General features: G+C 64.1%; 58 protein-coding genes, 1 tRNA gene and 1 pseudogene (2 of these 60 running past the window's edge). 30 read left to right on the plus strand and 30 right to left on the minus strand.

All coding sequences use genetic code 11. The features are described 5' to 3' along the window. Positions 1–307 carry the 3' end of a thermosome subunit alpha gene (gene thsA, locus EGH24_RS05170; protein ID WP_142979096.1) on the plus strand. The gene continues 1,256 nt to the left of window position 1, outside the view, so only the last 307 of its 1,563 coding nucleotides appear in the window; its start codon lies beyond the left edge, outside the window; the stop codon is at positions 305–307. Positions 308–361: 54 nt separating this feature from the next. On the opposite strand, the gene EGH24_RS05175 is transcribed toward thsA, so the two are convergent. Further along, positions 362–1,225: a CheF family chemotaxis protein gene (locus EGH24_RS05175; protein WP_142979097.1), complete on the minus strand. Its 864-nt coding sequence runs from the start codon at positions 1,223–1,225 to the stop codon at positions 362–364. 286 nt (positions 1,226–1,511) lie between these two features. Here EGH24_RS05175 and EGH24_RS05180 point away from each other — a divergent pair, with 286 nt between their 5' ends. Together EGH24_RS05180 and EGH24_RS05185 are read left to right on the plus strand one after the other, a co-directional pair. Then, complete coding sequence (locus EGH24_RS05180; protein WP_142979098.1) at positions 1,512–3,002, plus strand: ATPase domain-containing protein; 1,491 nt, start codon at positions 1,512–1,514, stop codon at positions 3,000–3,002. A gap of 18 nt (positions 3,003–3,020) precedes the next feature. Then, positions 3,021–5,249 carry a PAS domain-containing protein gene (locus EGH24_RS05185; RefSeq protein WP_142979099.1) on the plus strand — a complete coding sequence of 743 codons (2,229 nt, stop codon included), beginning with the start codon at positions 3,021–3,023 and terminating at the stop codon, positions 5,247–5,249. 5 nt (positions 5,250–5,254) lie between these two features. Here the strand turns inward: EGH24_RS05185 and EGH24_RS05190 are convergent, their stop codons facing one another. Beyond that, positions 5,255–6,037 carry an SAM hydrolase/SAM-dependent halogenase family protein gene (locus EGH24_RS05190; RefSeq protein WP_142979100.1) on the minus strand — a complete coding sequence of 261 codons (783 nt, stop codon included), beginning with the start codon at positions 6,035–6,037 and terminating at the stop codon, positions 5,255–5,257. Between the two features lie 14 nt (positions 6,038–6,051). Then, positions 6,052–6,609, minus strand: coding sequence for a nicotinamide-nucleotide adenylyltransferase (locus EGH24_RS05195; RefSeq protein ID WP_142979101.1), 558 nt, complete (start codon positions 6,607–6,609; stop codon positions 6,052–6,054). A 167-nt stretch (positions 6,610–6,776) separates the two neighbouring features. On the opposite strand from EGH24_RS05195, the gene lonB reads away from it, so the two are divergent. Together lonB and EGH24_RS05205 are read left to right on the plus strand one after the other, a co-directional pair. Beyond that, entirely contained in the window at positions 6,777–9,056 is a 2,280-nt protein-coding gene (lonB, locus tag EGH24_RS05200; protein ID WP_142979102.1) for an ATP-dependent protease LonB, read from the plus strand. 42 nt (positions 9,057–9,098) lie between these two features. Beyond that, the gene (locus EGH24_RS05205; RefSeq protein WP_142979103.1) at positions 9,099–9,440 is read left to right on the plus strand and encodes a hypothetical protein; all 342 of its coding nucleotides are present in this window, start codon (positions 9,099–9,101) and stop codon (positions 9,438–9,440) included. Positions 9,441–9,443: 3 nt separating this feature from the next. Here the strand turns inward: EGH24_RS05205 and EGH24_RS05210 are convergent, their stop codons facing one another. Beyond that, positions 9,444–9,893: an MGMT family protein gene (locus EGH24_RS05210; protein WP_142979104.1), complete on the minus strand. Its 450-nt coding sequence runs from the start codon at positions 9,891–9,893 to the stop codon at positions 9,444–9,446. Between the two features lie 86 nt (positions 9,894–9,979). Between EGH24_RS05210 and trpC the strand changes: the two genes are divergently transcribed. The 5 genes from trpC to EGH24_RS05235 all read left to right on the plus strand — a co-directional run bounded on the left by trpC (position 9,980) and on the right by EGH24_RS05235 (position 14,814). After that, positions 9,980–10,741 (plus strand): indole-3-glycerol phosphate synthase, encoded by a 762-nt coding sequence (trpC, locus tag EGH24_RS05215; protein WP_142979105.1) that lies wholly within the window; start codon positions 9,980–9,982, stop codon positions 10,739–10,741. A gap of 72 nt (positions 10,742–10,813) precedes the next feature. Beyond that, on the plus strand, positions 10,814–12,091 hold the full coding sequence (gene trpB, locus EGH24_RS05220) for a tryptophan synthase subunit beta (protein WP_142979106.1): 1,278 nt from the start codon (positions 10,814–10,816) through the stop codon (positions 12,089–12,091). After that, a complete protein-coding gene (gene trpA / locus EGH24_RS05225) occupies positions 12,092–12,979 on the plus strand; it encodes a tryptophan synthase subunit alpha (RefSeq protein WP_142979107.1) in 888 nt (295 codons plus the stop codon). It abuts the gene before it with no gap. Between the two features lie 54 nt (positions 12,980–13,033). After that, positions 13,034–13,828 carry a 2-amino-3,7-dideoxy-D-threo-hept-6-ulosonate synthase gene (locus EGH24_RS05230; protein WP_142979108.1) on the plus strand — a complete coding sequence of 265 codons (795 nt, stop codon included), beginning with the start codon at positions 13,034–13,036 and terminating at the stop codon, positions 13,826–13,828. A gap of 167 nt (positions 13,829–13,995) precedes the next feature. Beyond that, positions 13,996–14,814, plus strand: coding sequence for a DUF7504 family protein (locus EGH24_RS05235; protein ID WP_142979109.1), 819 nt, complete (start codon positions 13,996–13,998; stop codon positions 14,812–14,814). 29 nt (positions 14,815–14,843) lie between these two features. Here EGH24_RS05235 and EGH24_RS05240 read toward each other — a convergent pair whose 3' ends face one another. The 3 genes from EGH24_RS05240 to EGH24_RS05250 form a co-directional block, all read right to left on the minus strand. Next, entirely contained in the window at positions 14,844–16,250 is a 1,407-nt protein-coding gene (locus EGH24_RS05240; protein WP_142979110.1) for a HEAT repeat domain-containing protein, read from the minus strand. Positions 16,251–16,363: 113 nt separating this feature from the next. Further along, positions 16,364–17,545 (minus strand): methylmalonyl Co-A mutase-associated GTPase MeaB, encoded by a 1,182-nt coding sequence (gene meaB / locus EGH24_RS05245; protein WP_142979111.1) that lies wholly within the window; start codon positions 17,543–17,545, stop codon positions 16,364–16,366. Between the two features lie 2 nt (positions 17,546–17,547). After that, a complete protein-coding gene (locus EGH24_RS05250) occupies positions 17,548–17,964 on the minus strand; it encodes a cobalamin B12-binding domain-containing protein (protein ID WP_142979112.1) in 417 nt (138 codons plus the stop codon). A 129-nt stretch (positions 17,965–18,093) separates the two neighbouring features. Here EGH24_RS05250 and EGH24_RS05255 point away from each other — a divergent pair, with 129 nt between their 5' ends. Continuing rightward, positions 18,094–18,324: a hypothetical protein gene (locus EGH24_RS05255; protein ID WP_142979113.1), complete on the plus strand. Its 231-nt coding sequence runs from the start codon at positions 18,094–18,096 to the stop codon at positions 18,322–18,324. A gap of 38 nt (positions 18,325–18,362) precedes the next feature. Here the strand turns inward: EGH24_RS05255 and EGH24_RS05260 are convergent, their stop codons facing one another. Continuing rightward, complete coding sequence (locus tag EGH24_RS05260) at positions 18,363–20,186, minus strand: S9 family peptidase (RefSeq protein WP_142979114.1); 1,824 nt, start codon at positions 20,184–20,186, stop codon at positions 18,363–18,365. 95 nt (positions 20,187–20,281) lie between these two features. Between EGH24_RS05260 and EGH24_RS05265 the strand changes: the two genes are divergently transcribed. Continuing rightward, on the plus strand, positions 20,282–21,355 hold the full coding sequence (locus EGH24_RS05265; protein WP_142979115.1) for a glycosyltransferase family 4 protein: 1,074 nt from the start codon (positions 20,282–20,284) through the stop codon (positions 21,353–21,355). Positions 21,356–21,357: 2 nt separating this feature from the next. Here the strand turns inward: EGH24_RS05265 and EGH24_RS05270 are convergent, their stop codons facing one another. Further along, positions 21,358–22,002 carry a halocyanin domain-containing protein gene (locus EGH24_RS05270; RefSeq protein WP_142979116.1) on the minus strand — a complete coding sequence of 215 codons (645 nt, stop codon included), beginning with the start codon at positions 22,000–22,002 and terminating at the stop codon, positions 21,358–21,360. Positions 22,003–22,146: 144 nt separating this feature from the next. Here EGH24_RS05270 and EGH24_RS05275 point away from each other — a divergent pair, with 144 nt between their 5' ends. Next, positions 22,147–22,404 carry an MTH865 family protein gene (locus EGH24_RS05275; protein WP_142979117.1) on the plus strand — a complete coding sequence of 86 codons (258 nt, stop codon included), beginning with the start codon at positions 22,147–22,149 and terminating at the stop codon, positions 22,402–22,404. 40 nt (positions 22,405–22,444) lie between these two features. After that, positions 22,445–23,050 carry a J domain-containing protein gene (locus tag EGH24_RS05280; RefSeq protein WP_246057896.1) on the plus strand — a complete coding sequence of 202 codons (606 nt, stop codon included), beginning with the start codon at positions 22,445–22,447 and terminating at the stop codon, positions 23,048–23,050. A 27-nt stretch (positions 23,051–23,077) separates the two neighbouring features. Here EGH24_RS05280 and EGH24_RS05285 read toward each other — a convergent pair whose 3' ends face one another. Beyond that, complete coding sequence (locus tag EGH24_RS05285; RefSeq protein ID WP_142979118.1) at positions 23,078–23,857, minus strand: DUF7839 domain-containing protein; 780 nt, start codon at positions 23,855–23,857, stop codon at positions 23,078–23,080. 82 nt (positions 23,858–23,939) lie between these two features. On the opposite strand from EGH24_RS05285, the gene EGH24_RS05290 reads away from it, so the two are divergent. Then, positions 23,940–24,653, plus strand: a complete 714-nt coding sequence (locus tag EGH24_RS05290; RefSeq protein ID WP_142979119.1) for a metallophosphoesterase — start codon at positions 23,940–23,942, stop codon at positions 24,651–24,653. 39 nt (positions 24,654–24,692) lie between these two features. Here the strand turns inward: EGH24_RS05290 and EGH24_RS05295 are convergent, their stop codons facing one another. After that, positions 24,693–25,964: an NAD(P)/FAD-dependent oxidoreductase gene (locus EGH24_RS05295; RefSeq protein ID WP_142979120.1), complete on the minus strand. Its 1,272-nt coding sequence runs from the start codon at positions 25,962–25,964 to the stop codon at positions 24,693–24,695. 39 nt (positions 25,965–26,003) lie between these two features. Then, positions 26,004–26,993 carry an alpha/beta fold hydrolase gene (locus EGH24_RS05300; protein WP_142979121.1) on the minus strand — a complete coding sequence of 330 codons (990 nt, stop codon included), beginning with the start codon at positions 26,991–26,993 and terminating at the stop codon, positions 26,004–26,006. A gap of 147 nt (positions 26,994–27,140) precedes the next feature. Here EGH24_RS05300 and EGH24_RS05305 point away from each other — a divergent pair, with 147 nt between their 5' ends. After that, positions 27,141–28,367 (plus strand): threonine synthase, encoded by a 1,227-nt coding sequence (locus EGH24_RS05305; RefSeq protein ID WP_142979122.1) that lies wholly within the window; start codon positions 27,141–27,143, stop codon positions 28,365–28,367. A gap of 30 nt (positions 28,368–28,397) precedes the next feature. On the opposite strand, the gene EGH24_RS05310 is transcribed toward EGH24_RS05305, so the two are convergent. Then, complete coding sequence (locus EGH24_RS05310; protein WP_142979123.1) at positions 28,398–29,051, minus strand: CRISPR-associated protein Cas4; 654 nt, start codon at positions 29,049–29,051, stop codon at positions 28,398–28,400. 58 nt (positions 29,052–29,109) lie between these two features. Then, a complete protein-coding gene (locus EGH24_RS05315; protein WP_142979124.1) occupies positions 29,110–29,709 on the minus strand; it encodes a conditioned medium-induced protein 4 in 600 nt (199 codons plus the stop codon). Between the two features lie 148 nt (positions 29,710–29,857). On the opposite strand from EGH24_RS05315, the gene EGH24_RS05320 reads away from it, so the two are divergent. Genes EGH24_RS05320 through EGH24_RS05330 form a run of 3 tightly spaced genes read left to right on the plus strand, consistent with a single transcriptional unit; the run spans position 29,858 to position 31,867 of the window. Further along, positions 29,858–30,445, plus strand: coding sequence for a biotin transporter BioY (locus EGH24_RS05320; RefSeq protein WP_142979125.1), 588 nt, complete (start codon positions 29,858–29,860; stop codon positions 30,443–30,445). Next, a complete protein-coding gene (locus EGH24_RS05325) occupies positions 30,442–31,143 on the plus strand; it encodes an energy-coupling factor ABC transporter ATP-binding protein (RefSeq protein ID WP_142979126.1) in 702 nt (233 codons plus the stop codon). Before EGH24_RS05320 ends, EGH24_RS05325 begins: the two co-directional genes overlap by 4 nt. 4 nt (positions 31,144–31,147) lie before the next feature. Next, a complete protein-coding gene (locus EGH24_RS05330; protein ID WP_142979127.1) occupies positions 31,148–31,867 on the plus strand; it encodes an energy-coupling factor transporter transmembrane component T family protein in 720 nt (239 codons plus the stop codon). Positions 31,868–31,895: 28 nt separating this feature from the next. On the opposite strand, the gene EGH24_RS05335 is transcribed toward EGH24_RS05330, so the two are convergent. The 3 genes from EGH24_RS05335 to EGH24_RS05345 form a co-directional block, all read right to left on the minus strand. Continuing rightward, entirely contained in the window at positions 31,896–32,216 is a 321-nt protein-coding gene (locus EGH24_RS05335) for a 4Fe-4S dicluster domain-containing protein (RefSeq protein ID WP_142979128.1), read from the minus strand. A gap of 37 nt (positions 32,217–32,253) precedes the next feature. Continuing rightward, positions 32,254–32,991: a type 1 glutamine amidotransferase gene (locus EGH24_RS05340; protein WP_142979129.1), complete on the minus strand. Its 738-nt coding sequence runs from the start codon at positions 32,989–32,991 to the stop codon at positions 32,254–32,256. 101 nt (positions 32,992–33,092) lie between these two features. Next, positions 33,093–33,872 (minus strand): alpha/beta fold hydrolase, encoded by a 780-nt coding sequence (locus tag EGH24_RS05345; RefSeq protein ID WP_142979130.1) that lies wholly within the window; start codon positions 33,870–33,872, stop codon positions 33,093–33,095. Positions 33,873–33,998: 126 nt separating this feature from the next. Between EGH24_RS05345 and fer the strand changes: the two genes are divergently transcribed. Continuing rightward, positions 33,999–34,664 carry a ferredoxin Fer gene (gene fer, locus EGH24_RS05350; RefSeq protein ID WP_142979131.1) on the plus strand — a complete coding sequence of 222 codons (666 nt, stop codon included), beginning with the start codon at positions 33,999–34,001 and terminating at the stop codon, positions 34,662–34,664. 7 nt (positions 34,665–34,671) lie between these two features. On the opposite strand, the gene EGH24_RS05355 is transcribed toward fer, so the two are convergent. Both EGH24_RS05355 and alaS read right to left on the minus strand, forming a co-directional pair. Continuing rightward, on the minus strand, positions 34,672–34,908 hold the full coding sequence (locus EGH24_RS05355) for a hypothetical protein (RefSeq protein ID WP_142979132.1): 237 nt from the start codon (positions 34,906–34,908) through the stop codon (positions 34,672–34,674). A gap of 9 nt (positions 34,909–34,917) precedes the next feature. Continuing rightward, positions 34,918–37,686 (minus strand): annotated as a pseudogene (alaS, locus tag EGH24_RS05360) (alanine--tRNA ligase). Between the two features lie 137 nt (positions 37,687–37,823). On the opposite strand from alaS, the gene EGH24_RS05365 reads away from it, so the two are divergent. Next, a complete protein-coding gene (locus EGH24_RS05365) occupies positions 37,824–38,915 on the plus strand; it encodes an aminopeptidase (RefSeq protein ID WP_142979133.1) in 1,092 nt (363 codons plus the stop codon). A 28-nt stretch (positions 38,916–38,943) separates the two neighbouring features. Here EGH24_RS05365 and EGH24_RS05370 read toward each other — a convergent pair whose 3' ends face one another. Further along, on the minus strand, positions 38,944–40,212 hold the full coding sequence (locus EGH24_RS05370) for a DUF7094 domain-containing protein (protein WP_142979134.1): 1,269 nt from the start codon (positions 40,210–40,212) through the stop codon (positions 38,944–38,946). 129 nt (positions 40,213–40,341) lie between these two features. Here EGH24_RS05370 and EGH24_RS05375 point away from each other — a divergent pair, with 129 nt between their 5' ends. The 4 genes from EGH24_RS05375 to EGH24_RS05390 all read left to right on the plus strand — a co-directional run bounded on the left by EGH24_RS05375 (position 40,342) and on the right by EGH24_RS05390 (position 44,634). Next, the gene (locus EGH24_RS05375) at positions 40,342–41,529 is read left to right on the plus strand and encodes a helix-turn-helix transcriptional regulator (RefSeq protein ID WP_142979135.1); all 1,188 of its coding nucleotides are present in this window, start codon (positions 40,342–40,344) and stop codon (positions 41,527–41,529) included. Positions 41,530–41,586: 57 nt separating this feature from the next. Beyond that, positions 41,587–42,429 (plus strand): polyprenyl synthetase family protein, encoded by an 843-nt coding sequence (locus tag EGH24_RS05380; RefSeq protein ID WP_142979136.1) that lies wholly within the window; start codon positions 41,587–41,589, stop codon positions 42,427–42,429. A gap of 57 nt (positions 42,430–42,486) precedes the next feature. Then, positions 42,487–43,833: a HEAT repeat domain-containing protein gene (locus EGH24_RS05385; protein WP_142979137.1), complete on the plus strand. Its 1,347-nt coding sequence runs from the start codon at positions 42,487–42,489 to the stop codon at positions 43,831–43,833. A gap of 108 nt (positions 43,834–43,941) precedes the next feature. After that, positions 43,942–44,634 (plus strand): type 1 glutamine amidotransferase domain-containing protein, encoded by a 693-nt coding sequence (locus EGH24_RS05390; RefSeq protein ID WP_142979138.1) that lies wholly within the window; start codon positions 43,942–43,944, stop codon positions 44,632–44,634. 31 nt (positions 44,635–44,665) lie between these two features. On the opposite strand, the gene EGH24_RS05395 is transcribed toward EGH24_RS05390, so the two are convergent. The 6 genes from EGH24_RS05395 to EGH24_RS05420 form a co-directional block, all read right to left on the minus strand. Further along, positions 44,666–44,962 carry a transcriptional regulator gene (locus tag EGH24_RS05395; protein ID WP_142979139.1) on the minus strand — a complete coding sequence of 99 codons (297 nt, stop codon included), beginning with the start codon at positions 44,960–44,962 and terminating at the stop codon, positions 44,666–44,668. A gap of 60 nt (positions 44,963–45,022) precedes the next feature. Next, complete coding sequence (locus EGH24_RS05400) at positions 45,023–45,286, minus strand: type II toxin-antitoxin system RelE family toxin (RefSeq protein ID WP_142979140.1); 264 nt, start codon at positions 45,284–45,286, stop codon at positions 45,023–45,025. Then, the gene (locus EGH24_RS05405) at positions 45,279–45,554 is read right to left on the minus strand and encodes a ribbon-helix-helix domain-containing protein (RefSeq protein WP_142979141.1); all 276 of its coding nucleotides are present in this window, start codon (positions 45,552–45,554) and stop codon (positions 45,279–45,281) included. The genes EGH24_RS05400 and EGH24_RS05405 overlap by 8 nt, the downstream gene beginning before the upstream one ends. Positions 45,555–45,617: 63 nt before the next feature. Continuing rightward, the gene (locus tag EGH24_RS05410; RefSeq protein WP_142979142.1) at positions 45,618–46,331 is read right to left on the minus strand and encodes a diphthine--ammonia ligase; all 714 of its coding nucleotides are present in this window, start codon (positions 46,329–46,331) and stop codon (positions 45,618–45,620) included. 42 nt (positions 46,332–46,373) lie between these two features. Further along, the gene (locus EGH24_RS05415) at positions 46,374–47,813 is read right to left on the minus strand and encodes an aldehyde dehydrogenase family protein (protein ID WP_142979143.1); all 1,440 of its coding nucleotides are present in this window, start codon (positions 47,811–47,813) and stop codon (positions 46,374–46,376) included. Between the two features lie 143 nt (positions 47,814–47,956). Then, complete coding sequence (locus EGH24_RS05420) at positions 47,957–48,931, minus strand: phosphoadenosine phosphosulfate reductase family protein (RefSeq protein WP_142979144.1); 975 nt, start codon at positions 48,929–48,931, stop codon at positions 47,957–47,959. Between the two features lie 205 nt (positions 48,932–49,136). Here EGH24_RS05420 and EGH24_RS05425 point away from each other — a divergent pair, with 205 nt between their 5' ends. After that, positions 49,137–49,697, plus strand: a complete 561-nt coding sequence (locus EGH24_RS05425; RefSeq protein ID WP_142979145.1) for a hypothetical protein — start codon at positions 49,137–49,139, stop codon at positions 49,695–49,697. A 48-nt stretch (positions 49,698–49,745) separates the two neighbouring features. On the opposite strand, the gene EGH24_RS05430 is transcribed toward EGH24_RS05425, so the two are convergent. From EGH24_RS05430 to EGH24_RS05440, 3 genes are all read right to left on the minus strand, one after another. Continuing rightward, entirely contained in the window at positions 49,746–50,627 is an 882-nt protein-coding gene (locus tag EGH24_RS05430; protein WP_246057898.1) for a DUF4382 domain-containing protein, read from the minus strand. A 38-nt stretch (positions 50,628–50,665) separates the two neighbouring features. Next, entirely contained in the window at positions 50,666–50,962 is a 297-nt protein-coding gene (locus tag EGH24_RS05435) for a hypothetical protein (protein ID WP_142979146.1), read from the minus strand. 219 nt (positions 50,963–51,181) lie between these two features. Then, a complete protein-coding gene (locus EGH24_RS05440) occupies positions 51,182–51,793 on the minus strand; it encodes a DUF309 domain-containing protein (protein WP_142979147.1) in 612 nt (203 codons plus the stop codon). 87 nt (positions 51,794–51,880) lie between these two features. On the opposite strand from EGH24_RS05440, the gene EGH24_RS05445 reads away from it, so the two are divergent. Beyond that, positions 51,881–52,435: a response regulator gene (locus EGH24_RS05445; protein WP_142979148.1), complete on the plus strand. Its 555-nt coding sequence runs from the start codon at positions 51,881–51,883 to the stop codon at positions 52,433–52,435. Between the two features lie 225 nt (positions 52,436–52,660). On the opposite strand, the gene EGH24_RS05450 is transcribed toward EGH24_RS05445, so the two are convergent. After that, positions 52,661–52,733: transfer RNA gene (locus EGH24_RS05450), tRNA-Arg, on the minus strand. 213 nt (positions 52,734–52,946) lie between these two features. Between EGH24_RS05450 and EGH24_RS05455 the strand changes: the two genes are divergently transcribed. The 3 genes from EGH24_RS05455 to EGH24_RS05465 form a co-directional block, all read left to right on the plus strand. Then, entirely contained in the window at positions 52,947–54,503 is a 1,557-nt protein-coding gene (locus EGH24_RS05455; protein ID WP_142979149.1) for a single-stranded DNA binding protein, read from the plus strand. A 76-nt stretch (positions 54,504–54,579) separates the two neighbouring features. Then, on the plus strand, positions 54,580–55,011 hold the full coding sequence (locus EGH24_RS05460; protein ID WP_142979150.1) for a histone: 432 nt from the start codon (positions 54,580–54,582) through the stop codon (positions 55,009–55,011). Further along, positions 55,011–55,421 carry the 5' portion of a histone deacetylase family protein gene (locus EGH24_RS05465; RefSeq protein WP_142979151.1) on the plus strand. Its footprint extends 597 nt past the window's final position, so 411 of the gene's 1,008 nt are visible here — the first part of the coding sequence; it begins with the start codon at positions 55,011–55,013; the stop codon falls past the right edge of the window. The genes EGH24_RS05460 and EGH24_RS05465 overlap by 1 nt, the downstream gene beginning before the upstream one ends.

Below are 55,421 nucleotides of genomic sequence, written 5' to 3' on the forward strand. Positions count from 1 at the left end.
CGCNGCCGGNNTCGANGGCCGNAANCAGCTCGCTATCGAGGCCTTCGCTACCGCAGTCGACGCCCTGCCACGGACGCTGGCTGAAAACACGGGTAAGGACCCGATCGACGCACTCGTTGACCTCCGCGCCCGCCACGACGCGCAGGGCCGCGCCGGTCTCGTGACGACCGAGCGATCCGGCACCGTCGGCGACCCTGTCGAAGAGGGCATCCTCGATCCCGCAGCGGTCAAACGTGAGGCCGTTGATTCAGCGACCGAGGCCGCGACGATGATCCTCCGCATCGACGACGTGATCAGCTCCGAATAGACTTCCCACTCGTATCGCGTCGTTGAGCACCGTTTTGCTGCCGTTTTTCGAACGCTACTGATCGCCCATCGCCTCGCTGGCGATGTTGCGACCGCGGGCGTTGAGCGTGACCTCTCGGCGTTCCCGCACCTTGTCGACGATATCGAGTTCGATGAGTTTCTCGAAGGTCTCCTCGACGTCGTCGACGTCTTGGCCGATGAACTCGGGAATGCTGAACGGCGAGATCCCCGAGTGAAGTGCCATGAGGACTTCTTTTTCGGAGGGCTCGAGATCGACGTTGGTCTCGCTTTCGCGTTCGCCCTGTTGGAGGAAGGCGTAGGCGAAAATCGAGACCTGTCGCGGCCCCATGAGATGCGTTTCGAGGCTGGTCGAATCCACGGCGTGGGAGACCTCGATGATCGGTCGTTTCTGTCCGTCGACGGTCCGTTTCTCTTTGTTGAGCCCGCTGATCTCGCTGAGCTCCATCTCGACGAGCGAGCCGTTTTTCAGGGAGGCCAACAGCGATTCGGATTCGACTGCGAGCCGGGCCTTTTGCCACTCGGTGTCTTGGATCACGCCGCCCTCAACCGCGGGGTGTTTGGCTTTGATGACTGCTTCATCGAGCACGGCCTTGTAGAAGGCGAGTTTGAACTCCTCGTGGTTGTTCGCGGAGACGACGAGGACGTCCTCGCCGAGCCGGAGGCTCAGGTAGTTCGACAGCGCGGCGATGGACTGGGTGGAATCCTCACGCCCGGATAGTCCAGTTATGTCCGAGAGTTTGATCGTCCGCTTGCCGTCGCCGCCGACGAGGATGAGCCGCTTGTTCGATAACAGCAGTCGCCCCTCGGACCACGAGATGTCGTTGAGCTTGCGGCCGTTTTTGACCGCCATCGTGAATCGCCCTTTCGTATCGGCGATCTGGTATTCTTCCTCGCCCATGGTGGGTGCCTATCTGCGTTGGTGCGTTGCCCGGCCAGTACGGCTGAGTATACAACCGGGTGCGTCTTATCGGTGTCGCCATCCCACTGCACGGAGACGAGTTGGGTATCTGTCATCGCCGCTGGTATGGACCCGTTTCGGCGTGGGTAACGGTTGTCGCTGCACCGGGCTTTATGTACAGGGGCGAGCCAATATATTGGCAGACACACCCACAGTGTACGGCGGTCGAGAGCGGACTGGGGACCCCTTCCTCGGCACTGTGGGCGACACGCGGGCAGCGAGTACAATGTCAGACGATACACCACATTCCGACGCGACGCGGATCGAAACGATCAGCTCCGGTATCGCCGAACTCGACGAACTGCTCAAGGGTGGCTACGTTCGTGGTCGGACGTATCTCGTCCAAGGCGTCTCGGGGACGGGCAAATCCCTCCTCGGCCAACACTTCCTGCAGGACGGCCTCGAAAACGGGGAGACGGTCGTCTACATTCACGGCGAGGAGTCGCGGGGCGACATCCTCACCAACGCGGGCCAACTATCGGTTGACATCGCCGATGCCGAATTCCTCGATATCGGTCCCGGCACCGACTTCTTCGCCGAGGACATCTCCTACGATCTCGTCGAGACGACTGAGGTCGAATCCGAGCGCTTCACCAAGGACATCAAGGAGATCATCGAGTCGGTCAATCCCGAGCGGGTGTTGATCGATCCGATCACGCAACTCCAGTACGTCGAACGCGACGAGTACCAGTATCGCAAACGGCTCCAGTCGCTGATCCGGTTCCTTCGGGATCGACAGGTGACGACCGTCACAACCAGAACGCTCTCTCAAGGTGCGTCGACGGAGTTCACGTTCGACGACTTCGAATCGCTCAGCGACGGGGTCATCAAGCTCTATCTCGACGACAGCGAACGCCGGATCGCCGTCCCGAAACACCGGGGGCTCGGGCAGATAGATGGGACACATGGGCTGGAGATCCGCGACGATGGGATCGAGATCTACCCGCAGGTCGTGCCGAAACACACCAACCGCACGTTCGATCCCTCGTTGTTGTCGACCGGCGATGACGCCTTCGACGCGCTGTTGGGCGGCGGGATCGAACGGAGCGCGGTTTCGTTCATCAGCGGCCCGACCGGGATCGGAAAATCAACCATCGGCGCGGAGATCCTCACCGGCATCGCCGCTGGGGGTGGGAGCGTCCTCGCGTACCTTTTCGAGGAATCGATTGAGCAGTTCACGTATCGGTGTGAAAACCTCGGCCTGCCGATCACCGAACTCCGCGAGTCGGGGGCACTCCAGCTCACCGAAGTCGAACCGCTGGTACAGTCAGCCGAAGAGTTCGGCCAACACGTGGTCACTGAAGCCGAGAAACACCAACCCGATGTCGTGTTGATCGACGGGCTGGCTGGCTACAAGATCTCGCTGCAGGGCGAGGAACAGCGACTCGTTCGCCGGCTCCACGGGCTGACGCGCGTGTTGAAGAACCGCGGCGTCGCCATCGTGCTCACTGACGAGGCCGATCAGTTGACCGGCGTCCCGACAGCGACGAGTACGAACACCAGTTACATCGCCGATACCATCGTCTACCTGACCTACGTCGAACTCGACGCCGAGTTGAACCGGGCGATCGGCGTCCTGAAAAAGCGACTCGGCGGTTTCGACAACCGGTTCCACCGGTTTACGATCGAGGACGGCGAGGGGTTACGGATCGCGGGCACCTTCGACGGCGTCCACGGCATCATGCGCGGGACACCGGTACAGGGGGAGCACCAGTAACCACGCTTCTCCGGGCTCATGAGTGCCACGCAACCGACCGACGGCGATCGGACGCTGCAACTCATCGTCGCCAGCGACGGTGATCGGGAAGCCCTTCAGACAATACTCAGTGAGCAATACGAGGTTGTTATCGACGACGACCTCCAGCCGGCGGACTGCTATCTCATTGGCGACAACCGCCTCCCGGAATACGAGGACGATCTCCGCGAACTGAAAACCGAGACGTATCCGACCTTTCAACCGGTCCTATTGCTCCAACGCGCTGATAACAACGGCCGAGCGTTCCTACCTACGGAGCCGGGGTCGGAGCCGCCGCTGGTCGATGAAGTCGTCACCGCCCCGATCGACCGGGCGACGCTATACCGCCGCCTCCAGAACCTCTTGATCCGACGCGAACAGTCCGAAGAACTCGCCGCGCGATACGAGAATATCCAACGACAGTTCGAACGGCTCTTCGAGGCGACCAACGACGCGATCCTTGTCATCGATCCCGACTCCGGCACGATCGAGGAGTGTAATCCTGCCGCCGCGGAGTTGACCGGGCGGTCGCGGTCCGCGCTGGTCGGGATCGCCCCGGATGAAATACTCGCTGGAGAGGGAACCCGCAGCCTCGCGGAGTTCGTCGCCTCCGTCGTCGCCAACGGCCAGGGCTGGACCGACGAGTTCACCTGTCAGGCGGACGCGGACGATCAGCGACAGGTCGAGATTTCGGCGGCGACGTTCGAGGCCGAAGCCGGGCCCTCAGTGCTGTTTTCCATCCGCGATGTGACCGAACGGAAAGCCTACGAGCGAGAACTGGAGCTCAAAACAGAGGCGATCGACGGCGCGCCAACCGGGATCACGATCAGCGACCCGAATCAGGAGGACAATCCGCTGGTTTACACCAACGACGGCTTCACGGCGATCACCGGCTACGACGAGTCGACGATTATCGGGCAAAACTGTCGCTTCCTGCAGGGACCGAAAACCCGCGAGGAGCCGGTGGCGGAGATGCGGGAGGCGATCGCTAACGAGGAACAAGTCACCGTCGAACTCAAGAACTACCGCCAGGACGGCTCCGAGTTCTGGAACCGCGTCACCATCGCTCCCGTGTGGAACGACGACGGCGAGCTGCAGAACTTCATTGGGTTTCAGGAGGACGTCACGGATCGAAAGGAGCGGGAACGCGATCTCCAACTGTTTCGGAAAGCCGTCGAGAACTCCGGCAACTCCGTCATCATCACCGACCGGAACGGCAACGTCGAGTATGTCAATGCCGCATTCGAGGCACAGACCGGCTACACACGCGAGGAAATCCTCGACAACAACCCGAATCTCCTCAGCTCGGGCAAACAGTCGGACGCGTTCTACGACGACCTCTGGGAGACGATCCTCGCCGGCGAGACGTGGGAGGCCGAACTCGTCAATCAGCGGAAATCCGGCGGGCTCTACCGGGTCGAACAGGAGATCTCGCCGATCACGAACAGCGTCGGCGAGATCACACATTTCGTCGCCATCGAACGTGATGTGACCAACCGCCGTCTCCGCGAGCAACAGCTCGATGTCCTCAATCGTATCCTTCGGCACAACCTCCGCAACGGGATGAACGTCATCGAGGGCAACGTCTCGCTGCTCGAAGAGAGGGTCGATGACGAGGCAGCCGACCAGTTCTTCGATGCGATCAACACCCGGATCAATGACCTCGACCGGTTGAGTGCGCGCGCCGCGACCGTGCGGTCGCTGTTCGCCAACACGGACAGCGAGGAAGTCGTCAGCGACATCCCGCTGCTGTTCACCGGCCTCGAAGAGAAGTTCGCGTCCCGGTATCCGTCGGCGTCGCTGACAACTGAGTCGGCGTCACTGGCGGTTAAGGCCGACAACCGGCTTGAGCTGGGGCTATTGGAACTCATCGATAATTTCATTCAACACAACGATCAGCCGACGCCGACGGTGACGGTTACCGCGACACCACACACCGAAATGGGTGCCGCCGAGTGGGTCGAGATCGTCGTCACCGACAACGGGCCCGGGATTCCGATGTACGAATGGCAGGCGATTCAGGCCGGCGAGGAGACGCCGCTGGAACACGGCACCGGGCTGGGCCTGTGGCTCGTCCACTGGACGGTCTCGCTGCTCGGCGGCGAGGTCCGAATCGAGGAAGACGACACCGGCACGAAGGCCGTGTTGACGCTGCCGCGGGCCGACGGAAACGGCAAGTCCACTGACAACGCGGCAGATACGGAGCCGTCGGCTGACTCACCTGACTGAGTGTGCTACTCCGCGGGCACGACCGTCACCGTGTCGCCGGCGACGAGTCCGAAGGCGTCATCGCCGCGGCCCTGATTCACGTCGCACTCGACGTAGCCGTGGCTTCCGACAGTCAGTAATCGCTCGCCCGGTTCGACCGCCGCGAACGTTTCGACGACCGGCGCGGGCACGTCGTTGACGGCGACCCGCTCGCTGTCCGCGAGCCACTCGCCGGGAACGTTCGTGATCGCATTGCCGAAGTCGTCGACGACGAGGACTTCGCCGTGGATCGCGCCGTCATCGCGTGTCGGCGTCGGGAACTCCAGATCGACGCAGTCCGACAGATCAAGCGACGCGAGCATCTCGACGGCCTCGATCCGGTCGACGCCCGCGTCGTGGATCTCAGCGGCTGCGGGCGCGAACACGTCCCGGCCGTGGAACGTCGTCGATGCGGGGTCGTCGACGACGATTTCGTAGGCCGACACCATTGGCTCGTCGGCCGGCAGCGACTCGCGAAGCCGTCGGACGACTGGACGGAGCAGGCCGTTATCGGGGCCGACGAGCGCGTGGTCGCCGACTCGGATCGCCAACGCCGCCCGGTCGGTGCCGACGCCGGGATCGACGACCGCGAGGTGGACGGCCGGCGGAAAATAGGGAACCGTCTCACGCAGCCAGAATGCGGCCGCTCTGGGGTCCTGTCGCGGGAGGTCGTGGGCGATGTCGACGAGCTGGGCGTCGGTTCGGGAGAGAATCACGCCCTTCATTGCCGCCGGGTAGGGCGTGCCGAAATCGGAGGTGAGCGTGAGCATCGGTTTGCGTCGCCTTAGGCGGTGTCGCTGGCGTCGGTCTCGTCGCTGGCGTCGTCGATGCCCTCTGCACCGTCGCTGTCGCTGACCTGCTGGATGCGTTCGACGCCGTTGCACTCCTCGATGACGGTGGCGGCCGGCTCGGGGACCAGCGATCGCCACTCCTCGCCGTCGATCATCCGCTGGCGGAGTTCCGACCCCTCCAGCACNTCNCGNNGGAACATCGGCGACTGNCGCACCTCGACGCCGGCCTCCNNGAACAGCNGGANGACGAGCGGGTTGTTCGAGNANGCCACGTCGAANNNNGGNGACATNNNCTGGACGTGGCTNACCCACACCGNGTTNCGNTNGAGGTCTTCGATGGGGACGACGTAGGTCGGCAGGTCGAACTCGGCGACGGATTTGGTGACCATCATCACGCGTTCGCCGGCCGTGAAGGGGTTTCGCTCCGTGTGGGAGTCGCCGGCCGACCCGATGCCCAACACGAGTTCGTCGACCTGTTCGGCGATCTCTTCGACCATGTGGTGGTGGCCGTCGTGATAGGGCTGGAACCGGCCGATGTAGAACCCCCGCATATCTCTTCCTACCACGGCGTCATTTATAAACACGGCGAGTTTTCACTACGATCACAAAGTGTCGATAGAAGCGTTCTCTATGGTGTTTTTCGGATTGTGGTATTGTTCGACAGGGGGAGAAAGTATATCAGTCGCCATAGCCTTGTTTTACTCAGCAAACCCGTTCTATGAGCAACCACACGGACACTGACGACGGCCCCCCAGACGACGGGGAGGATGAGACGGCGTCGGACGCCGGGCACCCGGGTGGCGAACCGGCTGTGACCGACACCGAGGCATCCCGAGAGGGGACCGACGAAACGCCCGACAATGACCCGACTGGCGAGACGACAGACGACGAGCCAGCGGCCCCAGACGACGCGACTAACGGCGAGGACGAGGAGCCGTTCCAACGCGAGTCGCCGGGCGTCGCCGACGAAGAGGCCTTCGAGCGCGTCGACACGCCGGGCGACCGCACCCGCGGCAACCAACCCGCCGAAACGGGCGACGAGGAAGTCACGATCGACGAACTCGGTAGCGACGTTGATGTCGACGCCCCGATCGCCGACGACCCGGATGAGGACGATCCACTCGGCGGGCTGTTGATCGACAGCACCGAGGACNTNNNGNTNCCCGACCGNCTCGTCGATCAGGTCATCGGNCAGGANNACGCCCGCGACNTNATCNTNAAGGCNGCNAAACAGCGNCGNCACGTNATGATGATCGGCTCNCCGGGGACNGGGAANTCGATGCTNGCGAAGGCGATGANNNAACTNCTCCCNNNNGAGGAGCTNCANGACATCCTCGTCTACCACAACCCCGACGACGGCAACGAGCCGAAGATCCGGACGGTGCCCGCGGGGAAAGGCGAGCAGATCGTCGACGCCCACAAGGAGGAAGCGCGCAAGCGGAACCAGATGCGCTCTTTCCTNATGTGGATCATCATCGCNGTNGTGTTNGGCTACNCGCTNNTCATCGCNGGNCAGNTNCTNCTNGGNATNCTCGCCGCNGGGGTCATCTACCTCGCCTTCCGCTACTCCTCGCGGGGCAGCGACGCGATGATCCCGAACCTGCTGGTGAACAACGCCGACCAGCAGACCGCGCCGTTCGAGGACGCGACCGGCGCCCACGCCGGCGCACTGCTCGGCGACGTGCGCCACGACCCGTTCCAGTCCGGTGGGATGGAGACGCCGAGCCACGACCGCGTCGAGGCCGGGGGCATCCACAAGGCGAACAAGGGCGTGCTGTTCGTCGACGAGATCAACACNCTNGACATCCGNTCCCAGCAGNANCTGATGACGGCGATCCAGGAGGGCGAGTTCTCGATTACGGGCCAGAGCGAACGCTCCTCAGGGGCGATGGTCCANACNGAGCCNGTNCCNNNNGACTTCNTNATGNTNGCNGCNGGNAACCTCGACGCGATGGAGAACATGCACCCNGCGCTGCGCTCGCGNATCAAGGGNTACGGCTACGAGGTNTACATGGANGACACCATCGAGGANACCCNNGAAATGCGCCGGAAATACGTGCGCTTCGTCGCTCAGGAGGTCGCCAACGACGGCCGGCTGCCCGAGTTCGACGCCGACGCCATCGAGGAGGTCATCCTCGAAGCCCGTCGTCGCGCCGGCCGCAAGGGCCAGCTCACGCTGCTGTTCCGCGATCTCGGTGGACTCGTCCGTGTCGCCGGCGACATCGCCCGCGGCGAGGACGCCGAGTACACGACCCGCGAGCACGTCCTCAAAGCCAAGGAGCGATCCCGCTCGATCGAGCAACAGCTCGCCGACGAGTTCATCGAGAAACGGAAGGACTACGAACTGCAGGTCTCGGAGGGCTACCAAGTCGGCCGCGTCAACGGCCTCGCCGTGATGGGCGAAGACTCCGGCATCATGCTGCCCGTGATGGCCGAAATCACACCCACACAAGGCGGCGGCCAAGTGATCGCCACCGGCCAACTCAAGGAGATGGCCGAAGAGTCCGTCCAAAACGTCTCGGCCATTATAAAGAAATTCTCCGATCAGGACCTCGCCGAGAAGGACGTCCACATCCAGTTCGTCCAAGCCGGTCAGGAGGGCGTCGACGGCGACTCGGCGTCGATCACGGTTGCGACGGCCGTCATCTCCGCACTCGAAGACGTCGGCGTCAGCCAGAACCTGGCGATGACCGGCTCGCTGTCNGTCCGCGGCGACGTGCTCCCGGTCGGNGGNGTNACCCACAAGATCGANGCNGCCGCNAAGNCNGGCNNCNANNNGGTNATCATCCCGAAGGCNAACGAGCAGGACGTNATGATCGAAGACGAGTACCGCGAGATGATCGAGATCATCCCGGTCAGCCACATCAGCGAAGTCCTCGATATCGCCCTCGAAGGCGAAGCCGACAAGGACTCGCTGGTCTCCCGACTCAAGAGCATCACCGGCTCGGCACTGCAGGACGGCAGCGTCGCGGGGCCGTCGAACCCGAGCCCGCAGTAACGCCGCCGGGAGTTTCAAGAGGCTGTTTTTCCTCGTTCGGGTATGGACGATGAGTCGCTGGTTGCCGTCGATAGCGACGATCTGCCGTTGCTGGCGGCGACCGCCGCGATTGCGATCGGGAGCCTCGCCGTGATTCTCTTCGACGCCGAGGGGAACCTTCTCGTCATTCCGCTGTTGGTCGGCGGTACCCTCGCCTTCGTCTGGCTGGCACTCAAACGGATCACGAGACTTGACCCGCAGGTAACGATCTCGTCGGCAGCAATGATCCTCGGCAGCATCCTCGTTGCCTTCGATATCGGCGTCTTCTTCGATTTCGACGGCCCGCTGGGTGCGGCCCTGTTCCTGTTCGGCGCGATCGGCCTCCGTCGGTATCTCGACGAGTAGCGGCTACTCCTCAAGTCGGCGGAGCGCGGCGGCAACGTCGGGCGGTGTCGCGCCCTGTGCGTCGTGGACGCGGTGATCTGGAATCACCAGCGGGATCGGGTTCGCCCGCAGTGCGTCTCGAACGGTGGCGTTGTCCTCCTCGCTGTCTTCATCCATGCCCGCGAGTCGCGCCAGCCGCGAGACGCTGACCGTGTTACCCGCGGAGACGTTCTGGAGGGCGTCGAGGACCTGTCGCTGGTCAGTCGGGACGGTCAACGCGATCTCGACATCCGTGAGAGCGAGCCGGTCGCCGTTGAGGTAGTCGGTGATCAGTCCGAAGACCTCGTGGTCGGTTTCGGCGTCCGCTGGGACTTCATCGGGGAACGATACGTCGATCACTTGGCCGCTGGCGACACCGAGTTGGATGACGGTATCGAGTTCGTCGAACCGCTGTGCGTAGATCCCGGGTGTCATTACCCGACACAAACGGCCGACGCCCCTCAACGGTTCCGCCTCACGACGCAAGCCTTATGTACAGATACGTACATCGATGTACATAGATGAACGAATCAACAGGGGAGGTGGCCCCCGAAGTGCAGTCGATCCTCGAGACGGCGGCCGACCGCCCGGGCGGCGACGAGCGCGTGTCGGTCACACCGCGGTCGTTGTCGGCGGCGTTCGCGGCGGCCGAGCGTGACGGCCGTGTCCCGGTGATCGCGGAGGTCAAACCGACGAGTCCGACGACCGACGGCGAGACCGACGCTGATCCCGTCGCGTTGGCGAAATCGATGATCGACGGCGGCGCGGCCGCGCTGTCGGTCCTCACGGAGCCGGAGCATTTCGGCGGCTCGATCGAGAACCTCCAGCGCGTCCGCGAGGCGGTCGATGTGCCGGTCCTGCGGAAGGATTTCGTGCTGCGGGAGGCTCAACTCGACACCGTCGAAAGCGACGTCATCCTGCTAATCGCGCGGTTCCTCGGCGACGACCTCGAACCGATGTTGGAAGCCGCCCGCGACCGCGGCTTTCAGGTCCTCGTCGAGGTACACACCAAGCCGGAACTCGATGCTGCGATCGACGCGGGAGCCGACATCATCGGGATCAACAACCGTGATCTCGCTAAGCTGGCGGTCGATCTTGCGACCGTCGAGCGGCTGGCTCCCAACGTACCTGATGACGTGACGCTGATCGCCGAGAGCGGTGTTTCGACCGTTGACGACGTGCGTCGGATGCGTGAGGCCGGCGCGAACGGCCTCCTGATCGGCAGTGCGATCATGGACGGCGATCCACAGACAAACACCCAGCGGCTCACCGGAGCGGAGTAATCGAATGCGAGACAGCACACTGACGCAGCGAAGCGAGGGTTACATGACCATGCTACACGATAGGAGGATACAATGAGTACAGAGCACGCGACGGACGACGAACCGACGACCGAAGCGGCCGACGGCAAGTTCGGCGACTACGGCGGNCANTACGTNCCNGAGGCGNTGATGCCGGCGATNNAGGANCTGANNGACGCCTACGAGCGGTACGTGCTCCGCAACGAGGACGGCTTCATGGACGAGTTCCGCGAGCGCATCCGCGACTTCGGCGGCCGGCCGACGCCGCTNCAGCGNGCNGACNNNCTCTCCGANCGCTACGNCNNCGANGTNTANNTNAAACGCGAGGANCTGCTNCACGGCGGNGCNCACAAGCTGAANAACGCNCTNGGNCAGGTNCTNCTNGCNAANTACATGGGGAAAGAACGCATCATCGCGGAGACCGGCGCCGGCCAGCACGGCACCGCGACCGCGATGGCCGCCGCGCATCTCGANATGCCCTGNNNGATCTACATGGGNNNNCGCGANATCAACCGCCAGCGNCCCAACGTCTTCCGGATGAAGCTCAATGGCTCGGACGTGAAGCCGGTGACCGCGGGCCGCGGCACGCTGAAAGAAGCTATCTCGGAGACGATGCGGGACTGGGCCGCCAGCGTCGAGACGACCCACTACGTTATCGGCAGCGTCGTCGGCCCCCACCCGTTCCCAGTGATGGTCCGGGACTTCCAAGCCGTGATTTCCGAGGAAGCCCGCGAGCAAACCATCGAAAAGACCGGCGACCTCCCNGANNCNGTNNTCGCCTGCGCCGGCGGCGGCTCGAACACGATGGGCATCTTCGCCGACTTCGTCGACGACGAGGGCGTCGACCTCATCGCCGTNGAGGCNGGCGGNTCNNNNCTCGNNGTCGANGAGGAANNGGGNGTCGCNCCNAACTCCGCGTCGCTGTCGACNGGNNNCGAGGGCGTNCTCCACGGCGCNCGCACGAAACTCCTGCAGGACAGCTTCGGCCAGATCATGGAATCACACTCAATCTCGTCTGGCCTCGATTACGCCGGCGTCGGCCCCGAACTCGCCTACCTCGTCGATGAGGACCGCGTCACGCCGGTCGCGGTCGACGACGACGCAGCTCTCGAAGGCTTCCACCGCCTCTCGCAGACCGAGGGCATCATTCCAGCCCTCGAAACGGCGCACGCCTTCGGCTACCTCGAAGAGAATCACGATGATCTCTCGGGGACCGTTGTCGTCAACGTCTCCGGGCGCGGCGACAAGGACCTCCAGTCGGCCATCGAGGAGACCGACGCCCGCGACGTGCCGAACGCGCCGGATATGTCGATGTTCTCGGGGGGAATCTGAATGGCCGACGGTAGCCAATCCGCGACCCGCCGAAGCGACGGCGCGGCGGCTAACAGCGAGATCGCCGCTGCCTTCGACGACGGGCCAGCGTTCATCCCGTATCTCGCTGTCGGCGATCCGAGCTACGAAGCCTCGAAGGCGTACGTCGAAGCGCTTGCCCGCGGCGGCGCGGACATCATCGAACTCGGCCTGCCGTTTTCCGAGCCGATTGCCGAGGGACCGACGATCCAGGGTGCGATCGTCCGCGCGCTGGAAGGCGGGATGACGCCCGAGTTGTTCTTCGAGTTCGTCGAGGACCTCGCGGTCGACGTGCCGCTGGTCTGTATGACCTACTACAATCTCATCTATCAGTACAGCCCACCAGATAGCAACGAACGAGGCCCCGAGCAGTTCGTCGCTCGCGCGGCCGACGCCGGCATCTCGGGGCTCGTCGTCCCCGACCTCCCGGCCGAGGAAGCCGACCCACTGCGAGCGGCCTGCGACGAGTACGGCCTTGATCTTGTTTTCATCGTCGCGCCGACGACCGAGGGCGAGCGGCTGCAGTCGATGATGCAGCGCGTCTCGGGGTACGTCTACGTGCAAGCCCGACTCGGAACGACCGGCGCGAAAAGCGACGTGTCGGATCAGACCGACCGTAGCCTCCAGCGACTCTCGGAGTGGGACGTGCCGAAAGCTGTCGGCTTCGGCATTTCGTCGGGCGAGCAGGCCGAACGCATCGTCGCCAGCGGCGCGGACGGGATCATCGTCGGCAGCGCGCTGGTAGATATCGTCGCCGACGGCGTCGACAACGAGTGGTCGACCGAGGAAACCGCGGCGAAACTGGAGACGAAAGCCCGCGAGTTGGCCGAGGGTGCGGCCCGCGGCCGGTCGGCCAACGGCCGCGAGTAGGCTCGGAGTCGCAAGCTACATACCCTCCTACTGACAGAGGTTCACACAACAGCTATGTCCGCAGGAATCAACGCGCGTCTCGACCGCATCTCTACAGGAGGCCGGTACCTGATCGTGCCGATGGATCACGGGATCACGATGGGTGCGGTCTCCGGACTCAAGGACCTGGAGGCGACCGTCGACGGCGTCACCCGCGGCGGTGCCGACGCGGTGCTCACCCAGAAGGGCGTCGCCGACCGTGTCCACGGTAACACCAACGGCAGCGGCTACATCGTCCANNTCAACGNCTCGACGACGATCGGCCCNGACGANAACGACAAGCGNNTNANCNGCACCGTCGAGGANGCGNTCCGCGCNGGTGCCGACGCTGTCTCCTTCCATATCAACGTCGGCTCGAACTACGAACCCGAGCAGATCGAAGATCTCGCGGAGTTGACCGGCGAAGCCGAACGCTTCGGCATCCCGGTGTTGGCGATGGCTTACGCCCGCGGCCCCGGCATACAGGGTGACGAACCCGAAGCCCTCGGCCACGCCGTCCGCCTCGCCGAGGAGCTCGGAGCCGACATCGTCAAAACCGGCTACAGCGGCGACGCCGACAGCTTCCAACACGTCTGTGAATCGACCAGCCTGCCGATCGTCATCGCCGGCGGCTCGAAAGGGACCGACGCCGAAACCGTCGAGATGGTTCGCGGCGCGATGGACGCCGGCGCGGCCGGCGTCTCGATGGGTCGATCGATCTTCCAACACGAGGACCCCGAAGCGATCACCCGTGCCGTCGCGGCGGTCGTCCACGACGACCACGACGCCGAGGACGCCCTCAGTGCGGCTGGGCTGACACTCGAAGCCTGACGAAGCCTGCCGACCGTTGCAGTCTCGCAGCTGTCGTATCAACCCGTTCCCGTCGGCTTCTTCCGCCGCGACATGTACACTGGTTATCGTTAATTACTCCCGAAAAGACGCTATTTTAAGCTGATGGTGAATTTTAAGTATTCTACGGTACTTCTTAGCACGTACTGATGGTTTACCGATGGCGTGCGAGGGACACTGACTTCACCGTCTGGTCGGCCAGCCGATCGGAGACGGTCGAGAAGGTGAAATCTCACGTCGCCAAACGCCATCGAAACAACGTCGCCGAAGACGGGGTGCGGCTCAAGTGGTCCTGCCCGTACTGTGATACGGCCAGCCAGAGCCACGACAAATCCAGCGGCGTCGAGGATTTCAAAAGCCACCTGTTCACCCACAAGAAACCGTTGTTGGAGTCCGGCGTCCACGTCGCTGACGACATCAACGGTACCGGTGCGGTCGCCGTCATGGCCAAAGTCGAGAGCAAAGGCGCGGACAACGCTCGCGTCCACTTCCTCGCGCCGGGCGATATCGTCGTCATCGTCACGACCAACCCGGCCGACCGGATTCGACTCCTCCAGGAGAACCTCAACGAGTGGCCCGACTGGACCGTCATTCTGACGACGAAATCCGACCCGCTCAAAGGCCTCAGCGGACTGGAGCTGATGGATGTACCCGTCGAGATCGTCCAACTCGACAAACAGATGGGCCTCGGCAACCTCACCGAGACTATCTCGCGGGTGATTCAGGAACAGGAGCACAAAGGCGGGAAGATCACCTTCGAATTCGACGTGCTAACGGAGTTGATCACGAAAGGCAAACTCCAGCGCATTTTCAAATTCCTCCACCTGCTCAACGGCCGGCTGGAGACGGCGAACGTGCTGTCGCACTACTTTGTCGACCGCGAACGCATGACGTCCAGCATGAACGTCCTCGATCCGGTCTTCGACATGCGGATCAAGGCCACCGGCAAGCTGTTCCTCAAAGAGTAGCGACGCCGACTTCGGCTTCGAACTCGCTTTTAGTCGTGGAACCGATCTCCGTAGCCGATTCCACTGCCGATTTCGTCGTCGCTCTCGTCTTCGGCATCGGTCTCGGTTTCGGATTCTTCTTCGGCATCTGTCTCCATTGCCGGCTCCAATTCTTCGTCTGTCGGTTCTCCTTCGGATTCTGTCTCCTCATCTGATTCGGCTTTTTGTCTGGTGTAATCCTCCGGCTCGGCGACGAAGATGTACTCGACAGTGCGTTTCAGGATCACGTCGGCCTCGCTGTCGGCGATTTGGGATTTGACGAACTCCGCTCGCGTCCGTGCTGGCGACTCCTCCGGTTGGTCGTCGAGATAGGCTTCGATCTGGTCTTCGATATCGCGGTCGCCGAGCAGCGCGAGGCTGGAGCCGGCGATCAGTGCTGTCGCAGTATCATCGTCCGACAGCGCGTCCAACAGGGCGTCGACGACCGAGTCGCGGCTGTCACCGATGCGACCGAGGAGCCATGCGGTGTTGCGCCGGATTGTCGTCCGGTGGCTCTCGGTGAACACCGAAACGAATTCGGGGATGATATCCTCGTCTTCGGCCAGCCGTTCGAGGGAGTCGACCGCGTTCTCCCGGATGACGTGGCTCTCCTCGAATGAGGCCGACGACACCGACTCGACGATCGATGACGCGGCCGCCGCTCGGACCTCAGGATCGTCGTCTTCGAGCCCGTCGATGAGCATGTCGAGTGTCTCCAAGGTGCCGATCGCCCCGAGTTCGTCCATGATGAGTCGGCGGAGCCGCTCGTCGTCGGTTTTGGCGGCTGGTTTGAGTCGGTTGATGGCGTCTTTGGTCCCGATCGCCGCCAACGCGCTGGCCGCTTCCCGGCGGATCGCTCCGATATCGCTGTCGAGGCGGTCGGCGATGGCATCGATAGCCCGGTGGTCGCCGATCCGCCCCAACTCCGCCAGGGCGCGTTCCCGGACGCGTCGGTCCTGATCGGAACAGGCCGCCGTGAGCTTCGGGATCATGTGATCGGAGCCGACATCGCCGAGCCCGGCGACTGCCAGCAGACGAAGCTCCGCGTGTTGGCTGCCCAGCCACTCGACGAGGACGAGCGGGTGCGGTGAGTCCGTCGGCGTCGGCTCGTCGTCGGCGGCGATCCGCGTGACGAGGTTGTCGATGATCGAGTCGTCGAGATAGAGTAGCGTCTCGACAGCCCGTGCCCTCACGGTTTCGTCCGTTTCCTCCAGGACGGCGTTGATCAGTTGGGCTTTGAACTCGTCGGTGGCTCTGTCTTCGAATTCGCCGGCGAACTCGGTGAGGATACCCGCCGCACCGCGCCGCACCGCAACCGGTTCGTTGCTCGCCAGATAGTTGGCGATCCTGGCGAACTGGCCGTTGGTGGCGAGCGTGTAGAGGAAGTCAGTTTGGGAGCCTTGCGGGGTTTCGTCCATTGATAGCGAATCGGAATTGAATCAACAATCGTGACTGATACTAGTATGCTATCTATCCATATCAGGGATAATAAGCCCACCGTCGACCCGAACGGTGGATTTCCGTGTCCCCGTTAATCGTCGTCTTCCGCAGTCGTCTGCTCGACCGCCTTGGCCATCGGCTCGATGATCCTTCCGATGAGCGTGTAGGGGTCAGTCTCCCGCTCGGCGACCGCGGCGGCCAACGCGTCGATCCCGCCGTGGCTGTCGATCAGCCGCTCGCTCAGCGCGCTCAGATCGCGCTGCAACAACCGCTGGAGGGTCGCCGCGGCGCGTCGGCGGGTCCGGGTCTTGCCGTCGCCGGACGCATCGAGATACCGACTGTGATCCTCGATCGCCTCGGTGAACGCCTCGATCCCCTCGCCGGCCGTGGCGATCGTCTCGACGACTGGTGGGGTCCAGCCCTCGTCGCTCTCGTCGGGGCTGATTTCCGCCGTCTCGTCGGCATCGACGCTGGGTGCATGGTGGCCGGCAGCCCCGCCCATCGGCTCGGCGCCGTGAACCATCGCCTCCAGATCGGCGACCGTTTGGGCAGCCTCGTCCATATCGGCCTTGTTGACGACGAAGACGTCGCCGATTTCGAGAATGCCGGCCTTCAGGAGTTGAATGTCGTCGCCGGAGCCGGGCTGGACGACGACCGCGACGGTGTCGGCGGTTTCGACGATGTCGACTTCGTTTTGGCCCGCACCGACGGTTTCGATGATGATCCGATCCATCCCGAAGGCGTCGAGTGCGGTGACAGCGTCAGTTGTCGCCATCGAGAGCCCGCCGAGGCGACCGCGCGCGCTCATCGACCGGATGAACACGCCCATGTCGCCGGCGGTTGAACCCATGCGGATCCGGTCGCCCAGCACCGAGCCGCCAGTGTACGGCGAGGAGGGATCGACCGCCAGCACGCCGACTGTTTCATCGCGCTCGCGGTAGAAGTCGGTGAGTTTGTCGACCAGCGTGGATTTGCCCGCGCCGGGGCTGCCAGTGATCCCGAGGACGGGCGTCGTCCCGGCGTGACCGTGCAGTGCGGCCAGTAGCTCGCGGGAGCCCTCGGTGCGGTTTTCGATCTTCGTGAGCACGCGTGCGAGTGCGCGCTGGTCGCCGTCCAACAGATCGTCGAGTAGGGCGGTATCTTCTGGCGACAGCTGTTCGCGCGGGTTCTCCGGCAGCGTCGATAGCAGATCATCGGGAAGCGACGTCGAGCCATCGGCAGCGTCGTCGCCGGCGGTGTCGTCGCCAGCGGTGGAAGTGGTGTCGTCGCCCATCGTTACTCCGCCCCGGCGTGTTCGCGGACGAACTCGACGGTCTCCGCCATCGGCGTCCCGGGGCCGAAAATCTCGGCGACGCCGAGGTCCTTGAGGTGCGGTTTGTCCTCCTCGGGAATGATCCCACCGACGAGAATGAGGGTATCATCGAGCGCGCCATAGGNCTCNAGCCCNNCGANGATNTTCGGGANNAGCGTGTTGTGNGCNCCCGAGAGGATGGAGATACCGAGCACGTCGACGTCCTCTTGGACGGCGGCCTGCACGATCTCGTCCGGCGNCNNGTGGAGNCCGGAGTAGANNACCTCGAAGCCNGCNTCNCGGAANGCNCGGGCGATGACNTGNGCNCCGCGGTCGTGGCCGTCGAGGCCGACCTTGGCGATCAGACACCGGATCGCCCGCTGGGTCGACGCTTCGCTCATGGCTGAACCTTTGGCCGAGAACGGTTTGATTCTACCGGCCGTGCCACTACTTCGGGTGTCGCGTGCCAGTGTGAGACACGACCGCAGGTGTCGGGCGCGGCTTATTGCCTTCCAGCCACAAGGACGCATGTGACTACGAAAACAGAAGATCGACTCCTCGGACTCGCTGTCGCTGCCCTCTTGACCACCGCGGGCGGTGAGCTGCTCGGCATCTCGCTCCTCGTCGCCGCTGGCGTGACGGGCTTCGCGCTCGCCTTAGCCGGACTGTTCGTCGTGATGCCGCTCTCGCTGCTCGTCGGCCTTAGCCGAATATCTGGCCCGGATATGCGAGACGCAACGGTTACTGAACGGACGCACTGAATCGGCTCGAATCAGTACTGACGAACCGTATTTTCGAATCAGACGTGTTCTTCGAGGAAGTCAACGATTCCCCGATAGGCTTCGATCCGATTTTCCAGCTTGCTGAAGCCGTGACCCTCGTCCTCGAAAATCAGTTTCCGCACTGGCACGCCCTGTTCGCTCGCGGCCTCGACGATCTGTTCGGCTTCCTCAACCGGGACCCGCGGGTCGTTTTCGCCGTGCAGCACGAACAGCGGCGCGTCGATGNCGTCGACGCGGTTGANCGGCGAAATCGACTCCAGTAGCTCCCGATCATTATCCAGCGATCCGTATTCGGCCTCTCTGAGTTCGCGTCGCCACTCGCCCGTGTTTTCGAGGAACGTGACGAAATCCGCGATGCCGACGATATCGATTCCGGCTGCCCACAACTCGGGATACTCCGTCATCGTCGCCAGGACCATGAAGCCGCCGTAAGAGCCGCCCATGGCGACGACGCGGTTGGTATCGACAGCAGGATGATCGGCGAGCCACTCGACGGCAGCCTCGATATCTGCGACTGAATCCATCCGCTTGTCCACGTCGTCGAGGCTGGCGTACTCCTTCCCGTAGCCTGCCGAGCCGCGAACGTTCGGCTCGAAGACGGCGTAGCCGTTGGCCAACAGATACTGTTTCACGCCGCTGAACGATGGTCGCCGCTGGGATTCGGGCCCACCGTGGATGTCGACGATGACCGGCGTCTCGCCGGCTCCGGTGTCGTCGTCGGGCAGCGAGAAGAACGCCGGGATCGACCGGCCGTCGAAGGTGGGATAGGAGACGCGTTCGGGGGCGATGAAGCTATCTCGGGGGATGCCAGCGGTCCCGGCTTCGGTCCATTGCTCGCTGTCGCCGCTCCGTAGGTCGACGACGTGGATGTTCGCGTTCCGCGTGCGGCTGTTGACGGTGACAGCGATCCGGTCGCCATCAGGGCCGAAGCTGATACCGCCAGCGACGCCATCTGGCAGGTCGGGTTCGGGGAACGGGTCGATCCGCTCTACAGCGACGAGTTCGCCTGCCGTCAACTCGGTGTAGCCGCCGACGTTACGGCCGTAGACGAGTCGGCGGCTCTCCTCGTCGATGGCGAATCCGCCAACGTTCCACTCGTCGTCAGCGTGGTGGTCACGGTCCTCGGTTTCGACGACCGAGAATACCTTGCTCTCAATGTTGAGTCGTTCGAGTCGCAGGGTGTCTGTTTCGCGGTCGGTCACGAGATAGATGTTCTCGCCGTCGGGCCCCCAACTCGCGCTGCGGTAGCGCACGTCGCCGTCGTGTGGCGTCAGGTGGGTTCGCTCGCCGGTCTCGATATCGAGGACCGAGAGGTCCTGATCGAAGCCCGAGTACGAACGGACGACGAGCAGCCGGCCGTCGTCGGGGCTCCAGCCGCCGAGGCTGAGCCAGCCGTCGCCTTCGGCAACGAGTTCGGCGTCGTCGCCGACGGCCTCCCGGGACTGCGTGTAGATATCGAAGACGCGCTCATCGCGGCGGTTCGAGGTAAAGGCGAAGCGGTCGCCGTCGTGGCTCCACCCGCCCCAGCGGTGTTTTGCGTCGGGATGTTGAGTGAGGTTGGTGATCGTGCCGTCGGTGAAATCAAGGCGGTGGAGTTGGACGCGTTCGTTGCCGCCGACATCCTTCCCGAAGATCAGTTCGTCGCGCTCGGGCGACATCGTCGCGCTGGTGATCCGCTCGTCGTAGAAGGTGTGCTGGGTTGGCCACGCGCCAGCCTCGGTGAGGCTCCAGCACTGTGGCGTTCCCGTCGCGTTGAACCGAAAACAGAGCCGGTCGCCGTCGGGGCCGAACGTCGCGCCGACGGCGGTGCGGATGTTGAGATACCGGTCGATGTCGTGCATGGGCTGTAGACGCCCGCCGCCGGCAAACCGTTTCGGGTGATTCGGTGAACGGCGTTTCGCGTGGATTTTTATTCGGCGGCAGTCTCGGAGTGGGTATGCGTGTCGCGTTCGTCTCGATGTACACCCACCACACACGCGACACCCCCGCTATCCGTCGCCAACACCGCCTCATCCAACTCCTCACGAACACCGATCACGAGGTCGTTGTGCTGTGCAGTCGCTGGTGGGACGGCGAGCACGCAAAGTTTGAGCAAAACGGGATCGAGTACCGCGCGGTCGACGGCGACTTTTCGACCAAACGCTTTGTGTTTAAACTCCCCTTCGCGCTCCGCAAAGAATCGCCCGACATCGTCCATGTACCGAACAGCCCGGCCCGTCACGCTCGCGCCGTCAAGCCGGCCTGTCGCGTCCTCCGGATTCCGATGGTCGTCGACTGGTGGGCTGAAAGCGACGACGACTCCGCCGGCGACTGCAAAAGCATCGCCAAGAAGGCCGACCGGATCATCGTCCCATCGGAGACCGTCAAAACCACCGTCAGGGAGTACGGCGCGTCTGAAGCGCCGGTGACAGTGATTCCCGACGGCCTCGATTTCTCACTGATCGAATCCGCCCCGGTCGAAGCCGAGTTCGATCTGGTCTACAGCCGCCATCTCGACGAGTACGCCAACGTCGAGACGTTCCTGCTCGCGCTCGCCGAACTCCGCGACCGTGACTGGTCGGCGGCGATCATTGGCAATGGCTCCGCGGCGGCCGACGCCGAGCGTACCGCCCGCGATCTCCGTATTCGGGACCGCGTCTCCTTCCTCGGCGACCTCTCTGACAAACAGCGCGTGGCTGTGCTGAAGGGCGCCCACGTCTTCGCTCAGACCGCCGAGCGCGAGCCGTTTGCGACGAACCTGCTGTGGGGGTTGGCCTGTGGCTGTGTCGGTATCGCCGAGTATCAGGCCGACTCCGCGGCCCACGAACTCGTCGAGGAGAAATCTCGGCTGCCGGGGACACGCGGTACCCTCGTCTCGACGCCCGAAGAACTGGCCGACGAGATCATCGTCGCCGGCGACATGGAGGAACGCACCATCGACGAGGCCTACGAACAGTACGACTACAGCGAAATGCTAGAGCAGTATCTGACCTGCTACCGCGGCGCGATCAGCGACTACGGCCTGTTTTGAGCTCAGCCTGCGTCCTCGTAATCCTCGTAGTCGCCGCCGTACTTCAGGAAGAACAGCGCGAACGCCAGCGTCGACACCATCGCCACGAAGGTGGCCAGCCCGAGCGTTTTCGCCGAATCCGGGATCGCCGGCGGGCCGCCGCTGCCGCCACCGCCGCCGACTTCCTTGGTCGGGACGTCGCCGCCGACGGCGACCGCACCCAACATCCCGAGTGCCGAGTGGGGGCCACACTGGTAGTTGGTGATACCGGCGTGGTCTTCGGTAAACTCGAACTCGTAGGTGAAGCCGCTCTCGCTGACGGTTTCGCTGCCGAGTGAGGCCGGACCATCAACGGTTTCGACGTTGTGGCCACCACCCTCGCCAGTCCACTCCCAGATGACGGTCGTTCCGGGGTCGACCCAGATGCCTGCGGGGCTAAAGGCGAGGCTGCCGCCGTTGCCGCTGGCCCCGACTTGGACGGTCACTTCGCTGTTGCCGCGGAGGTCCTCGGTGCCCCCGTCGACACCGGAAAGGTGGCTGCCGAAATCGGCCATCTCCGATTGGGCGGCGGCGGTGCCTGTCGTTGCCCCAGCGGCTCCCGCCGCGGCACCCGCGCCGGCTGCCGCCCGGAGCAGTCCGCGCCGCGAAACCGCGTCGTTCTCGCTCATGGACGGGGGTTCGTTATCGGCCGTAGTGAATATGTTGGTTCGGAGCCGCGGCGGCGACGCCCGACGGCAACCTTGGCGGCGCGCTGCTGACAGTCAATAGCCCGTTTCGGAACGCTTTTGCGTTCCATGGCGGCATATGGCGGTATGTCAGATGCCGAAGCCGAACTCCGCGAGCAGTTCACCGAGGCGTTTTCGGGGGCCGACTACCCGATCACCGGGCAGATGGATATCGTTCCCGCCCTCCCCAACGGACCGGGGACGACGTTCACTATCGGCGACCGGGAGGTAACCGCGATGGAACTCGCCTCCGAACTGAGCGGTCATCAGGAGTTTCCCTACGAGGATGTCGAATCGCTCGTTGACGACGCGATCGCCGGCCTGAAAGCCGAGGGCGTCATCTAGCTGGCGAGAGGTTCTTTACGGCCCATCACGTACGGCCGCTGTGTCACTCGTGTTGGTGGGATCGCTGCCGATGTGGCTCGTTCTCGGCCTCGCACTCGGGGTCGCGGCCTCGGTTCTCGTCGCTGCTATCTTCTACGCGGGCGAGAAGCTGTTCCCGACGACCGAGCCGCCGCGCGACGGCCCCGACCGCGGCTCGCTTCGCCGACATGCCGAGATTCGCCAGTATCTTTCTGCGATCGGCGAGCCCTATATTGAGGAGTACGAACAGGCCGGCCTGACGATCGCGTTATACCTGCCCGACCGCGATGTCGCCATCACGTTCGACCCGCGAGTTCTCTTCGGTCTCGAAGATGCTGCCACCCATGTCATCCTCTGTGAGGACGAGATGCCCGCGGCCAACCTCGGGAAACGGCTCCCGTTTGAGGTCCCCGACGCGCCGCGACAACCCCCAAAAAGCAACGACCCCGTCACCGCCGCCTACGAGTATCTCGGCCTCACCAACGACGCCTCGGCGACGGAGATCCAGCAGGCCTACCGCACGCAGGTGAAGGAGGTCCATCCGGACCGCGGCGGCACCGACGAGGAGTTCAAGCAGCTACAGGAAGCCTACACGAAAGCGAAAAACGACGCCGACGGCACGGCGTAATCGCCATTGTTGCCACCGACACGGTTCTCACAGCGTCGTCACGTCGTAGTTGGTCTCGCCGTCACGCAGCGCGTCGGTCACGCGACCGACCGTGTCCGTTGAGGCGGCGACGACGACCGTCATTCCGACCGCGGCCGCCGCCGAGGCGACTTCGCCCGCGGCGACCGTGACCGCCGGCTCGTAGTCGGCTGCCCGCAGCGAGACCACGCCCTCGACATCGGCGGCGACACAGCGGTCGGCGGCGGCACAGAGTTCGGCCAGTCGGTCGATGTCGGCCTCGCGGCTGCCGCCGTTGCGAGCCGGCGGGACTTGCGCGACCGTGACCGTCCCGGTCGTCATGTCGATAACGCCCTCGAAGGAGGTGATGCTCACGTCAGTCCCCTCGTCGGCGTCGGTCGTCGCCACGCCGGTCGCCGGCCCTTCCTCGCCGGGTGTCGCGTGCAACAGTCCCTCTCGAACCGAGATCGTGACCTGCTCGCCGGCGTCGATATCGGCGGTGGCGATCGCGGTGTCCTCTTGGACGCTGCCCAGTACGTCGTCGGTGACGTGATCGGCGAACCGTTGGAGGGCGTTGGCCTCTTGGAAGAGCCAGTCGACGCCCTCTTTCGTGACGGCGTAGCGGGAGCGGCCCTCCTTGCGGACGAGACCGTCGTCGACGAGCTCCCGAATGTATTCGGAGACCGCTTGGCTGGTGACCCCAACCGAGTCGGCGATTTCGCCCTGGCTGACGGCGGGCTGGCGGTCGGCGATCTCCACGAGGACGCGGAGCCGCGTGGCAGTCCGCTTATCCGAGAGCGCGTCGCTCATACCCGAGACTTCCGGCGGCACGATAAAAAGCCCGACGGGTCGCTGACGGAGCGATTATCTCCCTTGACGCCAAGTGAGAAGTATGTCGGTTAGACCCGCGTCGGCTGCGGACCTTCGGTTTCACGACCGGGCGGTCTATCTCTCGGCGGCTGACGCGGTCGTTCTCGGGGACCTCCACATCGGCCGGGAGTCGTCATCGCGGGTCGCCGCCCCGATCAGCGACGCTGACGACATCGCTGGCCGTCTCAACGCGCTTTTGCAGGAATACGAGCCCGCAACGGTCGTGTTCGCCGGTGATTTGCTCCACAGCTTTGCCGAGTTGCCGATGACTGCCCGCCGAACTGTCGAACAATTGTGCGACGACTGCGCCGACGCGGATGCCGACGCCATTGCCGTCGCGGGCAATCACGACGATCGGCTGGCTGACTGCTGGCCGGGAACCGTCGAATCAGCCACGACGCTATCGGACGGCACGGTTGTTTGTCACGGCCACGAGAAACCCGACTCTCGCGGCGACCGGTACATTATCGGCCACGATCACCCGGCTCTCGCTATCGAGGGCGTGCGTCGGCCCTGCTACCTTTTCGGCGACGACCAGTACCGCGGCAGCGACCTGCTCGTGTTGCCGGCGTTCACCCACCTTGCTGGCGGCGTCGAAATCAATCGCCGGCAGGCGAGCGATCTACAGTCGCCGCTGGTGGCTGAGCTATCGACGATGCAGCCGGTCGTCTGGGACGACGACGGTGCCGAGGCGTTGTGGTTCCCACCGCTGGAATCGATCCGTCACCGACTCTGAGAATCGGGCCGACTCGACTGATGCAGCTCGCGTGACCGCTCAGTAGTCTTCAAGCACGGCCTCGGCCGCCTTGCGGCCGCTTTCCATCGCTCCCTGAATCGACGACCACTCGGTGTACTCGCCGGCGAGGTAGGTTCGTCGGCCGCCGTCTCGAACCGACGGCAGTGACTCGTGGACGCCCGGCGGCTGGGCGAATTGTGCGAACGGAATCCGGTCGGTCGCCAGCGGTTCGAGCCCGGCGAAGTTCCGGCGCGGGTACCACGATTCGAGTGCCGCCTTCGTTCGGTTGGCGAGCGTCTCGCTGTCGGTATCGAGGACGGCATCGCCGAGGAACGTCGCGTTCAGCAACAACCCGTCGTCGGGGGCGTACTCCGGGGCCACTTCCGACATCGGGACAACCGTATTCGGCTCGTCGCCGCCGGCGTTCAGCAAGATTCGTTTGCCAGTGTCGAGTGGGTTGGCGTCCGGCAGGCGGTAGTGCTGGGTCACGCAGCCGACGCCGTCGGTCGGGATCGCGTCGTTTTCGGTCAGCCGGGCGGCGGTTCGGGGGTTGGTGGCGACGACGACGGCGTCGACCGCGCGGCGGTCGCTGTCGGTGTCGACGACGGCGTGCCGCCGCTTCTGGATCAGTTCTCGCACCGCTTCGCCGGTTTCGATCGTCGCGCCGGCGTCCCGCGCTGTGTCGGCCAGTTGGCGCGTGATCGCGCCCATCCCCTCGGCGGGGATCGCGCTGTCGCCGTCGCTGAGGGCTTTGAACGTGTACTCGAAGACCCGTTTCGAGGTGCCAAGCGAGCGGTCGAGCGTGATTCCGCCGTAGAACGGCGCGACGAAGTTCGATAGGTACTGCTCAGAAAATCCCCAGTCGCGGAGATAGCTCCGGATCGTCGTATCTGAGCCAGTGAACAGCTCGCTGTAGGTGCGCGTTCCGAGGTGCTGTCTGAGTGCGAGCGTCCGCAGTTTGTCGGTGAACGTGACCTCGGGGTTGCGGAGGCTATCGAGGGCGGCAGCCGGATTGCCGAGCGGATCGGCGAGCGTGGATCGGCGGCCGGGCCGAGCGATGACTGCGCCCGGCTTGAATCGCCGGAGATCGAGCGCGTCGAGATCGAGTTCGCGCTGGACTGCCGGGTAGCCGGTGAACAGCACCTGAAACCCGCGGTCGAGCGTGTAGCCATGCTCGGGCCGCGAGCGGACACGGCCGCCGACCGACGCCCGCGACTCGTAAACGGTCACGTCCGCGCCACCGTCAGCGAGGTGTCGCGCCGCGACGAGGCCGGCCAGTCCGCCACCGATGACGACAATGGAACGACTCATAGGCTGGCTTCGGTCGGGAGCCACAAAGAACCAACTAGATCAGCCTTGCCCACTGACTCGCTCGATCCACTCCACGATCGGATCCAACACTGCTGCGTGGACCATCACGTCCAGATGCGAGAGCCCATCGAGGATCTGTAGGTCGCTCGTCTCGTCGTCTGCAAGTAATGTTTCGTATGCTTCGGGGACGAGAGCCTCGTCGTCGCTGCCGATCAGCGTCAGCGTCGGTTCGTCTATTTGTGTGATCGCCGTGTGTGAACCCGGCACGAGTGACGCGGCGAGGCGGTAGGTGTAGCTGAGGGTTTCGTCGCCGTACCGAGCCGATTGTGGCATATCGAAATCGACGACTTCCATCTGGTTGTACATCGTGAGGTTAAACGAGTTCAGGAGGTCGGCGAAAGTCATCCGGTCGCCGCTGTATTCTTCCCAGCCGCCGAAGCCAGGCCGTGTCGTCGGTGCCGACCGCCCGAGGTGAGGTGCGAGAAAGAGGAAGGCGTCCGCGAAACTCCGCCCGCTGGCACCGACTCGTGTGGCGAGGCCGCCGCCCGCACCGTGGCCGCCGACGATGATCGTCTCGAAAGCATCGATCGGTCGTGGGTCCTGGATCACGTTTTCCGTTTCGACGATTCGGGTGAGATCGTCTTCAGGCTGATAAATATACTCGAGATCGCCACGGTCGAGTGGATCCGGCCCATGGCCGCGGATATCCGGTGTGACGACGTGGGCGACACCCGTGTTTGCGATTGCTGATGCCAACGGATGCAGTGCCCGTCCGTCGAGGGTGGCGTTGTGGTGTAACACCAGCAGGGTGCTCGGCTCATCGTCGGCTCGGTACTCGCGGAACTCCGGTTTCGGCTCCCCACTGGTCGTGATCTGTGTGCTCGGGGCAGCCGACCAATCGATGTGATCGAGCGCGCTGAAATCCAGCGTTCCTTCCGGCGGTTCCTCGCCGAGACAGCCGGCGATACCGGTAGTGAGTGCAACCCCACCCAGACGCAAGGCCTGTCGCCGCGTTGGCGAACCGGTCATTGGCTAGAGGTAGCACGCAGCTCACATAATAGTTTGTCTCGTATTACTAAACCGACCAGTAGACGGGTCAGAAGCCGAGAAACCCGCGCCGACAGCAGTTGGGTCAGAGACGGGAAGGGCTTAGGCTGTCCGTTCACAACGCGTGGTATGGAACCGACGGCAGCGTTTCAGGGGCTTCGGTGTCCGGCGTGTGAGCGAATCCACGCCCTCACTAGTGACCACTCCTGTCCCGACTGCGGGGCTGCGTGTGAGGTCGCCTACGACTACGCGGCGGTTACGCCTGCGGAACTGTTCGATTTACCCGACGACACGGAGTCCGAAGTAGGCGCCGACGACCCGTCCGCACCGGGCCACTGGCGATTCGACGCCCTCTTGCCGTTCGCCGCCAGCGACGCGGTCACCGCTGGCGAAGGTGGAACTCCGTTGGTGGCGGCCGATCGACTGGCCGAGGAACTCGACGTTGCGGATGTCTACATCAAAGACGAGGGGCGGAACCCGACAGGCACGGTCTACGATCGCGGGATGAGCCTCGCGGTCACCGCGCTGGCAGCCGAAGACGATCCCGACGCGCTCGAACCGATCGCGTTGGCGACGACGGGTAACAGCGGCCAATCCGCCGCTGCCTACGTCGGTCGCCTCGGGCTCCGTTCCTACGCGTTCGTCCCCTCGCGGTCGGCGTTCTCGAACAAAGCGATGATCAACGTCCACGGCGGCGAGATGCGAGTCGTCGGTGGTCGGTACGCCGACGCTGTCGAGGCCGTCGACGAGCAGTTGGCGACCGACTACTACTCGCTGCAGGAGTTCACCACGCCGTACCGCCACGAGGGAGCGAAGACGCTGGCGTTCGAACTCTACGCTGACCTCGGCGAGATTCCCGACTACGTCTTCATCCCGACGAGCACCGGAGAGCTGATCGCTGGTGTCGCCAACGGATTCGAGGAACTAACTGAGATTGGGGCGACCGAGTCGACGCCGACAATCGTCGCCGTCCAGCCGACCAGTTGCGCGCCGATTGCGACGGCGCTCGAACGCGGCGAGTCAGCACCGGAGCCATGGGCCGTCCCGGACACGATCGTCGGCGAACTCGAAGTCCCCGACCCAGCCGGTGGTCCGCAGGCCGTCGACGCCCTCCAGCGACTCGACGGCGACGCGGTCACCGTTGACGACGCCGACATCCTCGATTCGGCCGTGACGGTCGCCCAGCAGGAAGTCATCGAGATGGGCGCGGCCGGCGGCGCGGCCCCGGCCGGTGCGTGGGCCTACGACGAGGACGGCGGCTTCGACAGCGACGAGACGGTCGTCCTGCTCAACACTGAGTCGGGTGCGAAAACGCCGGATATTCTCCGCAGCCACCTGATGGGTGGCGGCCGTTGAGCGAATGGCAGCGTCGCCGACGACCCACCCTCAGAACCCGAGCAGCGATTTCAGCGAGCGTGTCGAGACGCCGCACTCCTCGCGGTACTCACAGGTGTCGCATCGGCTGTCGTCAACGCGCGGTGGCGGCCCCTCCATTGATCGCACCGTTCGTAACACCTGTCGATAGGTCGCGGTACGTCGCGTCGTTAGCGGTACCTCGCGGACGACACCGACAGTCGGGTACTCGACGAGTGTGCGGGGAATCTCGCGTTCGCGCTCCCACGCTAACGCCTTGGCGGCGGCGACCGCCCGAACGGTTTGGGGTTCCCAGACGCCGGTTTCCGGCGGCTCGCCGGGCGAGATGATCGTCGGCGTCGGCGGGTCGCCAGCGAGCAGTTTGTGGAGGAGCCCGCGGCAGTCCTTGCCTTCGACGTAGTAGTCGGTTTCTGCGGGCGCACAGAGATCGTCCCACAACGGCCGGTCGGCCAGCGTGTCGAGCGCGTCGCGGTATGCATTCGGCGAACAATCGATCGGCAGCGACGTCAGCGTCGCGTCGTCGGCCGTTCGTAGTTCGTCGTACCGAAAGGCGAGAGCCTGCTTTGCGTCGGTCTCCGGTGGTGGCTCGCCGTCGTCGTGTTTCCGGGCGTAGTAGAGTTGGCGCGGACAATAGGCCGCGCGAGCCAGTTCGCTGAACGTCGGCATACGGGTCGCTGGTCATTGTTTCGTATTTCAACTCTCGGCTGCGGCGGCCAGCCGTCGCTCAGAAGGAAACGTCGGTTTCGATGTCCTCGGTCGCCTCTTTGAGGCCGTCCTCGCGGGTATCGGCGGCCAACTGGTCGGTCAACTCGGCGTCGGTCAGGAGTTCGGCGAACTCGTCGCGGAAGCGATTGTTGGCACGCGTCGACCGGCGGTCGGCGGCGGCGACTTCGCTGTACCGGCGAACGGTATCGAGATCGGCGTCAAGCCGGTCGGCACGTTCTTCCAGTGGTACCTCCTCAGCGAGCAACTGTCGAAGGTGATCGAACTCGAAGGGGGCATCGCGTTCCTGCTTGCGGACGAGATGGAGGTCAAGCCGGGCCGCTCGCACCGTTTCCGGCTCACAGTCGAGGGCGTCGGCGATGGTCTCGTCGTCCTCGTCGCCGTAGAATCCACGCAGCAGTCTGATGCGGCTGTCAGTGTCGAGGCCAGTCTCGAAGTCGTACCGCTCTCGCATTCGGTCGAGGAGGGTTGCCAGTCGGTCCGTGACATCGTCGGGAGTGTCCGTCAGCGAGCCCGGTGACTCGGCTTGGGTTTCGGTGACGGTATCCGACTCCGTCGCCTCCATGAAGATGTCTCGGAGCTCTTCGGTCTTCTCGTCCATGGACCGGATGTCTACGGATCACGACTGAAAAGCCTATCTCTGCGTCGTGGCTCGAACGCTCTGCCCCGGCGGCATGATTGCCGTGCGCGACTGTGACTACATCTCGTAAACCAATAGATTAAATGCAGTTGACGGTCGCGGATCTTCCATGGCAAGCAATCAGGTCGAGTCTATCGATCTCGTCGACGGTCAGACAGTCAGGCAGTTGAGTGCGGCCGTGATGTTCGCCGCGCTGACCGCGGTGCTCGCACAGTTCTCGATCGATCTCCCCGGCGGCGTCCCCTTCTCCTTCCAGCCGTTCGCCGTCTTCTTCGCCGGCCTCGTGCTCGGCCCGGTGTGGGGTGGGTTTTCGCTCACGCTGTACTTCCTCGTCGGGCTGGCGGGCGCGCCGGTGTTCTCGAACGCCGGAGCCGGCGTCGGCTACGTACTCGGACCGACCGGCGGCTTCCTCATCGGCTTCGTCGTCGCCGCCGCGCTCATCGGTTTCGTTGCCCACCGCTCGCTTTCGCCCGGCCCGATTGAAGAACTCTCACCGATTTCGGCCGCCGTGGCACTGCTGGCCGGCCTCGCCGTCATCTATCTGGCCGGGGTCCCGTGGCTGGCGTCGGTGAACGGCCTTCCGCTCACGCGGGCCGCTTCGATCATGGCCCCGTTCGTCGTTGGCGACCTGATCAAAATCGGGCTCACAGTTGGGATCGTCGCCGGCGGTAACGAACTGTTGGCCGACTGGCGATGATCGCCGTCGAGAACCTGACACACACCTTTGGCGACACGACCGCCGTCGACGACGTATCGCTCGAAATTCCGGACGGCGAGTGGGTCGTCCTCGCGGGCCCGAACGGCAGCGGCAAAACCACGCTCGTCCGGCATTTCAACGCCCTGCTCGAACCGGACGCCGGCGAGGTTCGAGTCAACGGTACGTCGGCGACCGCTCAGCCGGTGGCCGCCCGCACCAACGTCGGCATGGTGTTTCAGTCGCCGCGCGACCAGTTCGTCGGCGCGACGATCGGCGCGGACGTAGCCTTCGGGCCGGAAAACCTCGGTCTTGATCACGACGAAATCGACCGCCGCGTCGCCGGCGCCCTCGCGGCGGTGAATCTCGACGGTCGCCGCGAGGAGCGGATCGACTCGCTGTCGGGCGGCGAGCAGGCCCGCGTTGCCATCGCCGGAGCGTTGGCGATGGAGCCGGATCACCTCGTGCTCGACGAACCGTTTACCGGCCTCGACTGGCCGGCCCAGCAGTCGGTGCTGGCGCGACTCGATGACCGATACGCCGAGGGGATGGGAATTATCGTCGTCACGCACGACCTTCGGGACCTCCTCTCGCGGGCCGACCGTATCGTCGGGCTGCAGGGTGGTTCGATCCGCTTCGATCTGCCGCCCGCAGCGGCCCGTGAGCGACTGAGCGAGATCGACGTGCGGACGCCCAGCTGAGTCCATGCTCACCTATACGCCCGGCTCGACGATCGTCCACCGGCTCGATCCGCGGACGAAACTGGCCTTTCAGTTCGCCTTCGCACTCGTCGCGTTTGGGACGCTGACGCTCCCGCGGCTGGTCGGGCTGTTCGTCATCGGGCTGGGCTGTCTGCATCTCGCCGACCTGTCGATCCGGGCAGTGCTGCGAGCCTACTGGTTCGTCCTCGTCGTGTTAGCCCTCGGGCCGCTGATCGCGGCGATCACGCTCGGCCCGCCGTGGCTCCGGCTTGATCCCGCCGTGGTGTCGTTGCGATCGGTCGCGCGGATCGTGCCGATCCTCTTCGTGAGCGCGGCCTACATCCACGCCACGCCGATCCGCGAGACGCGGGCGGCGATCCAGCGAACGCTGCCGGGACGTGTCGGTCAACTGCTCGGCGTCGGCGTCGCGCTCACGTTTCGGTACGTGCCCGTCATCCGGGCTGATCTCCGACGGGTCCGCGATGCGATCCGTGCTCGCAACGGCGATACTCGATCGCTCCGGGAACGCAGCCAGCGGCTGACAGTGTTGATGGTCGTCCGCGCGCTTCGACGCTCGGACCAGCTCGCCGTCGCCTTGCAGGCTCGCTGTTTTGCGTGGAATCCGACGCTGCCGCGGCTTCGGTTCAGTCGAATTGACCTGCCAGTTTGGGGACTATCGATCGGTTTTGTAGCGTTCGCCGCTATCGATCTGCTCGGATTCTAAAATAAAAAGCGGTGTCGCTGGCGACTCGTTACTTCCGACTCCCATCGACATCGATCGCATCGACCGGACAGATATCGACACAGAGCATACAGTCGATACACTGATCTTCGTGTGTGGGTTCGACTTTCTCCTCGCTGGCGGGGTGGCCAGGGGTATCGACCCAGGTGAACACGTCGACCGGGCAGTTTTCGAGACAGGCCCCGTCGGCGATACAGATGTCGTAGTCGACGGCGACGTGGGTGCCGTGGATGCCCAGCTGCTCGGGCTCGTCGACGGGGCCCCAGACGGTCACCCCGTTTTCCTCGCCGACGGGCTCGCGGTTCTGATCGAAGTTCGGGTCGATAGCCATTGGCGAAACTCAGGGAGTCAGTAACTTAAACGCGCCGTCAGGCCGAGGCCTCCGGCTGGGACTCGGCTCCCCGCTCGTCTCTTTGCTCGGCAGCTTGCTGGCGGACATACTGTGTAAAATTCCCGAACAGCTGTTTGGCCTCACAGGCAGCCGCGAAGCGTTCGGGCGTGATGTCCGCCAACACCGCGTTAACGCCGTCGTCACCGACCTGCTCGCGTTTGTCATTGGCGATATCTCGGGCCGTCTCCATGTCGTACTCGGGGTGGAACTGGACGCCCCAGCAGTCGCCTTTCTGGAAGGCGTGGACGCCGTACTCGTTTTCAGCCAGCAGTTCCGCACCCGGCGGGAGTTCGACGACGCTGTCGCCGTGGCTGGTGAAAACGGTGAACTGCTCGTTGATGCCCTCGAATAGCGGGTCGTCGCCGACGCGGTCGATCTCGCTGTAACCCAACTCGAAGTCATCCATCCCGGCGACCTGCCCACCGAGGGCTTCGGCGACGACTTGGTGGCCGTAACAGACGCCCAGCACCGGAAGGCCGGCGTCGGCCGCGTCAGCGACGAACTCGACCAGCGGATCGATCCACGGCTCGTCCCAGTACACCGAGGCGCGGGAGCCGGTGACGACGACCGCATCGAACCCGTCGGTCGATCGCGGGAACTCGCCGTTGTTCACATCGAACTCGACGAGGTCGGCGTCGAGTTCGCGTCTGAAGTTTCGCGTCGTGTTCTCGTTGCCGTGGGCCGCCTGCAAGAGGGCGAATCGCAGCCGTTTCATTACCAATTCCTTAGGTGGCGACGGGTGAAGTCCCTTTCGTCGCCAGTCGGTGCTGCCGGTCTCTGCGTCAGCTGTAGCCGTCTGGTCGGCCACCCGATCTCTCAGCCGTCCGATTCGAGAAAGCCCACGATCGCGTCGTTGAGCACGGCCGACCGCTCGACAGTCACGAGATGGCCGGCCTCGGCGAACGCTCGGTACTCACCGTTTGGCAGCCCCTCGGCCAATTGTCGACTCGATTCCGGATCGACGACTGAATCCGCGCCGCCGGCAACAACCAACGTCGGCAGCGTGATCTCGTACAGCGGTTCGGGATCGAAGTCGTCGAGGGCAGCCAGTTGCGCTTCGCGTGCGGCCGGCGACGCGTCCTCCTCGGCCCGCCACTCGACGATCTGTTCGATGGGGTCGTCGTTGCTGGCGACGAACGCTTCAGATAGCAGCGACGTTGTCGATGCGCGAAGAGCCGAGCTATCGGCGGGATCGGCCGCGAGATCGCTTGCATCTAATGCCGCGCCGCTGGCTGGTGTTCCGAGCAGCGTCAGGCTCCGAACCCGATTGGTCCGCCGAGCGGCCGCCAGCGCGACACAGCCGCCGAGCCCGCAGCCGACGACGTGGGCTTTTCTGATGTTGCAATCGGCGAGAACAGCCTCGAAATCGGCAACGAGGTCACCCATCGAATAGGGTCCGTCAGGCGCGTCCGATCGTCCGGCACCGCGGGTGTCGATGACGACCGCCCGGAACGGGCCGGCGACCGCGCCGTACTGCCAGCCCCACTGCCACGCGCCGAACCCCGCCTCGCCGAGAAAGACGACCGTCGGCGCGTCGGGGTTCTCGCCGGCCTGCGTGTAGTGGATCGTACAGCCATCGGACTCGACATCGGGCATACTGAGAGCGAGGGGCAGCCAGCTACGAAAAGCACGCGACTCCCGTCTGAGGGTGTGTGAAACCACACCACGGATCGCCTGTGAGCGAACGTTTAATCCCCGTCTATCGCCTACAAAAGAGCATAGATGGATCCGTTTGCGGTGCTCGGTGTCGACCGCGATGCCGACGACGAGACAATCAAGCGGGCCTACCGCCGTCGGGCGAAGGAAACCCACCCCGACCGCGGCGGCACCGACGCCGAATTCAAACGGGTCAAAGACGCCTACGAGACGATCCAAGCGGGCGAGGTCGACGACGACACCGAGGCGTTCGTCGACGACCTCGGCTCGACAACTGGCGACCCGGCCACCCCACCCGAGCCGGAGCCCTCGACCGAGGTCACGTATCTCAACTACGAGGTGCTGTCGGACCGCGGCTGGTCGCTCGATGACGACGACCTCTTCGAGAAGGCCGCGGCCGCCGACCTCGACGACGCCGATTACGGGCAGTTCGAAGTCGAAGGCGACCGGAGCTTGCTCGAAGCCGCCGAAGACAGCGGCCACGCGTGGCCCTTCGCCTGCCGCGGCGGCGCGTGTGCGAACTGCGCGGTCGCCGTCACCGACGGCGAACTCTCCCAACTCGTCGACCACATTCTGCCTGACGAACTCACTGACGAGGGAATCCGGCTCTCCTGTAACGGCAAACCGCTAACCGATACACTCGAAGTCGTCTATAATCTCGAACAGCGCGAGGACCTTGCCGATCTCAAACTCCCGGCCGACCGGTTCAACAAGGCCCGCGCCGACGACTGATCGGCGGTTAGTCGTTGCTCGCGGTCTCGTCGCTACGAGTGTTCGCCGGCATTAGCCCTGTAAGGTTCGTTACCACCATAAGTAACAGAGAGAACACGCCGGTTAGCAAGCCCACGAGCAACGCTTCTTGGGGCTGTGACACTGGCAGGGTCATGACAAGAAGGGCGGCGATAAGTCCCGCTAAGCCACCGAAGAGTCCCGACCACCGGGCGTTCGCAACCTGAACCAACTCAATGAGCTGCATGGAATCACCTCAGGCGTTCAACACGCCGCGCAGGATTTCCGGCGCGTCATCGAGTGCGTCGTCGAGCGCGTCAACATCCGGGCCGCCACCCTGTGCGAAATCCGGCGGGCCGCCACCGCCGCCGCCGACCCGGCCCGCGAGTTCGCCGACGACCTCGCCGGCGTTGATTCCGGCGTCATCGGGGACGCCGACGACGAACTGCGCGCTGCCGCCCGTGCCGCTGCCGAGGACGGCAATCGAGCCCTCCTCGACGAGGGCGTTGGCGGTCGCCCGGAGTTCGTCAACGTCGCTGTCGAGTCGTTGGACGACGACGGACTGGCCGTCGATTTCGACCTCGTCGGCTCCGGCGGTCGCCCGCACCTCCGCGAGTTCGTCTTTGAGCCNGTCGAGNNNCTTNCCGCGNTCCTTCCACTCGGTGAAGAACCGNTCGGCNGTNTCNGGNACNNCNTCNGGNTNGACGTCNAGCACGTCNGCGGCGTCGTANAGNGCGTCCTCNGTNCGCTGTGTCGCNTCGANNGCGGCCTCGCCGGCGGCGAAGACGATCCGCTCGACGCCGTCTTGGACCGGCTCCGTCGAGAGCACCTTGATCGTCCCGATAGCACCGGTTCGGTCAACGTGGGTGCCACCACAGGCTTGGGTGTCCTCGCCGACGTGAATCAGTCGAATATGGGTTCCCGGCGGAATCCCACCCTGATAGAGGTCGAACCCGTGTTCGGCTTCGGCGTCGTTGCGATGGGGCCACTCCTGTGTGACCGCGTAGTTCTCCCGAACGAGTTCGTTGGCGACACGTTCGATCTCCCTGACTTCCTCGCGCGTNANCCGNTCGTAGTGNNNCACGTCGAGCCGNGAGGAGTCGGTTCCCTTCTGGGCGCCGGCCTGCCGGACGTGTTCGCCGAGCACCTGCCGGGCCGCGTGGCCGATGATGTGGGTCGCCGTGTGGTGTTCCATCAGCCGCCGGCGCCGCCCCCCGTCGANCTGNCCNCGGACGAACTCGCCCTTNNCGGGNTCCCGATCGGTGCGATGGAGGATCACGCCGTCGACGATCTGCACGTCGCNCACCTCTGCGGTNGNNTCGTCGNTGGCGAGNGTNCCNNNGTCGGCNGGCTGGCCACCCCCCTCGGGGTAGAACATCGTCTGGTCGAGCACGATGTCGTACCCNTCCTCGNNGTCGAGGACGTCGAGGACGACNGCCTCGAACTCCNTNCGGTCNNGGTNGTCGTAGTAGAGTTGGTCAGTCTCGGGGAGGTCTTCGAGTCGGTCGTCCCGCTCGCCGCCTTCGCCGGCGTCGTCAGCGTCGTCGTGGCGGGCGGCGACCAGCGAGTAGAAGTCGTCGGGCACCTCAACGGTCGCGCCGTGGTCGTCGGCGATTTCGGCGACCATATCCGGCTGAATGCCGTGGGAATCGTAGAGTTCGATCAACTGCTCGACCGGGATCGGCTCGTCGCTGTCGGCGTACTCCGCGGCGAGTTGCTCGATTTTTCTGGACCCTCGNTCNAGCGTTTCNCGGTANTTNNCGNCCTCGGTGCGGACGATGTCGCGGATCGTGTCGCGGTTCTCGTAGCCGAGCCGCTCGGCCTGCATGTCGACGAGTTCGTCCAGCGGGGCGTCGACGCCGACGNNGTCGACGAGNCGNTTNGTCCGNCGNAGNACCATCCGCGCNAAGTAGCCCGTCGAGACGTTCGAGGGCACAATCCCGTCGCCGAACATGTAGGCCAGTGCGCGACAGTGATCGGCAATCGCGTAGATATCCTCCAGCGGCTCCATCAGCGCGGCCAATTCGTCGGCCGACACGTCGAGTCGGTCGGCGATTTCACCGCGAGCGGTTTCCATATCGTCGGCCTCGTCGATATCCATCCGGCCGGCGAGTTCGGCGGTGCGCTGGATCAACTCCGCCTCCTCGTCGGTGTGGTCGATNNCGGCGTTNNCNTTCANGAACNCGATNNCGTCCGGGTAGATCGCCTCGTACACCGTCGGCGTCCCCTGGCTCATCCACGTCCACCGCTCGAGGCCGTACCCCGTGTCGACGATGTACGTGTCCATCTCGGAGTACGTGTTGCCGTCCTTCANNTCGTACTCGCCNTCGGGGTCCTGCTCCATGCACATGAAGACCAGCGTCGCCAACTCAGCACCTTTGTAGATGACCTCAATAGCGGGTCCGGCGTTGCCGCCGCCGACCCACGGATCCTCGATGTACGTGATTTCGTTGAGATCGGCACCCAGCGATTCAAACAGGCCGTCGCAGAATTCGACGGTTTCGTCCTTCCAGTANACNTCNCCNNNGTAGGCGTANTCNTNNNCGNCNTCCTCTTTCGCGTTGAACGCGTGGTGGGCCATCATCTCGAACGCCATCGTGTGTCGGCCCGTCTTCCCGACGTTGTCGATGTCCTGCATCCGGATACACGGCTGGGAGATGGTGAGCGGGTTCGCCGGCGGCGGCGTCTTCCCGCTCGTGACGAGCGGCTGGAAGTCGTAGATGGACGCCTGCGTCAGGAGCACGTCGTCGCGCCAGCGGTTCGCCGCGACGGGGTACGGCTCGATGCGCTCGTGGTCGCGCTCCTCGAAGAAGGAGAGGAACGCCTCNCGCATCTCNTCNANNGTNTACGNCTCGTCGAAGCTTTCCTCACCGATGAACCGATAATCCTCACACGGCGGCTCGCCGCACAGCTCGCGGTCGTGATCGCGTGTCCAGAAGAACGCCCCACATGAAGAACACTCCCGCCGAACGAAGTCCTCCTCCTCGAAGTAGTCGAGCCGATACTCCTGTTCAAGCTCACTCATTACCCCTGTGTTGGCCCACGACGCGCTAAAAGCGTTCCGACGACGACTCACCTCGGCGCTGTCTAGCGGTTTTCTGACACCTCCACGCGCTTGGTGAATCAGGACTACTTTTGCATGTTGCACGCACAACACTACGCATGGATCCGCGCATCCGCGAACACGCCACCACGATCGTCGACCACTCGGTCGACCTGCAGGCCGGCGACCGCGTCGTCATTCAACTGCCGCCGGAGGCCGAAGATCTCGCCGTCGCCCTCTATGAGATCTGTGGCGACCGCGGGGCGATCCCGGTGTGGCTCACCCATTCCGACCGTGCCTCTCGCGCGTACCTCCGGGCTGCTGGCGAGGACTACGAGACGCCCAACCACCAGTTGGCGTTCTATGAGGAAACGGACGCCTTCATCATCGCCCGCGGCGGCGCGAACGTCACCGAAACGAGCGACGTGCCGCCCGCGAACAACGCGGCGTTCAAGCGGGCGTTCAAACCCGTGCAGGAGGAACGGCTCTCGAAACGCTGGTGTCTCACCCAATACCCGACCAGCGGCCACGCCCAACTCGCCGGGATGAGCACCGAAGCCTACGAGGATTTCGTCTGGGATGCCGTCAGCCTCGATTGGGACGCCCAACGCGAATTTCAGGCCCAGATGGACGAACGACTTGAGGACGCCGACGAAGTCCGCATCGTCGCTGGCGACGAAACCGATCTCACGCTCTCAGTCGCCGGCAACCACGCGCTCAACGACTACGGCGAGANGAACCTCCCCGGCGGCGAGGTCTTCACCGCGCCAGTCCCCGACAGCGTCGATGGCGAGGTCCACTTCGACATGCCGCTGTACCGACAGGGTCGTGAGATCCGTGACGTGCGGCTCACCTTCGAAGATGGCGAGGTCGTCGCCCACAGCGCGGGCCGCAACGAAGAACTGTTGACCGAAATCCTCGAAACCGACGACGGGGCGAGCCGANTNGGNGANCTCGGCATCGGGATGAACCGCGNNATNGACCNGTTCACCTACAATATGNTGTTCGACGANAAGATGGGCGANACNGTCCANCTCGCGGTCGGCCGCGCGTACGCCGACACGGTCGGCGAGGGCAACGAGCGCAACGACTCAGCCGTTCACGTCGACATGATCGTCGACATGAGCGAGGACTCGTTCATCGAACTCGACGGCGAGGTCGTCCAGCGGNACGGNACGTTCNNCTTCGAGGACGGCTTCGACGACGCCTGAAAGAAAGTTTTCAGAAACAGCAACTGGCCTACACGGCCTCTGTCGCTTCCTGCGGCGTAATTTCGACGAAGGCTGCGGAGTCGTCTTCGCTGATCACTGTGAGCGTGAACTCGCCTCTCGGCGTGAGCGTCCAGACCGGCGCGCTGCCGGTCGTCATACCGATCTCTTGGCTCTCTTGGCCGTTCTGGCCGAGTCGGATCGTTGCATCGACTGACTCGCCGGTTTCGGCGTCGAGGACGGTCACGCCGAGCGGGCCACCGATATAGCTCCGTTGGACTCGCACCTCAAGGCCATCTTGTACCTTGGTCGTCTGTTGGCTGGCGACGAACTCATCCAGTGAGAGCCGTTGGTGTTCGACGAACGGCTGTCCTGTCCCGCCATCGATGAACAGCTGGAGGCTACCGAGGCCGATTCCGTTGATCGAGAGCACCGAAATCGGCCCTGGGCCGGCGATACTCCACGTGCCGCCACTCCGCTGCTCCCACCAGACTGGATACTGCTCTTCGGCGAACGTTTCGACATCACCGGCCGTGATTTCGCCGCCGCCGCGGCGGTTTTCCATCCGATAGACTTCCCGTAGGTACTCATCGCCGTCAATCGCGGTGAGTTCAATACTCTCGTCGGTCGCTTGGATCGACACTCGCCCGTCCGAGCGATCACCGCTGAGCACCGCTTCGGCGTAACTCCGGACCGGTCCGTCGAGCATCCGGAGTTCGTAATCGATCGCTGTGAGCCGATCCGCCAGCGACGAGTCGACCTCAAGGGTATTAGCTCGCGCTTCGAGCACGTCGTGTCGTTCCTGCAACCGGGTGACGGTGCCGCCGATCAGTGCCAACTCTTCGAGCAGTGCTTTCGGCTCGCGGTCGCCGTCGGCGAAGGCACTGATTGCCGCGGCCTCCCGCTGTCTGAGTCGCGTTACCGTCGACTCCAAGGCGGCGACTTCGTGTTCAAGTCGTTGCCGCTGCTCGGCCTCCGACCCCGCTGCCAACTCGCGGTCGATAACCGACGTGGCGATGGAGTCGGTCGCTGCGGCGGTATCGAAGCCGGCAGCGGGACCGAGATCGACGTGGTGGCGTCTGAGATCGCTCCGTTCGACCAGCGGGCCGGGAATCGCCAACACGTTCGTCGGCGTGCCGGCGAGCTCCGTCGTCGACTGGTCGGTCGTACTGACCTGCAGCGGCGTGGGTTGAGCCGGACCCGACGGCTCTGGTTCGGCAACGGGAGCGGGGACCACCGCACCGACGCCGACGGTCGCCGTCACCAGCAGCCCCACGAGGGCCAGTGGGAGGAGTCTCATCTGTCGGGACTCTCTGCCGAACGGACAAAAATCCATCTACAGTTCCCGCAGTCGTGTCCCGTGGCGTGGCTCCCTCTGGCGATATGACTGATAGAAAGCGTTTTCCCCGACGACTGTGACCCTCCAGCCATGCGGGCCGTCGCTCTCTCGGCGATCCTCCTCGTGCTTCTAGGGGCGTTTGCAGTCCCCGGAGCGGCGGCTCTCCCGGCCAGCGGTGTAGCCCAAACCGACGGTCCGTCGTCGGCGACTGCCCTCGCCGGCGACAACGTCTCCGAGCCCGCGACGACGATGGATGTCAGACTCCAACCGGATCGGAGTGCCGAGTGGACGGTCACCGTCGAGTACACCCTCGACAGCGAGACCGCCCAAGCCGCCTTCGACGATCTCGCGGCGACCTACGAAGAGGGTACGGCCGACGCCGGGCCGGACGCAGCGCTCTACCGAAACATCGCCGATCTCGCCGGCGAGCGGACCGACCGCGACATGGCGATCGAAGATGTCAACTACGCCGCGATGCGGGAGGGTTCGACCGGCCGGCTTCGGCTGTCGTTCACGTGGACCGAGTTCCTCGGCTCGAGCGGCGACGGCGATGACGAACAGCTCGTCTTCAACGACGCGCTTCGAACCCCGAGCGGCGACTCGTGGCTGACCACGCTCGAAGCAAACCAGACGCTCCGGATCCACACGCCGCGTGGGTACGCGATCACGAGCGCGAACGTCGCGTTCTCGGACAACACCGTCGAGATCGAGGGACCACGAACCTTCCAGCCCGACGATCACATCCGGATCGTCTATGACGAGTCCGTCTTCGGGGCCGGCTCGGCCCGTTTTCTCGGCGTCGCCGTCATCATCGCCTCGCTGATCGTCGGCACCGCGGTCCTGCTGCGCCGGACCGACAGCGTCAATGTCCGCGAAACCGTGCTCCCCTCGGCCGAGGAAAGCGGCAACGGAGCGGCCGCGGAACCGGCAGCGACCCCCGACCAGCCGGCTGAGCCGGCTTCCGAACCCGCCGAGGAAGACCTCTCGCTGCTCGCCGACGACGAGCGGGTCGAACGCCTGCTCGAACGCAACGGCGGGCGGATGCGACAGGCCGACATCGTTGCGGAAACTGACTGGTCGGATGCGAAGGTCTCCCAACTGTTGTCGTCGATGGCAGACGAGGACCGGATCTCGAAACTCCGGATCGGCCGTGAGAACCTGATCACACTGCCCGATGTCGACGCAGCCGGTGGCGATGCCGACGCTGACAGTGCTGGCGACGACGATGAAGCCGACGCTGCTGGCGACGCTGATACTGATTCCCGTGATCGATCCTAACGGCGTCGCGTTCGGGGTCCGTCACCTACTTTGCCGAACGTCACCTATGGGCTCTCAATGGAGTATCTGCAGCGGCGGATCGGCATGGTCAACGACCGGCTGGAGGGGGTCATCGACGCTGCCGAGCCTGACGATCTCTCCGAGCAACTCGGCCACGTCGTCCTCGCGGGCGGGAAGCGCGTCCGGCCGGCGGTAACGCTGCTGGCCTGCGAGGCCGTCGGCGGCGAGCAGGAAGCGGCGGTCGATTTCGCCGCCGGCATCGAATTCGTCCACAACGCTTCCCTGGTCATCGACGACATCATCGACCGCTCTGACACCCGCCGCGGGACGCCGAGCGCGTGGTCCGAATACGGCTTCGGGCCGGCGATCATTGCAAGCGACGGCCTGCTCGGCGAGGCCTTCGCGCTGTTTTCCAGCAACGACCGCGCGATGGAGATCGTCGCCGAATCGATGATCCACCTCGGTGAGGGCGAAGCGACCGAACTCGCCGCGCGGCCGACGACCGAAGCCGAGTACATGACGCTGGCTCGTCGAAAGACGGGCGCGCTGTTCCGTGCATCGGCCGAACTCGGCGCGGTCGCCGGCGAGGCGGAACCGGAGACGGTCGAAGCCTTCGGCGAGTACGCCGAGCGGGTCGGCGTCGCCTTCCAGATTCGGGACGACGTGTTGGACGCGACCGCCAGCGCGGCCGACCTCGGGAAACCCGCGGGACAGGACGAAACGATGGATCGGCCCTCGCTGATCCAGATCACGGATCTCACGCCCGAGGAAGCCGACCAGCGGGCCCGCGAGCAGTCGGATCTCGCGCTTGAGGCACTCGATGCCGTCGATCTGCCGGAGACGGATGCCGAAGCGTACCTCCGTGACCTTGCGGAGTTCGTCGTCGTCCGCGAGCGGTAAGCATGACAACCCGCGAATGGAAACGCTCTTTTGACTATCGCTCGCAGTGTGAGACATATGAGCAACGGCGAGGACGACGCGACCGACGCCGACGAGGTCGATGCCGACGAACCTGAAAGCGAGGCCGAGGCTGAGACCGAGACCGCGGCCGACGCCGAAGCCGGCGAGTTGGCCACGACCGAGAGCCTTGATGAACGCTGTGAGGCTGCTGCAGAGGCTCTTGACGCCGCCGAGACCGAGGCTGACCTCGACGACGTGGAGGCGACCCTCGACGCGATCGAGGCCGACCTCCCACCAGTCCCAGAGGCTGACGAGGACGACGAGGAAGAACCAGAAGATCCACACGCAGAGGCTCGCTCCCAACTTGCCGACCTCCGCGAGGGTCTCGAAGCGGCGCGCGGCCCCTACGCGACGGACGTGACCGACGCGATTGCGGCAGCGAACACCGCGATCGACGACGGCGACTGGACCGAACAGGGCGAAGGCGAAGTCGTTGATGCCGTCGGCACGTTCGTTGATGCCGTCGCTGAGCAGATCGACACCGACGCTGGGCAGCCGGCGACGTTCGACGAGACTGGTTCGACGCTCGATGCAGTCGCGGAGACCGTCGAGGCGGCCGGCCTTGATCCCGACGCTGACAAAGAGACGCTCACCGCGCTGGTCGACGCGACCGACGCGCTGGAAAGCGACCTCGACGCCGCCCAAGAGTGGGCCGACCTCTCGGTGCGAGAGACGCTGCAGTCCGAGGGCTACTACGACGTGCTCGGGCACACCAAGGATTACCCGATGGAGTGGGCCGCGCTCAAGGAACACGAGAAGCGCGGCAACACCGAGATGATCCTCATGGCCCTCGACAGCCTCGATTCGGACTTCATGGAGGAACACTGTCTTGATGCCCTCGAACGGATGGGGCCGGTCGCGGCGACCGACGAGGCCATCGAGACGATGCTCGCCCGCGCCGAGAAACGCAAGAAACCCGCCATTCGGATTCTTGGGAAGATGGGTGCGACCGAGGCCGTCGAGACGCTGATCGAGTACGTCGATGCCGACAGCGACGCGCCGCTGCAGAAGGTCACCTTCCGCGCGCTCGGCGAGATCGGCGACGACCGCGCCGTCCAGCCGCTGGCCGACAAACTCCTGATGGACAACGATGTCGTCCGCCCGCAGGCAGCTCGCGCGCTCGGCCTGCTCGGCGATACGCGGGCGATCAAGCCGCTCTCGGAAACGCTGAAAGCCGACGACGACGCCAACGTCCGCGCCCAAGCCGCGTGGGCACTCCGGCAGATCGGCACGAAACGCGCCCTTGAGGCCGTCGTCGATCACGGCAGCGATGAGACGTTCGTCGTGCAGACCGAGTTGGACAAAGCCCGCGAGGAACTCGACGCCGCCGTCCCGAACGCCTGACTCGCCCCGTCGCCGTTGCGCTCGCCGCGTCGTTCTATTCTTTGACCGAGTGACCTGTCAATCTTACTGAGACGCTCCTTTTCCCTCCACAACCGCAATATCTACTGCATGCCACACGCACTATTCGTCGTCAGCGAGCAGGGGTATTGGGGCGAAGAATGTATCGAGCCGCTGTCGACGCTTGATGCCGCGGGCGTCGATGTCACTGTCGCCACGCCGACCGGCGAGCCACCGGTCGTCGACGAGCGATCAGTCGATCCCGACGAGGTCGGCGAGGAAATCTCCGAAGAAGTGCTGGAATACGATGAGAACGACGAGCGCCTCGCCGATCCCGAGCCGATTGCGACCGTTGACGCCGCCGATTACGATGCCGTCGTCTTCCCCGGCGGCCACGGCACGATGTGGGACATCAACACCGATCGCCACGCGCGGAAACTGCTGACTGACGCGGTCGCCGGCGACGACGGCGTCGCGCTCGTCGTCTGTCACGCCGTCGGGCTGCTCGGCTTCACGCGCACCGAGAGCGGCGAGTATCTCGTCGACGGCCGCGATGTGACCGGCTTCCCCAACGNGTGGGAGGAAGGNATCGTNGACGACNACGANCTGATGNNNGACGGCCGGAANCTCCCCTACTGGGTCGAAGACGAGGTNNNNGNNGCCGGNGCGAACTGGGANGCNGAACTCGATTCGGATACCAGCGTCACCGTCGAGGGCGACCTGATCACCGCCCGCGGTCCGGGTTCCTCCGCCGACGCGGCAGCGACGCTGCTGGCCGAACTCGGCATCGAAGCGACAGCCTAGGCGACCGCCGGCCGCTTCGCGCCCCGCGGCCTCACTGAATCGCTTCTATTTTGAAGACGGCTTCCTCGATGTTCTCGCTGCGACACTCCGGACAGCGCGAGGGATAGTTGATCGGATCGTCGTAGCCGCTGAACCCGCAGTTCCCGCATTCCGGCGGCGCGACGAGGAACTCCTGTTCCTCGGCGTAGCGCACGGAGCGAGCGACGTGTTGGATGTCGGTGTAGATCGTCGACACCGGCGTGTCGAGGTCGTCGGCGAGTTCGCTGGCGGTCGCGGGCCCCTCGCCGAGGCGATCGGCGAGTCTTTCACGGCGCGTCGAATCGGTCATACCCGATCACATGTCCCCGACGATCAAAAACACAGCCAGTCCAGTTCGGTTGCACCGTCGTTAGGGTGGAAGGTGCCGATCGTAGATCGTGCTGCGGTGACCCACGGCCTCGACACGCAGGATATCGTCGTTGCGTTCCCACGCGATGATAGTGCGATAATCACCGATACGGAGTTTGTAGTACGGAAATCCACGGAGTGGGGCCAGTCGATGATCCGGCCACTCAGCCGCTTCGTCGATCTTCGACAGTATTCGATCCGCAGTCTGCGTTTCGAGATCCTCCAACTGATCGATGGCTTTCTCGGTGTAGCTGACCTCAGTCATCGAGCCCTAACCGGTCGCGCGCTTCCGCGGCCGACACTGTGTCATCGTTTTCGATCTGTTCACGACTCGTTTCGAGCGCGGCCAGTGTCTCTTCGGAGAGTGCTGCCGGGTCCTCAACCCAGTCGCGGAGGGCATCACGGATCGCCTCGGATTTACTCGCATAGCCGCGCTCTTCCCACGCCGAATCGATCCGATCGAGGAGGGATTCAGGTACGCGAACGTTGATTTTTGTCATCCGATCGTCGCCCTGATCGGTTTCAGTACTCATATACTGTGATACAGCGGTATCACATAAAAACGTTCGCTGGAACGCGCTTTCTGCGTTCCTCGGCTACTCGACTAACTGCGCGTCGGTGATCCGCACGCGGCCGCTGTCGCCGTTCCATTCGGTGTCGTATTCGAGTTCGATCCGCCGATCCATGTGCGGGCCATTGGTCACAAATGTCTCGAACTCGCCGCCTTCGCCGAGCAGGTGGACGCCGTACTCCTCGTTGAGTTCGCGCAGCTCGTCGATCGCGTCGGCATCGAGCGTCCGCCCGAGCCACGATTCGTCTAGGCCGTAGGCTGCGACCTGCAGGATCGTAATCTCGAAACCCGCGTCCAACATGTCGGCGGCTAATTCCTCGGGATCGCGCTGCCACAACGGCGCGAAAAGGTCGATTCCGAGGCGGTCACACATCTCCTGAATCCGGTTGGTCTGGAACTCGCTTTCGATGGCACCCGCGGTGACGCCCGCGAGGTCGATGTCGCTTGCGAGCTCCGTGAGGGCGTCTTCCAGTGGTTCGAGTTCGGCATCGCCCTGTGCGGCCGAGTCGTCGGCGTCGCTGGCAGCGAGATCGCCGGGATCGACTTCGACCAACTCGATGCCGATGCTCTCGGCAGCGACCTGTGCGAGCTGTGTCTCCGGGACGTGGTACATGTAGGAGTCCTCGGAGGGATGGACGGTCAGTAGTCGAGTCACGTTTAATCCCTCTTCGAGGGCCTGATAGAGGGCCCACGAGGAGTCCTTCCCGCCCGAAAAGAGGCTCACCCAATCGTCTGTCATACCGGTTACAGACCTGCTGGGGTAATACCGGCTTTGATCCGGCTACAGGATGATCGACTTCTTGCGGAGCATCTGTTCGATGGCCGCGTGGATGCCCTCGCGGTTGATTCCGGAGGCGTCGTTGCCGCCGAAGGGGATGTCGCCGAGGCCGTGGGAGGGCGCGCCGTTGATCCGGACGCCGCCGGCGTCGATTTTGTGAGCGACTCGCATTGCGCGGTCGTGATCGGTCGTGAACACCGAAGCATCGAGGGCATATTTGTCGGCGTTGGCGAGATCGATCGCCTCCCCCTCTTCCTCGAAGGTCGTCACCGCGGCGACGGGGCCGAACTGCTCTTTGTGGATGATTTCGGCGTCCTGTGGGACGTTGGCCAACACTGTCGGCTCAACGAACGCGCCGTCGCGCTCGCCGCCTAAGACGAGATCTGCACCGTCGGCGACCGCGTCGTCGATGAGCTCTTTGACCTCTTTGGCGTGGTCTTCGTCGATGAGCGGCCCGAAGTCCGTCTCCTCCTCAAAGAGGTCGCCGACGACCCAGCCCTCCATCGTCAGCCGAATCCGCTTGACGAGCTCGTCGTGAACGGATTCGTGGGCCAGCACGCGGGAGACGGCCGAACACCGCTGGCCGCCGAACTTGACCGAGCCGGCCGTACAGGCTCCGGCGGCGTCTTCGAGGGCCGCGTCGGGGAAGATGATCGCCGGGGCGTTGCCACCGAGTTCCATCACAAGGTTGACCATCCCCGACTCCTTGGCGACGTGGGTGCCGGCCCCCGAGGAGCCGGTCATGGCGATGGTGTCAACGCGGCTGTCGCCAGCGAGTGTATCGCCGATCTCGCGGCTGTGGCCGGGCACGAAGTTGACCGCGCCCTCGGGGAGGTCAACCGCTGAGGTGATTACGTCCGTCAGCAGGGCCGCGGTCGTCGGCGTCTTGCTCGACGGTTTGAGGACGACGCTGTTGCCTGCGGCGAGCGCGGGGGCGATCTGCAGGGTCGTCGTCTGCAAGGGGTAATTGTACGGGGCGATACAGAGTACCGTGCCGATGGGTTCGGGTTTGACGATGGCCGTCCAGCCCTCGTGGCCGGGCGTCGATCCCTCGCGGTACTCGCCGTACGTTCTGGATAGGTCGCGGGCTTCGGCGGCCGCAAACCGGAACCGCCGGGCCGCACTCGGCGGCGCGCCGCTCGCCGCTGAGATCGGCTTCCCTGCTTCGCGGACGATCATCTCGGCGAACTCGTCGGCTCTGGCTTCGAGGTCGTCGGCGATGGATTCCAGCCACTCGGCGCGTTCGACAGGCGTCGTCTCGCGCATCGCTTCCTGTGCTGTTGCCGCGGCTGCGAGTGCGTCCTCAGCCTGTTCGCTGCTAGCAGCAGCCACGTTGGCAACGGTGCCGCCGTCGGCAAGATCACGGACGGCGATCGTGTCGTCGCCGTCTCGCCACTCGCCGTCGATGTAGAGCTGTTCGGTGTACTGTGGCTCGTCAGCCATATGCCCATATCAGCGGGATATCATAAGAGCGTTCGGCGGGTGTCCACCATGCGCACAGGGCCGGTGACTGAGCCTGTCGCTGCGGTGGAAGCCTGTCACTGCGAAAAAAGCCGTTGTGGTGGCGAAAACTCGTCGCCGGCNGTCTACATGTAGCCGAGNTCGCGCAGNCGCTCCATCAGGTCCTCTTTGTCCTGGGCGCGNCCGGCGCGCTCGGTCGTGTTNTCGAGNTCCTGCAGCCANGCNGGCTCNTCGGNNGNCTTCTCGGTGCTGACTTCGCTACCGAGGCTTCGGAATCCAGCGAAGTATTTGGGGGAGATCGGCACGTCGTCCTGCTTGACGCCTTCCGGCAGGTCGTCGGCGGATTCCGGCACGTAGCCATCCTCGGGGAACGCCTCGACGGTGTCCGGGACGACGTAGTTCCAGAACACGTCCCACACGTCGCTCTCGTCGAACTGNAGGATNGGCTGNATGCGGTCGTGNGGCGGGTAGATGTCNGGNTCGTGNCGCGNNNAGAAGAACGTCTCGTCGGCGCGCGCCTCCTGTTCGTCCCANCGGANGCCGGAGATGANGCCGTCGATACCGTGNNNNTCGAGGGCNTCGTTGAGCGCGACCGTCTTCAGCAAGTGGTTGCCGACGTAGGTGTCCAGCAGGAACGGGAACGTGTCTTCCTCGTATTCGAGGATCTCCCGAACGTGGTGTTGGTTGTGCTCGGAGAGCTCCGAGACCGGGATGTCGTCGCCGGGTTCGAGCCCGTGTTCGTCGACGTACTCGCCGACATCCTCGTTGCGGGCGTAGACGAGGTCAATATCCCACTCCTCGGCCCAGTGTTCGATGAAGTCGGTGATCTCATCGAAGTGCTGGTAGTGGTCGATGAAGACCGCCGTCGGCTTCTCGTAACCGTACTTCTNNNCGGCGACCTGGTTGATGAAGTACAGCGTCAGCGTCGAGTCCTTGCCGCCGGTCCACATGACCGCCGGGTTCTCGTACTGTTCGAGCCCTGCTTGTGTTACTTCGATTGCCTTTTCGATCTTGTCGGGCAGTCGGGGATAATCGACTGGATCTTCTCCCTCACCGTCGGTATAATCGACGTCGAGGTAGTCAGGGAAGTCTGCTGACATCGTATAATGACATCTAATTAGCCGAAATAAAGGTCTTGTGACAGCCGATCTCGGTGTCAATAGTTACCAATAGCTACAACGAAATCCGGTTCCCACGGGAGCGAGTGCGTCGGTTCACACGTCGGTGACAGCGATACTGGAAGGGTGTCGATGTGGGCGTGACCAAGCCCCGCCCGTTTTCACACTGGCGTCCAACAAGGGACTGATGGCATCGATTGATCCCCGCTCGATTGCGACCGGCAGCCTCGTTGGCACACTCTCGTGGCTCGTCGGCTACGCGATCACCTACCTCCTCATCGCACCGAACCTCCGGGAGTCACCGCTCAACCGGATCATCGAAACGCTTGACGGCGCGCCGGCGACTCACGAGTTGGTCGGCTGGGTGTTCTTCAACGCCCACTTCGTGGACATCGTCCTCAACATTCCGATCCTCGGGAGTCAGACGACTGGCTACATCGGTGGCGACAACGGGTTCACGACGGCGTTGTATCTCGTTCCAATGCTGTCGTTGCTTGTCGGTGGCGCGCTCGTTGCCCGCCAGCAGGACGCCACTGCTCCCGTCTCCGGCGGCGTTGCCGGGCTAACGCTCTTGCCGGGCTATCTTGTCGTGACGATACTCGGTGGCTTGCTGGTCGAAATCTCGGTTAGCGGAGCCACCGGCGGCCCGGATCTCACGGCTGCAGTCATCCTCGCCGGCATCCTCTATCCGACGGTGTTTGCCGGTATCGGTGGGCTCGGCTGGTCCGTCGTCGAAAACAAGCGGTAGGGCGTTCTGTCGCCGAGGCAGTCACGAACGGCGGCTTCGATCGCTCCCTTAGCTGCTGGCGTTCCCGGTTTGGTTGCCGCTCATCGTCTCGTTGCCACCGCTGGAGCCGTCGTCCATGGTTTCGTTGCCGCCATCCATGGTTTCGTTGCCGCCGTCCATCGACGCGTCGCCGCCCTGATACTCCTCGTCACCGTAGAGCACGGTGGTTGAGGTTGCGACCGGCCGGATGATGTAGCGACCGTTGCCAGTGCGGTTCGGCGCGAAGTCGGCGATGAAGCGCGTGGTCTCCTCGGCTCGCACTTCGAAGCTCTTGTTGAACTTCAGCGGTGCCTCGCCGGGGGTGGTGACGTTCGCATCCGAGCCGTCGGTGAGGACGCCTTCCGTGCCGCTGACATCGAGCTGGAGGAACTCGTAGTCGCCGGCTTCGACTTCCGTCTCGTCGATGAGTTTCGTGCTGCTGCCCTGCAGTTGGACGAGGTCGGCCTCTTGGGGCTCCTCGAACTCGATGTACCGCCGGCCGGCATCGTCGCCCTCTTCGTCCATCTCCTCGTCTTCCATTTCTTCCTCGTCCATCTCCTCGTCGGACTCGTTCATCTCGTCGTCCGATCCGTTCATTTCAGACTCGTTCATCGAGCCGTCGGAGTCGTTCATCTCCTCGTCGTCCATCTCTTCGGAGCCGCCGTCGCCGCCGGCCGGTTTGATCCAGATGCCGGCAAGCGTGACCGTCAGCGACTCGAAGTCGTCGATCGCGTTCGGCTGGTCGGTGACGCTGGTCGACAGCGTCCCGAAGGCCGTGTCGTCGCTGCCGTCTTCACTGGAGGTCTCGTCGCTACTGCCGGCACAGCCAGCGAGGCCGATCATTCCGGCCGTGGCGAGTCCGGTCGTTTTGAGATACGCGCGTCGATCTAGCTGCGAATCCGTTGTTGGCATCATGTTGTATCACTGGGTAGTAGGGAAGTGGCTTTTGTTTATGCGTCAGCCGTTGCTGGTGCCGAATCGGCGGGCGTCTGTCCGCCGAGCATGTCGCTCAGAGCCTTCCCGAGGTTGTCGATCTCACCGTTGAGGAAGCTATTGATCGTGTCGTGAATCCCGCTCACGAAGTCCGGGACCGGCCCCGGGAGGCCGCCGCTCGGGCCGACGGATCGGTCATCGGTCGCTTGGTTGTCTACCGGTTCGTCCGCGGGGGCGGCTGCTGCGGCCGCCGGCATCGCGCCGACGAGCAACAGCAGCGCCGCGCCGACTGCGAAGATCGTTGTTCGGTTCATTGCATCCTGACCATGGCCGGATTCCTACTTAATCGGGGTTCACAGTCGACGCGAATTAACGCTAGCTACGCGCTCTTAGCCCCATTTTCGCCCATTTTCGCACTGTTTCGCCGGCCTATCCGCTTCGTTCTCGTATGAACCGCCTAATCGACCGCAGCGGCACCACAATCGCGCTTGCTCGCACCGCCACGCGCTGCTCCGCTCCGTCACCGTCGACAACTACTCGAAGAGCCCAGAGACGTCATCACGCTTCGCCTGTCGCCGTTCGACCTTCCGGCGAAGCCGGTCGTAGATGAGTCTACGGCGGTCGCGGTCGTCGACGAACGCGGTCAACTGGCCGATGAATTCGGACTGCGATCCCGTCGCCTCATCGCGTGCGAATTCGATTGCCCGCTCGATGATTGCCGTATCGTACGCCTCGTATTCGGCGGTGACGACGCTGGCGGCGGTTGTGATACCCCCGACCGTGAGGTCGGCTGCGGTCAACGTTTGCCCCTCGTACAACAGTGGTGGGGCCGGCTCACGCTCGATCCGCTCGGGATCGGATTCAAGTGTTTGCAGGGCGGCAACCACACTGTCGGTGGCGATGCCGCGGTGGGTCGAGGGCAACGGGATGAGATACGACTGGGCTTGGCCGGCGAGGCCGACCGCACCCTCCCAGTTCCGCTGGCGGGCGTGATAGACGGCGGCGGTGAACTGGATCAACCCATGAAAAAGTCGTTCGTCGTCGCCGTCGGGTAACTTCAGCCACGTTTCCTCCCACGGTTCGTGGGCGGCGTGGTAGTCGCCGGCGGTATAGAGTACGATGCCGGCCCGCAGCGACGTGTCCATACCCCTTGTTTGCGGCCGGTGAGCAAAAACATCCCGTCGCCGCCCCTGAGAGACAAAGTTTTTGATACGATAGTTGTATGCTGAGGTATGACTGACGACGAGAAGACGGTGCTGATCGTCGAAGACGAGGAGGCACTCGCCCAGTCCTACGAACTCCATCTCGAAGACGACTACGAGACGGATATCGCCACCAACGGGGGGCAGGCACTCGCCAAACTCGGGCCGGATATCGATCTCGTTTTGCTGGATCGGCGGATGCCCGGCATGGCCGGCGACGAGGTACTCAAGCGGATCGACGAGTGGGAACTCGACTTCCAGATCATCGTCGTCTCGGCGATCGATCCCGACGTGGACATCATCGATCTCCCGTTCGACGGCTACCTCACGAAATCCGTCTCGAAGGACGATCTGCTCGACGCCGTGGATCGTGCCTTCCTAAAGAAACGCTACGAAGACCTCATCGTCGAGTACAATTCGGCGGCGGAAACGTACGACGTGCTCCGCAACGAGTATTCCCAAGCTGAACTCGATGCGAAAGACGAGTTCGCCGAACTGGAAACCCGACTAGAGGAGTTAGAGGCCGAAATTCACGACATCATCGACGAACTCGACGACAGCACGATCAGCAATATCTTCGACTGAATCTTCTGGCTTCGTTTGTTGGTGCGGCTGTTTGAGATCACCGACTGCGGTCGCTCGTTGTCACTCTTCGCGTAATCCGTATCCGACGACATGCTCCCTTGTCTGATGTTGTTGAGTCGGCGAAAAACGTCCTGACGGAGTCCAACGCGAACGCAGTGAGCGTTGGGCAAGTCAGGACGTGAACGATGAGGAATCTGAGCGAAGCGAAGATTCCGAAGAAGTGAACGTCCTGACGGAGATTTGAACTCCGGTCCCTGGCTCCGCAAGCCAAGAGGATAGTCCACTACCCTATCAGGACTCACCTCTCCCTACCCGTGGTTTACTTAAGACGGTTACGGTACAGCGGTACCACGCTGCGGTCGCCACAGGTTTTTATTCGATACCGAGCCACCCCCGCCATGGAGCAGCGAAAACAGCCGACGCGGCGACGGTTATCAGTGATGCCGACCGGCACGGAATCAACGGAAGGACAACGCTTAACGGGGGTCTGGCCCTGCATCTGTGTATACCTATGGATGTCATAGCGGAGGAGTACGAAGACCTCGACNCCGACGACGTNNCNCTNGANGAGTTCCGCGAGGCGGTCTCCGCCAAGGTCGAGCAGATGGGCGGGCTCGCCGACGAGGAGACGGCGGCGATGCTCATCGCCCACGAGCTCACCGAAGGGGAGGTCGAGGGCATCGCGGACATCGAACCGGGGATGGAGGAGGCGAAGTTCNTCGNNAAGGTNNTCTCGNTCGGCGAACTCCGGACGTTCGAACGCGACGGCGAGGACGAAGAGGATGGCCGCGTCGTCAACCTCGAAGTCGCCGACGAGACGGGACGCATCCGTATCTCGATGTGGGACCAACTGGCCGTCTCCGCCGTTGGCGATCCCGAAGCCGACGAACCCGGCGAACTCGACGTTGGTGACGTGTTGCGGATCGCCGGCCGGCCGAAGGACGGCTACAACGGCGTCGAAGTCAGCGTCGATAAGGCCGAACCCGACGATGAGGCCGAACTCGATGTCGAGACACGGGATGTCTATCGCGTCGAAGACCTCTCGATGGGACTCTCGGACGTGAATCTCAAGGGCAAAATCCTCGATGTCGGCTCGGTCCGCACCTTTGACCGCGACGACGGTTCCGAAGGCCGGGTCTCGAACCTCGCGGTCGGCGATCCGACCGGCCGCATCCGCGTGACGATGTGGGACGAGCAGGCCCCGCTCGTCTCGGAGTTCACCGACGGCCAGTCGGTCGAGATCGTCGACGGCTACGTCAAAGAGCGCGACGGCAGCCTCGAACTCCACGTCGGCTCCCGCGGTGCCGTTGACGAAATCGACGAGGACATCGAGTACGTCCCCGAAACGACAGATATCGACGGCGTCGAAATCGGCCAGACGGTCGATATCGCCGGCGGCGTCATCGAAACCGACTCCAAGCGCACGTTCGACCGCGACGACGGCTCGGAAGGACAGGTCCGCAACATCCGCCTCCGCGACGAGACGGGCGACATGCGGATCGCGCTGTGGGGCGAGAAGGCCGACAAGGACATCGAGTTGGCCGATCGCGTGCTCGTCACCGACGCCGAGATTCAGGACGGCTGGCAGGACGACCTCGAAGCCTCCGCCGGCTGGCAGTCAACGGTAACCGTTCTCGACTCTGATGGCGAAACCGCACCCGCTGACGCGGGCGTTGCGACCGCTGATACCGCTACCGAGACGCAAAATGGCGGCCTCTCAGCATTCGAAGATGCTGACGACGCGGCCGATGCGACTGCGGACGACACCGCTGACGAGACGGTGGCGGAGCCGGCGACAGCAACCTCGACAGGTGAATCGTCGACTGCTGAATCGGCCACTACCGAATCGACGACTGGCGGCGAGGCGGGTGCGGCCACCGCGACACAGCAGGCTAGCGAGACGGTCGAGTTCACCGGGACCGTCGTGCAGGCCGGGAGTCCGATCATCCTCGACAACGGCACCGAGACACGACAGGTCGAAACCGACACCGAGCTCCGTCTCGGCGAGGAAGTAACGGTCCGTGGCACCGAGCGCGGCGGCACCATCGACGCCGAGGACGTTTTCTAAGAGCCGGCGACGGGTTTTTGCCGCGACGACAGCCGTAACGGAAAGGGTTATAGGACGGACAGCCGGCTATGTGGGTATGAGCGTCGAGTTGCCGTTCGCGCCGGTCGATGCGATCATCCGGCGCAACGCCGGCTCGTTGCGGGTGAGTGCGGACGCCGCGGAGGCGTTGGCCCGACGCATCCAACAGCACGGCGCGGAGTTGGCCATCGACGCGGCCGACACGGCAACCGACGACGGACGCAAAACGCTGATGGCATCCGATTTCGGCGTCCAGCAGGTCGTCGACCGCGAGGGACTTGAACTCCCGGTCGCGCCGGTTGACCGGATTGCCCGACTGCGGATCGACGACAGCTACCGGGTGTCGATGGACGCCCGGATCGCGCTGGCTGACATTCTCGAAGATTACGCCGACAACGTCGCATCCGCTGCCGTCACTCTCGCACACCACGCCAACCGCCGCACCGTACAGGCCGACGACATCGAGACCTACTTTTCACTCTTTGAATAATGCAGTTCGGCTACAGTGAGGCCTGTCTGGAGCACGAAACCGGCGAGCGACACCCTGAAACGGCCGACCGACTGCGGGCGATCCGCCGCAGCCTGAAACACAAACACCACGTCGAGTACACCGACGCCCCGGCAGCAACGCCCGAGGACGTGCGGGCGGTCCACGACGGCAGCTACGTCCTCGAACTGGAGGACTTTTGCGAGGACGGCGGCGGCAACTGGGACCGGGACACCGTCGCCTCCGAAGGCACGTGGGAGGCTGCTCTCCAGAGTGCCGGACTGGCGCGCTGGGCGGCCCGCGAGGCGATCGAGGGCGCGAGCGGTCGGGAAACGCCGTTTTCGCTCGGCCGCCCGCCGGGCCACCACGCCGTCGCCCGGAAAGCGATGGGCTTCTGCTTTTTCAACAACGCC

Origin of the sequence: Halonotius terrestris (genome assembly GCF_006861665.1) — an archaeon.
Lineage (GTDB): Archaea > Halobacteriota > Halobacteria > Halobacteriales > Haloferacaceae > Halonotius > Halonotius terrestris.

Excerpts from the sequence above, each read along its gene's own strand:
- EGH24_RS05440 (WP_142979147.1), bottom strand. The coding sequence starts at position 51,793 with ATGGACACGTCGCTGCGGGCCGGCATCGTACTCTATACCGCCGGCGAC.
- EGH24_RS05410 (WP_142979142.1), bottom strand. The coding sequence starts at position 46,331 with ATGACAGACGATTGGGTGAGCCTCTTTTCGGGCGGGAAGGACTCCTCG.
- EGH24_RS05180 (WP_142979098.1), top strand. The coding sequence starts at position 1,512 with ATGTCAGACGATACACCACATTCCGACGCGACGCGGATCGAAACGATC.
- trpC (WP_142979105.1), top strand. The coding sequence starts at position 9,980 with ATGAACGAATCAACAGGGGAGGTGGCCCCCGAAGTGCAGTCGATCCTC.
- EGH24_RS05320 (WP_142979125.1), top strand. The coding sequence starts at position 29,858 with ATGGCAAGCAATCAGGTCGAGTCTATCGATCTCGTCGACGGTCAGACA.
- EGH24_RS05380 (WP_142979136.1), top strand. The coding sequence starts at position 41,587 with ATGGAGTATCTGCAGCGGCGGATCGGCATGGTCAACGACCGGCTGGAG.
- EGH24_RS05330 (WP_142979127.1), top strand. The coding sequence starts at position 31,148 with ATGCTCACCTATACGCCCGGCTCGACGATCGTCCACCGGCTCGATCCG.
- EGH24_RS05300 (WP_142979121.1), bottom strand. The coding sequence starts at position 26,993 with ATGACCGGTTCGCCAACGCGGCGACAGGCCTTGCGTCTGGGTGGGGTT.
- trpA (WP_142979107.1), top strand. The coding sequence starts at position 12,092 with ATGGCCGACGGTAGCCAATCCGCGACCCGCCGAAGCGACGGCGCGGCG.
- EGH24_RS05430 (WP_246057898.1), bottom strand. The coding sequence starts at position 50,627 with ATGCCAACAACGGATTCGCAGCTAGATCGACGCGCGTATCTCAAAACG.
- EGH24_RS05190 (WP_142979100.1), bottom strand. The coding sequence starts at position 6,037 with ATGCTCACGCTCACCTCCGATTTCGGCACGCCCTACCCGGCGGCAATG.
- EGH24_RS05335 (WP_142979128.1), bottom strand. The coding sequence starts at position 32,216 with ATGGCTATCGACCCGAACTTCGATCAGAACCGCGAGCCCGTCGGCGAG.
- EGH24_RS05210 (WP_142979104.1), bottom strand. The coding sequence starts at position 9,893 with ATGACACCCGGGATCTACGCACAGCGGTTCGACGAACTCGATACCGTC.
- EGH24_RS05295 (WP_142979120.1), bottom strand. The coding sequence starts at position 25,964 with ATGAGTCGTTCCATTGTCGTCATCGGTGGCGGACTGGCCGGCCTCGTC.
- EGH24_RS05175 (WP_142979097.1), bottom strand. The coding sequence starts at position 1,225 with ATGGGCGAGGAAGAATACCAGATCGCCGATACGAAAGGGCGATTCACG.
- EGH24_RS05415 (WP_142979143.1), bottom strand. The coding sequence starts at position 47,813 with ATGGCTGACGAGCCACAGTACACCGAACAGCTCTACATCGACGGCGAG.
- EGH24_RS05405 (WP_142979141.1), bottom strand. The coding sequence starts at position 45,554 with ATGAGTACTGAAACCGATCAGGGCGACGATCGGATGACAAAAATCAAC.
- EGH24_RS05425 (WP_142979145.1), top strand. The coding sequence starts at position 49,137 with ATGGCATCGATTGATCCCCGCTCGATTGCGACCGGCAGCCTCGTTGGC.
- EGH24_RS05285 (WP_142979118.1), bottom strand. The coding sequence starts at position 23,857 with ATGAGCGACGCGCTCTCGGATAAGCGGACTGCCACGCGGCTCCGCGTC.
- EGH24_RS05185 (WP_142979099.1), top strand. The coding sequence starts at position 3,021 with ATGAGTGCCACGCAACCGACCGACGGCGATCGGACGCTGCAACTCATC.
- EGH24_RS05385 (WP_142979137.1), top strand. The coding sequence starts at position 42,487 with ATGAGCAACGGCGAGGACGACGCGACCGACGCCGACGAGGTCGATGCC.
- fer (WP_142979131.1), top strand. The coding sequence starts at position 33,999 with ATGGATCCGTTTGCGGTGCTCGGTGTCGACCGCGATGCCGACGACGAG.
- EGH24_RS05315 (WP_142979124.1), bottom strand. The coding sequence starts at position 29,709 with ATGGACGAGAAGACCGAAGAGCTCCGAGACATCTTCATGGAGGCGACG.
- EGH24_RS05370 (WP_142979134.1), bottom strand. The coding sequence starts at position 40,212 with ATGAGACTCCTCCCACTGGCCCTCGTGGGGCTGCTGGTGACGGCGACC.
- EGH24_RS05305 (WP_142979122.1), top strand. The coding sequence starts at position 27,141 with ATGGAACCGACGGCAGCGTTTCAGGGGCTTCGGTGTCCGGCGTGTGAG.
- EGH24_RS05325 (WP_142979126.1), top strand. The coding sequence starts at position 30,442 with ATGATCGCCGTCGAGAACCTGACACACACCTTTGGCGACACGACCGCC.
- EGH24_RS05310 (WP_142979123.1), bottom strand. The coding sequence starts at position 29,051 with ATGCCGACGTTCAGCGAACTGGCTCGCGCGGCCTATTGTCCGCGCCAA.
- EGH24_RS05375 (WP_142979135.1), top strand. The coding sequence starts at position 40,342 with ATGCGGGCCGTCGCTCTCTCGGCGATCCTCCTCGTGCTTCTAGGGGCG.
- EGH24_RS05340 (WP_142979129.1), bottom strand. The coding sequence starts at position 32,991 with ATGAAACGGCTGCGATTCGCCCTCTTGCAGGCGGCCCACGGCAACGAG.
- EGH24_RS05275 (WP_142979117.1), top strand. The coding sequence starts at position 22,147 with ATGTCAGATGCCGAAGCCGAACTCCGCGAGCAGTTCACCGAGGCGTTT.
- EGH24_RS05395 (WP_142979139.1), bottom strand. The coding sequence starts at position 44,962 with ATGACCGATTCGACGCGCCGTGAAAGACTCGCCGATCGCCTCGGCGAG.
- meaB (WP_142979111.1), bottom strand. The coding sequence starts at position 17,545 with ATGGGCGACGACACCACTTCCACCGCTGGCGACGACACCGCCGGCGAC.
- EGH24_RS05435 (WP_142979146.1), bottom strand. The coding sequence starts at position 50,962 with ATGAACCGAACAACGATCTTCGCAGTCGGCGCGGCGCTGCTGTTGCTC.
- EGH24_RS05205 (WP_142979103.1), top strand. The coding sequence starts at position 9,099 with ATGGACGATGAGTCGCTGGTTGCCGTCGATAGCGACGATCTGCCGTTG.
- EGH24_RS05400 (WP_142979140.1), bottom strand. The coding sequence starts at position 45,286 with ATGACTGAGGTCAGCTACACCGAGAAAGCCATCGATCAGTTGGAGGAT.
- EGH24_RS05240 (WP_142979110.1), bottom strand. The coding sequence starts at position 16,250 with ATGGACGAAACCCCGCAAGGCTCCCAAACTGACTTCCTCTACACGCTC.
- EGH24_RS05445 (WP_142979148.1), top strand. The coding sequence starts at position 51,881 with ATGACTGACGACGAGAAGACGGTGCTGATCGTCGAAGACGAGGAGGCA.
- EGH24_RS05290 (WP_142979119.1), top strand. The coding sequence starts at position 23,940 with ATGTCGGTTAGACCCGCGTCGGCTGCGGACCTTCGGTTTCACGACCGG.
- EGH24_RS05460 (WP_142979150.1), top strand. The coding sequence starts at position 54,580 with ATGAGCGTCGAGTTGCCGTTCGCGCCGGTCGATGCGATCATCCGGCGC.
- EGH24_RS05265 (WP_142979115.1), top strand. The coding sequence starts at position 20,282 with ATGCGTGTCGCGTTCGTCTCGATGTACACCCACCACACACGCGACACC.
- EGH24_RS05270 (WP_142979116.1), bottom strand. The coding sequence starts at position 22,002 with ATGAGCGAGAACGACGCGGTTTCGCGGCGCGGACTGCTCCGGGCGGCA.
- EGH24_RS05345 (WP_142979130.1), bottom strand. The coding sequence starts at position 33,872 with ATGCCCGATGTCGAGTCCGATGGCTGTACGATCCACTACACGCAGGCC.
- EGH24_RS05235 (WP_142979109.1), top strand. The coding sequence starts at position 13,996 with ATGGTTTACCGATGGCGTGCGAGGGACACTGACTTCACCGTCTGGTCG.
- EGH24_RS05355 (WP_142979132.1), bottom strand. The coding sequence starts at position 34,908 with ATGCAGCTCATTGAGTTGGTTCAGGTTGCGAACGCCCGGTGGTCGGGA.